Genomic DNA, 57,483 nt, shown 5'->3' with positions numbered 1-57,483 from the left:
GAGCCACGACCAGCCGGCCAGGCCTTTGTCCTGGACACGTCGGTTCTGCTCTCCGATCCGGCGGCGTTCCACCGGTTCGCGGAGCACGAGGTGGTGCTACCTCTGGTGGTCATCACCGAGTTGGAAGGCAAGCGACACCATCCGGAGCTGGGCTGGTTCGCCCGGCAGTCGCTGCGGATGCTCGACGACCTGCGGGTGCGGCACGGCCGACTCGACCGCCCGGTGCCCGCCAACGACGTCGGCGGCACCCTGCGGGTGGAGCTCAACCACACCGACGACGGTGTCCTGCCGCCCGGTTTCCGCACCGAGAGCAATGACGCCCGGATCCTCTCCGTCGCGCTCAACCTCGCCGCCGAGGGCCGGGAGGTGACACTGGTCAGCAAGGACATGCCGTTGCGGGTCAAGGCGGCTTCGGTGGGTCTGCGTGCCGACGAGTACCGCCACGGCCAGGCCAGCGACCCGACCTGGACCGGCATGTCCGAGATGGAGTTGAGCGAGGAGCAGATCGGCCAGCTGTACGCCGGCGAGACGCTCGACCTCGACGAGGCGGCCGGGCTGCCCTGCCACACCGGTCTGGTGCTGCACTCCGGGCGTGGCTCCGCGCTCGGTCGGGTGCTGCCGGACAAGTCGGTGCGTCTGGTCCGGGGCGACCGGGAGGCGTTCGGGCTGCACGGCCGCTCGGCCGAGCAGCGGATCGCTCTCGACCTGCTGTTGGACGAGTCGATCGGGATCGTCTCGCTGGGTGGCCGGGCCGGCACCGGCAAGTCGGCGCTGGCGCTCTGCGCCGGGCTGGAGGCGGTGATGGAGCGCCGCCGACACAAGAAGGTGATCGTGTTCCGCCCGCTGTACGCCGTCGGTGGCCAGGAGTTGGGCTACCTGCCGGGTTCGGAGTCGGAGAAGATGTCGCCGTGGGCCCAGGCGGTCTTCGACACGCTCGGCGCGGTGGTGCACGAGAACGTGCTGGAGGAGGTCACCTCGCGGGGCATCCTGGAGGTGCTGCCGCTGACCCACATCCGTGGGCGCAGCCTGCACGACGCATACGTGATCGTGGACGAGGCCCAGTCGCTGGAGCGCGGGGTGCTGCTGACCGTGCTGTCCCGGATCGGGCAGGGCTCCCGGGTGGTGCTCACCCACGACGTGGCCCAGCGGGACAATCTGCGGGTCGGCCGGCACGACGGGGTGACGGCTGTCATCGAAGCGCTCAAGGGGCATCCGCTCTTCGCGCACGTGACCCTCAGCCGTTCGGAGCGTTCGCCGATCGCCGCAATGGTCACGGACCTCCTGGAGGACATCCCGATCTAATGGGTGTTATGCGGGCTTTTGTCCGCATTTTTGGTGTGGCACAGATCACAAACGGTCTGGTTGGTTTCCCATCAGCCTCACTGTGCGCAATCGTGTCCCACGAGCGTCCATGCACCACCGGAATCGTTGGCGATCGTTCGTCACGAGACGGACGACATCGGCGAAGGTCGGTGCGTCGGCGCGGCCGGCAACCGGTCGGGGCGCTCGTGGCACGGCTGAGGGCCCACCTGTGGTCTGCGCCGCGCCACGTCCTTGCTCCCGACGAAGGGACCACTTCGTGAGTCGGCTGTGGAGCCGGTTGGGCGCCCGTACGGCTGCTGTAGCCCTGCTCTCCGTGGGCGTTGCCGGTGGCTTCTACCTGGGCGAAGACCGCGAAACCCAGCAACAGGGTCTGACCGAGCAGGTCAGTCTCGAGGTCGACCGGGCCGACCTCGCGTACCAGCGCGAGCGGCAGGCCGCCCACCAGGTGCAGTTCTCCAAGCAGCGGGCCGCCGAGTACCAGGCCAAGCTGCGGGCGGCGCAGGCCGCCAAGGAAGCCGCCGAACGTGCTCGCCGTGCCGAGGCCGCCGCAGCGTCCCGTAAGCGCGAGCGCGCAGCCGCCAACGCCGAGGCCAAGCCGTACAACGGGCCGATCCCGGCGTCCTGCGCCGAGTACAGCGGCAACCGCAAGACCGGCTGCGCCCTGATGATCGACGCCGGTTTCGGCATCGCCGAATTCCCCTGCCTGGAGAAGCTCTGGACCAAGGAGAGCGGCTGGAACCACAAGGCCCGCAACTCCTCGTCCGGCGCGTACGGCATCCCCCAGGCGTACCCGGGCAGCAAGATGAGCTCCGTCGCGTCCGACTGGCAGACCAACCCGGCCACGCAGATCAAGTGGGGGTTGGGCTACGTCAAGGGCAAGTACAAGACGCCCTGCGGCGCCTGGACCTACTTCCAGAACAACAACCACTACTGACGGCCCGCGAAGGCGGGGCAGGTGGCTCTCCACTCGCCCCGCCTTCGCGCGTACTCCGGACGGGACGTGAGTGGCGGTCGGCCGCTTTTGCTGATAGCAGTTGTGGAGTGACCCTGCACCCGTCAAGCGGCGACCCCTACCAGTTCGGCACCGAGGCGTTCTACGCCGCGCTCGGCCGGGCGTTCGTCGCCATGTGCGCGGTGGTCCCGTTCCTTTTTCTCATCGAGGCCGTCGACCAGGGGCTCGCGTTCGGCCTGGACGCCACCGCCGGCATCATCCCGCAGCGCATCGACGGGCTGGACGGGGTCTTCTTCTCCCCGTTCCTGCACCACGGCTTCGATCACCTCTACAGCAACAGCATCCCGCTGATCCTGCTGGGCACCTTCGTCCTCGCCGCCGGCGCCCGCCGGTTCCTCTGGTCGACCCTGGTCATCATCCTGGTCAGCGGGCTCGGCGTGTGGTTCACCGGTTCACCCAACTCGGTGGTGGTCGGCGCCAGCGGTGTCATCTTCGGTTACCTGGGCATCCTGCTCACCCGGGGCATCGTCGAGCGCAGCTGGTGGAACTTCGCGGTCTTCCTCCTGGTCGGTCTGCTCTACGGCTGGCAGCTGGTCGGCATCCTCCCCACCGACGAGCGGATCTCCTGGCAGGGGCACCTCTTCGGCCTGCTCGGTGGGGTGGTGGCGGCGATCCTGTTCCGTCGGCGGCGACCCGCAGTGGGCGGCTCGGACTACTCCGGCTCCACGCTCAGCCTGCCCTGAGGCGGCTCTCCGGCGCGGCTCTGGGACGAGCTTGCCCGGCCGTCGGCACCCGCTTACGGTCGAGATCAGCACGCGTTGATCCGTGAGCGGAAAGCGACGGTACGCCATGCGCGAGGTCGATGTCGCCGTGATCGGGGCCGGTCCGGCCGGCCTCTTCGCCGCGTACTACGCCGGGTTCCGGGGGCTGTCGGTGGCGGTGATCGACGCGTTGCCCGAGCCGGGCGGCCAGGTCACCGCCATGTACCCGGAGAAGCTGATCCTCGACGTCGCAGGCTTTCCCGCAGTCAAGGGCCGCGACCTGGTGGCCAACCTGTTGGCCCAGGCAGCCCCGTTCGATCCGCGGTACCTGCTCGGCACCCAGGTGGAGAAGCTCGCGTACGCCGACGGTCGCCCGGTGCTCGGCCTGGCCGGTGGCGAGCAGCTTGAGTGCGGCGCGATCGTGGTCACCGGCGGGCTCGGCAGCTTCAGCCCTCGGCCGTTGCCGTGCGCCGACGGCGCCCCCGGCTCGGGGATCGTCCACTTCGTGACCGAGCCGACCGAGCTGACCGATCGGGACGTGCTGATCGTCGGTGGCGGCGACTCCGCCTTCGACTGGGCGCTGACGCTACAACCGCTGGCCCGGTCGGTCACCCTGGTGCACCGCCGGGAAAAGTTCCGGGCCCACGCCTCGACGGTCGCCCGGGTGCTTTCCCTGCCGGTGCGGGTGGTGGTCAACGCCGAGGTCACCAGGCTGCTCGGGGACGTCGCGGTGACCGGTGCCGAGGTGACGGTGCGCGGCGGCGCGACCGAGACGCTGCCGGTGGACATCGTGGTGGCCGCGCTCGGCTTCACCGCCGACCAGGGCCCGCTCGCCGAGTGGGGGCTACGCCTGGACCGGCGGCGCATCCTGGTCGACAGCGCGATGGGCACCAACCTGCCCCGCGTCTACGCGGCGGGTGACATCACCGAGTACCCGGGTAAGGTCCGGCTGATCGCCACCGGCTTCGGTGAGGCGGCGACGGCGGTCAACAGCGCGGCCATGGCCATCGACCCGAGCGCACGCCCCTTCCCCGGGCACACCTCCGACGCCGGCTGACAGTCGTCCCGGCCGGGGCCGCGGTGCGAGAGCCGACGTCGTCGTACTCAGCGGCGGGCGGGTGGCGCCAGCGCGGCGATCAGCACCGCCACCATTGTCAACGCCGCCCCGAGCAGGGTGTTCACACCCGGGTGCGAGGCCGCCGTGGGGAGGATCAGGTCCAGCAGGACGGCGCCCACGATCTGCCCGGCGATGGTGGCCAGGCCGAGTAGCAGCACACCGGTGAAGCGGACGATCGCGGCGGCGATCGCGATGAACACGATGCCGATCGGGCCGCCCAGGTAGAGCCACGGCTCACTCGGCAGGTGACCGCCGGGCCAGCCGCGTACGGCGATGTCGATCGCGAACGCGACGAGCAGGGTGACAGTGCCGACGGCGAAGTTGACAAGCGTGGCGGTCAACGCGCTGTCGGCCGCCGCTCGGACCCGGCCGTTGACGGCCTGCTGCCAGGCGATACCCACCCCGGCGAGCAGCGGCAGCAGGGCCAGCGCCAGCGCGCCCGGGTCGCCGAGACGGTCGCCGACCGCCAGGCCGACCGCCAGCACGGTGAGCACCGCGCCGGCCAGCCGCTGCCGGGTGACCGGCTGCCGGCCGGTCGGGCCGATCCCGGCCCGGTCCACGGCGAGGCTGCTGCCGGTCTGGCCGGCGACCACAGCCACCGTGAAGACCGCCACGCCCAACGTGCCGATGGTGAGGCCCTGGGTGGCCACCAGGAAGGCCCCGCACATCCCGCCGAGGCACTGCCAAGGTCGCAGCGTGCCGGTCCGCAGGGCCCGCCGCGTCGCGGTCAGCCCCCGCCGGCCACCGGGGGTGGCGGGCACCAGCACCAGCAGTACCAGCAGGCCGACGCCGAACGAGACGACAGCGGCGGCGAAGCCGTCGTCGAGGCGTACCCCCAACTCGCCGTTGATGCGCGACTGCACCGCCACCGCGACCCCGGAGGCCGACGCCAGCGCGACGCCGGTGATCCGGCGGGCGGCCGACAGGGTCTGCGGGGTCGCCGTGTCGGTGGCTGTCACTCCTGCTCGGCCAGCGGACGACCATCAAAGTCGACAGCGGAGTAGAGGGCCAGTTTCTCCAGCCGGTGGTACGAGTCGATCACCCGGATGGTGCCGCTCTTCGAGCGCATCACTATCGACTGGGTGTACGCGCCACCCGCCCGGTAACGCACCCCGCGCAGCAGGTCGCCCGAGGTGACCCCGGTCGCCACGAAGAAGCAGTTGTCGCCGGTGACCAGATCGTCGGTGCCCAGCACCCGGTCCAGGTCGTGCCCGGCGGCGATCGCCTTCTCCCGCTCCTGATCGTCGCGCGGCCACAGCTTGGCCTGCATCGCCCCGCCCATGCACTTCAGCGCGCACGCGGAGATGATGCCCTCCGGGGTGCCGCCGATGCCCATCAGGACGTCGACGTCCGACTCGCCCCGGGCCGCCGCGATGGAGCCCGCGATGTCGCCGTCGGAGATGAACCGGATCCCCGCCCCGGTCCGGCGGATCTGCGCGACCAGGTCGTCGTGCCGGCTCCGGTCCAGCACGCAGACTGTCACCTCGGAGACGTCGGTGCCCTTGACCTTGGCGATCCGGCGCAGGTTCTCCGCGACACCGGCGTTGATGTCGATCACGTCGGCGTACGCCGGCCCGACGGCGAGCTTCTCCATGTAGAACACGGCGCTGGGGTCGAACATCGCGCCACGCTCGGAGACGGCGAGCACCGCCACCGCGTTCGGCATGCCCTTGCTCATCAGGGTGGTGCCGTCCACCGGGTCGACGGCGACGTCCACCTCCGGGCCCGTGCCGTCGCCGACGTGTTCGCCGTTGAAAAGCATCGGGGCGTTGTCCTTCTCGCCCTCGCCGATCACCACCACGCCGCGCATCTGGATCGAGTTGATCAGCTTGCGCATCGCGTCGACAGCGGCCCCGTCGCCGCCCTCCTTGTCGCCCCGACCGACCCACCGACCGGCGGCCATCGCCGCGGCCTCGGTGACCCGGACCAGGTCGAGGGCAAGGTTTCGGTCGAGATCCTGTGGGATCCGCGTCCTGGTGTTCGTCATGACGGCTACTCCTCCTCGCGACGGTGCGGGGACGACCGGCGGCGGGGAGGCCCCCACTGCCGGCTTTGTCGCTGATCCTCACACGATGGCCGACCGGGCATCGGCGCGGGGCGGTGATGGCCCGGATACCGCCGGTCGGGCGGCTGCGAAGATGGACGGGTGGAACCCGCACAGCCAGCCGACCGCGTACCCGCCGACCGCACGCCGCCCGACGGTCAGCCGCCGCCCGACGGTCAGCCGCCGGCCGACGTCCCCGCCGGGCGCGGTGGTGAGCCCGCCGCGACCGACCCGACCCCACCGCCGCCGGCGGTGTCCGGCAAGTCCGAGCGGTCGCCGAAGGACATGGCGATCTCGCTGCTGGTGCTGCTCGTCCCGATCGCGCTGCTGCTGGCGTTCTACCGGGGATTCCTCGGCGGCGACCAGGCCACCACCGTCGATCCGGCGCCCGCCATCGAGCAGGCACGTTCGGCGAACGTCTTTCCGGTGAGTCAGCCGCAGGGGCTCGGTGCCGACTGGAAGACGGTCACCGCCCGCTACCAGACCGTCGAGGGCGGTGCGAACCTGCGACTCGGCTACCTCACGCCGGAGGGGCGGGGCGTCCAACTGCTGCAGAGCAGCGTCCCGGCGGACCGTCTGCTCCCCGCCGAGCTGACCAGTCAGGCCCAGCCGCAGGGCCCCACCGAGCTGGCCGGGCGCGCCTGGCAGCTCTACACGGCCCGGGGGAACCAGCAGGCGCTGGTCCTGCTGGAGCCGACCCGCACGGTGATCGTCGTCGGCGACGCCCGGGACAACGAACTCCGCGAACTGGCCGGCTCGCTGCGCTGACCGGACCCGGTGGGATGGCCCCGCTGGCGCCGAATCTGGGCAACAGGCCCGAAGGGTGATTGTCCGACGCGTCGACAGGGAACAAGGAGGGAGTGACCCGGGCGCGCTGCTCGGTCCGGGTCGCGCGACGCAGCCGACGGTGCTGCTGCGTCGCCCGGAGTTTCCGGCGCCGTCCAGGTCGTCGGGTGACCCCCTTGGGAGACACGTATGACTGTTCGACGACTCGGCGCCGGCCTGGTAGCCGCCGCTCTGATCACGCCCGCACTGGCTGCCTGCGCCAGCGGAACAGGCACGACCGGATCGACGCCGTCCCCGACGGTGAGTGCGTCCGGCACGGCGAGCGCGTCCGGTGCCCCGGTGGCGGGCGACGCCAAGCAGGCCCTGCTCGACTCCACCAAGGAGATCAGCAACGGGAACTTCCGGTTCAGCCTGGCCGGTGCCGGCTCGACGGCGGAAGGGCTGGTGCACCAGCCGAGCCAGAGCGCGGCGATGAAGATCGCGATCGGTGGCCCCTCGTCCGACCTGGCGATGAAGCTCGACGTGGTCCACTTCAAGCCGGACAGCTGGGTCAAGCTGGAGCTGACCGGCCCCACCGCCGACAGCCTGCCCGCGATCAAGCAGCTCAACCTCGGCAAGTACCAGCACCTGGACCAGAACCGGATCAAGGGCAACCGCAACCTCGGCTTCGATTTCGAGAAGGTCGACCCGGCCGGTAGCGCGGTGCTCACCCAGGGCATCACCGAGGTCCGCAGCACCGGCACCGGCGCGTACGCCGGCACCATCGACGTCACAAAGGCCGCCGAGGCGGGCTCGTTGAACGCCGCCACGATCGCCGCGCTGGGCACCCAGGCGAAGACTGTCCCGTTCACCGCGAAGGTGGACCCGCAGGGTCGGCTCAGCGAGTTGGTGCTGCAGTTGCCGGCCGCCGGACAGACCGCCGCCCAGGAGATCAAGATGACCTACTCCGACTACGGTGCGGCCACCGCCGCGCAGAAGCCGCCGGCGGACCAGGTCGTCGAGGCGCCGGCCGAGCTGTACAGCCTGTTCAACTGACGTACCGCTGTGGGGCGGCTCCGGCCGCCCCACCGGCGATCGGTCAGGAAGCGGGCTCCTGCCGGGCGGCGTCGATCCGCGCCCGCGCACCATCCAGCCAGCGTTGACAGATCACCGCCAGCGCCTCGCCGCGCTCCCAGAGCGCCAGTGACTCCTCCAGGGACGTGCCGCCGGCCTCCAGCCGCTCCACCACCGAGGCCAGCTCGGCGCGGGCCTGCTCGTAACTGAGCCGCTCTTCCGGCCCGGCCTTCGTGTCATCAGTCATCGCGTTCATCTCAGCACATCACTCCCCACCGCGCCGCGTCGCCACTCAGCCATCGACGGTGGCGGCCAGCTCGCCGTCGGCCAGTCGTACCCGCAGCGGGTCGCCCTTGCCGACCTCCGCCGCCGCGCGGACCACGTGGCCGTCCGCGCGCTGCACGATCGCGTACCCCCGGTCGAGGGTGGCAGCGGGGGAGAGGGCGCGCAGCCGCGCCAGGGTGTGCCGCAGGTCATCCTCCGCGGCCCCGAGCCGGTGCTCCAGGCAGCGGCCCGCCCGCTGACGCAACGCGGTCAGCTCGGTCGCCCGATGCTCCACCATCACCTGCGGCCGGGCCAGCACCGGCCGGGAACGCAGCCCGTCGAGCCGGTGCGTCTCCCTGTCGACCAGGTTGCGCACCGCCCGTTCCAGGCGGTGCCGGGCCTGGCCGATGAGACGTACCTCCTCGGTGAGGTCGGGGACGACCCGCTTCGCCGCGTCGGTCGGGGTGGAGGCGCGGACGTCGGCGACGTAGTCGATCAAGGGCGCGTCCGTCTCGTGGCCGATCGCGCTGACCACCGGCGTACGACAGCCGAACACCGCCCGGCAGAGCGCCTCGTCGGAGAAGGGCAGCAGATCCTCGATGCCGCCGCCACCCCGGGCGATGATGATCACCTCGATGCTCGGGTCGGCGTCCAGCACCTTGAGCGCGTCGACGATCTGCGGCACTGCGGACGGGCCCTGCACGGCCACGTTGACAGTCCGGAACTCCACGGCCGGCCAGCGCCGTCGGGCATTTGTCAGCACGTCCCGCTCCGCCGCCGAGGCGCGGCCGGTGATGAGCCCGATCCGGCCGGGCAGGAACGGCAGTCGACGCTTGCGGGCGCGGTCGAAGAGCCCTTCGGCGGCGAGAAGCTTCTTGAGCTTCTCCAGTCGGGCCAGCAGCTCCCCGAGCCCCACCTGACGGATTTCGTCGGCCCGCAGGCTCAGCGTGCCCCGGGCGGCGTAGAACTCGGGCTTGGCGTGCAGCACCACACGTGCGCCCTCGCGTAGCTCCGGCGCGCCGGAGTCCAGGACGTCCCGGTTGGTGGTGACGGTCAGGCTCAGGTCGGCCGATGGGTCACGCAGGGTGAGGAAGACGGTGCTGGCCCCGGGGCGGCGGCTGATCTGCGCCACCTGCCCGTCCACCCATACCCAGCCCAGCTTGGCGATCCAGGCCCCCACCTTCTGGCTGACCACCCGTACCGGCCAGGGCTCCTCAGCGCTGCTGGCCCCGCCGCCGCCCACCCGCCCCCCACCGTCAGTCACCCGCCCACCCTACGACCCACCCCATCTGGGCCGTCGATCATGAAGTTATTGCCCTCCGTGCCGGCGTGTCGGGGCAACAACTTCATGATCAACGCGGAACGGGGGTGGAGTTGCGGCCCGGTGGCGGGGGGAGGAGTGGCACGTACGATGGGGTGGTGACTGAGGCTCAGGCGACTCACCGGACCGGCAAGCGCGTGCTCCTGGCCAAGCCCCGCGGCTACTGCGCTGGTGTCGACCGCGCGGTGCAGACCGTGGAGGAGGCGCTGAAGCTCTACGGCGCCCCGATCTACGTGCGCAAGCAGATCGTGCACAACAAGCACGTGGTGCAGACCCTGGAGGCCCAGGGCGCCATCTTCGTGGAGGAGAACGAGGAGGTGCCGGAGGGCGCCACCGTCATCTTCTCCGCGCACGGTGTGGCGCCGGAGGTCTACGAGCAGGCCAAGGCGCGTTCGCTGAAGGCGATCGACGCGACCTGTCCGCTGGTCACCAAGGTGCACCACGAGGCGCGGCGTTTCGCGGCCGAGGACTACGACATTCTGCTCATCGGCCACGAGGGGCACGAAGAGGTCATCGGCACCGCCGGGGAGGCCCCCGCGCACATCCAGCTGGTAGACGGCCCGGACGACGCCGACAAGATCACCGTACGTGATCCGGAGAAGGTGGTCTGGCTCTCCCAGACCACGCTCTCGGTCGACGAGACGCTGGAGACGGTGGCCCGCCTCAAGCAGCGGCTGCCGCTGTTGCAGTCCCCGCCCAGCGACGACATCTGCTACGCCACCTCCAACCGCCAGCACGTGGTCAAGGAGATCGCCGCCGACTGTGACGTGGTGATCGTGGTCGGCTCGACGAACTCCTCCAACTCGGTCCGCCTGGTCGAGGTCGCCCTGGACGCCGGCGCCCGCGCCGGTCACCTCGTCGACTTCGCGCACGAGATCGACGACGCCTGGCTGGAAGGGGCCACCACGGTCGGCCTGACCTCGGGCGCGAGCGTCCCGGACGACCTGGTCCAGGAGGTGCTGGTCCACCTCGCCGCCCGCGGCTTCGCCGACGTCGAGGAGATCACCACCGCCAACGAGCGGCTCACGTTCTCGCTTCCGCAGGAGCTGAGGCGGGACATGAAGGCCGCAGCGGCGCGCGGCTGAAGCGCGGGAACGAACTCGGGTCGGCGTACGTCAGATTCGGCATGAGGACTCTTCGGCTCGCCGTCCCCGCGCTGGCCGTCTGCGTGGCGCTGAGCGCCTGCGGCGGCCAGGGCGTCGGGGGCGGCACACCCAGCCCGACCCCGACGGGAGCGCAGCCGGTGACCAGCCAGCCCACGCCCGACCCGACGCCCACGCCGGAGACCGGCACCCGGTCCGTGCCGCCCGGGCTGAAAACTCCGAAACCGGGCGGCCCGAGCACGCCGCCGGGCGTCGGAGCCACCACACTGAGCGGCACCGTCCAGGGCGGTGTGGAGCCCGGCTGCGTGCTGCTCGACGGTTACCTGCTGCTCGGCGGCCCGCGTGAGGTGCTGACGCCGGGTGCCCGGGTCGAGGTCACCGGTCGGGTGGAGCCCGGCATGATGACCACCTGTCAGCAGGGCACCCCGTTCGTCGTGACGGCCGCCCACCGGTCCTGACCTTGCACCAGTGACATGCGGGAGCCCGCCCCCGAACGTGGGGACGGGCTCCTGCCGGTGTTACGAGCGGATCAGTTCACGGCACCGATGGACACGTTGCCGCGCCCCACGATCGCACCCTCGCTGGTGACGATCGCCAGTTCACCGGAGAGCTGACGTCCGTCGGCCGGAACGGCCACCGCGGTCACCGTGCCGGTGATGGTGGCGGACTCGCCGTGCATCAGCGGCACCGCGACGGCCGAAGCGGTGATCGTGCCCAGCGACGCGGACGCGAACGCGTCGTAGTAGTCGTAGGCGGTGCTGGTCCCCGGCCCGTCAACCCCGTACGGCTCCACCACGACTCGGTAGGTGCCGGCGGCCGGGTTGGTCAGCGTGACCGTCTCCTCCGAGTCGCCGTCCGCGGCCCGGCCGACCTCGGTGGTACCCCGATAGACGAACAGGTCCAGGTCGGCGCCCGCGCTGGCGGGGTTGCCGATCCGGGCGGTGAACGTCGACGTACCCGCCGGGATCTCGACGGTCCACTCCTGGTTGGGACCGCCCTCGGTGATGGTCGGACGCTCGGTCCGCACACCGGTCAGCGCGCCGCTGCGGCCGCTGACCGAGACCGGACCGAAGGCGTTGGTGACCTTCCAGCTCACCGGGGTCGGCTCGCCGGCCTCGACACTGGGCAGCTCGACCAGCGCCGGCTCGACAGTCAGGCCCTGCACCCGCGCCTGGAGCTTGAACGGGTTGTTCAGCGTCGGGGACGTCCGCCGCGACTCCACCTCGATCTCCCAGACCCCGGGAAGCGGGTTCTGGTAGTCACGCTCCTGCGGCTTGCAGACGTTCACGTCGGAGAAGTTGGTGTAGCAGACGGTGCTGGTGGTGGCCTCCACCGGCACACCCAGCGGGTTGATCGCGATGAACCGGGTCTGTGAACCGGTGGCGATTCCGGAGAGGTTCACCTGGAGTGCCTTGGCGCCCTCGGGCACCGTCACGAAGTACGACGTGAAGCCGTTGCGGTCGACCGAGCCCTCGTTGGCGTACGAGAAGTTGGGCTTCTTCACGTCGTTCGACGCCACCACCACTGTGGACACCTCGAAGTCGACCACGTTGGTGGTCGGGTCGTCGATCCGCACGATCGCGCCGTGCGCGCCCTCGGTGGCCGGCTTGGCGGTGACGCTGATGGTGACGGGCTTGTTGAGCGGCAGCGCGACGCTCTTCGGCGCCTTGAAGGTGCCGTCGTTGCCCTGGAGCGTGATGGTGTGCCTGATGGTGCCGGCCGGGCCGCTGGTGCGGGTGAGCTTGACCGGGTACGTCTTGCTCTGGCCGACCTTGTGGCCGCCCTCGGACGAGGTGCAGCGGTTGTAGACGCCGGTGCCCCGACCCGGGTTCGGCACGAACTTCACACCGTTCCAGATGGTCAGCTGCTCCGCCAGGGGGCTGCAGACCGGCGCGTCGGAGACGTACGACCGGGTTTCGACGCCCTGGCGCAGCAGCTGCCACGCGCCCGGAACGTTGACCATGCCGTAGCCCTGCGCGTACGTCGGCACGTCCGCGATCGGCTTGGCGGAGCTGAACAGCGCCCGCCGCAGTGCCGCCGGGCTGACGCCCCGGTCGGTGGCCTTGGCGGCCGACAGCAGCAACGCGCCGGCGCCGGCGGTCTGCGGTGACGCCATCGAGGTGCCGTTCAGCATCGCGTAGCCCGGGGGCAGCGCGTATCCGGCCTCGGGGACCGGGGCTCCGAGCTGCCAGGTCGGTGCGGTGGAGATGGCCGAGCCGGGGGCGGCGATGTTCGGCTTGAAGCCGCCGTCCTCGCGCGGGCCACGGGAGGAGAAGTTGAACAGAGCGTTCTTCTTCTTGACGACCGAGCCGTAGTTGGCCAGCCAGGTGTCCTTGCTGATGTTGGCGGCAACGCTGATCACGTTGCTGGCCACCGACGGGTCGCCGACGGTGTTGAGACCCGGGCCGGAGTTGCCGGCCGAGATGACCAACTGCACGCCGTACGTCTCGATCAGTTCGTTGTAGAGGTTCGTCCGCGCGTTGTTGCCGTCGTTCAGGCCCGGAAGACCACCGATCGACATGTTGACGATGTCGACGCCGCGGTTGGCCACCAGGTCGATCATGCCGACGGTGAGGGCCGCCGCGCTGCAGCCGCCACCCCAGGAGCAGGCGCGGGCGGAAACCAGCTTCGCGCCGGGCGCGGCGCCGTCGAAGGCTCCGTTGCCGAGCATGTCGTTGGCGGCGGTGATGCCGGCGACGTGGGTGCCGTGGGTGCTCTCGACGATGCCGATGTTGACGTAGTCGTAGGTGCCAGGCAGCCCGATCGGCGTGGTGTCCACGTTCTTGCGGAACTCGACCACGAACGGCTGCCGCTCGGCGACCGGGGTCGCCGGGTTGTCGGTACCGAAGTAGCCGATGTCGTACTTCTCCTTGTACGGCCGCATGACCGGGTCGTCGGTAAAGTTGAGGTTCTGGTTGGCGTCCACCCGGATGTTGTTGGTGGCCGGGTCGAAGAGCACACCCCAGGTGTCGGTCGTGTCGCCGTCGCGGTTGACGTCACCCCGAGCGTCGCTCGCGGTGGTGACCGACTCGCTGAACAGGTTGAACCGGTACGTGCCGGCCGGCGCCGTCCAGGTGCCGCCGGCGATGGTGAACGACGGGCCGGCGACCTCGGCCTGCATCCGCCGCCACGAGCCGTCCTCGAGCGGATCGGTAGCGGTGACCCAGTCGACGATCTTGCGCTCGCCGGTGGTGGTCTGCTGCAACGCCGGGTGGGCCAGGTCCACACCGGAGTCCATGATGCCGATCGTGACGCCCCGGCCGTCCCACTCGGGGTGGGCCGCGGTGAACGCCACAGCGCCGGTCTCGTTCGTCGGCATGTAGGGGTTGTCAGCCGGGGTGGTCTCTCCCGGCGCCCCGACGGTGGCCTGCCGCGCGCCGGCGGTGCCGGTGGCGGTGCGCTCCGGGGCCGGGTCCGGCAGTTGGATGACCTCGTCCAGGTCGACGGCCGAGACGCCGGGCAGCCGCGCCGCCTTGAGGACCCGGTCGGTCGGGACCTTGGCCAGCACGAAGCCGACCCGGTCCTGCCGCTGGCTCACAGTGCCGCCGAGTTTGGTGAGGCTGTCGGCGACGTCCCCCGCCTCACCCTTCTCGGTGGCGACGATCAACGTGACGGTCGGGGCCTTCTTGGCGCGGGCCTCGCTGAGCAGTTTGGCGTCGTGGGCGCCCAGCGTCTCGGCGGCGGTGGCCGGGGAAGCGTCCGGTGTGGCGGCGGGAGCGGCGGCCGCTGTGGCGGCACCACCCATTGTCGTCATGGCGCTCGCCGCCAGGACCGACGCGAAGAGCGCGGCTGAGGTGCGCCGGCTCAGGTTTCGGAGTCTGCTCACGTTCTCTTTACCTCCAGAGAACAGGGCCCATCAGAGAAGGGCGCTGTGGTGAGCAGAATCTTTCGTGCTACCGCCGAGCACTGTCACTACTGGTCAGTCCCTTGTGACCAGTTCGTGACATGCGGGTATACGCACTGTCACATGGATGGAGAGCGGGTGGAGACCTCGTCGGCTGCCGGATCGGCCAGCTCGGGGGCCTGCGGCTGCCGGGGTGTCAACTCGACCTGCGCCGGCGTGGCCAACTCGTCGTCAGAGACACCCAACTCGGCGAGCTTGCGGGCGCTGACCAGCACCCGGGCCTCCAGCGAGCCGACCGCCCGGTTGTAGGCGGTCACCGCACCGGCCAGCGAGGACCCGAGCTTGCCCACGTGGTCGCCGAGCGTGGAGAGCCGGCCGTACAACTCCCGGGCGAGGGTGTGCACGGCGAGCGCGTTGCGGGCCAGCGCCTCCTGCCGCCAGGAATAGGCCACAGTGCGGAGCAGGGCGACCAGCGTGGCCGGCGTGGCCAGCACCACGTTGCGGGTGAAGGCGTGCTCCAGCAGCGTCGGGTCTCGCTGGAGCGCGACGTCGAGGAACGGGTCGGCCGGGACGAACAGCACCACGAACTCGGGCGAGTTGTCGAACGCCGACCAGTACGACTTGGCGGCCAGGGCGTCGACGTGCCCCCGCAGATGCCGCGCGTGCGCGTCGAGGTGGGTGTCCCGGCCGCGCTCGTCGCGGGCCTCCATGGCTGTCAGGTACGCGTCGAACGGGGCCTTCGCGTCCACCACCACCGAGCGACCACCGTGCAGGCGAACCACCAGATCCGGTCGGACGACCTGCTGGTCGGTGGCGGCGGTGACCTGCTCGGAGAAGTCGCAGTGCTCCAACATGCCGGCAGCCTCGACGATCCGGCGCAACTGGTGCTCGCCCCAGCGGCCCCGCACCTGCGGTGCGCGCAGCGCCGCCACCAACTGCTTGGTCTCGGTGCGCAGCTCACCGGAGACCGCGTTCATCGAGCGGACCTGCTCACGCAGCTCGGCGTACGCGTCGACGCGGTCGTGCTCCAGCTCGGCCACCCGCTGCTCGTAACGGCGCAGGGTGTCGTGCAGCGGCGCGACCGCCCTGGCCACCGCCTCCTGGGACTGTGCGGTGGCCTCGTAGCTCAACGCCCGCATGGACTGCTCCAGTCGACCCTCGCCCTCCCGGGTGGCGGCCAGTGTGGCATCCAGGCGGGCGATGTCGGCGGCCGACCGGGACCGGGCCGCGAGCCAGCCCACCGCCCCGCCAGCGCCGAGGCACACGATCACCAGGAGCAGCGTCGAGACGTCCATCACCGGAGCTTGCCAGACGGATACGACGTGCGACCCGGGGGTACGTTCGATGACATGGAACTTGTGCTCTGCCTCGCCGTTGTGCTGGTCGGCGCGCTGGGCGCCGCCGCGCTCGTCCGCGCTCAGGCCGGTGCCCGTCGGCGCACCGAGCTCGGCGACGCCCGCGCGGAGGCGCAGCGGTGGTACGAGCGCCTCGGTGGCCAGTTGATGAACCTGCACGGCGACGACCCGGCGGTCCGCCAGGCGCTGGCCGACGCCGGTGAGCGGTACAACGCGGCGGGCTCCCAGCTGGAGCAGGCGTCCACGCCGCACCAGTTCGGGCTGGCCCGGGAGACCGCGCTGGAGGGTCTGGCGTACATCCGGGCGGCGCGCACGGCGCTGGGCATCGATCCGGGCCCCGAGCTGCCCACCCTGGCCGCGGCCCGCGGCGTGGGACAGCTCACCAGGGAACGTGAGGTCGATGTGCAGGGGCAGACCTTCCGAGCCGGGCCGCAACCCGGCCGGGAAACGCCCTACTACTACCCCGGTGGGCGTTATCAGGGCCGACCGGTGCCCGCCGGTTGGTATTCGACGCCATGGTGGAAGACGGCACTGGGTGCCGGCGCCGGTGTGCTCGGCGGCATCCTGATCGCCGACGCGCTCTTCTCGCCCGCCTTCGCCGACCCCGGGTACGGCTACGACGCCGGCTACCAGGAGGGCTTCGGTGACGGTGTCGACCAGGGCGGCGACGGTGGCGACCAGGGCGGCGACTTCGGCGGCGGCGACCAGGGTGGGGACTTCGGCGGCGGCGACTACGCCGGTGGTGACTTCGGCGGCGGCGACTTCGGTGGCGGCGGCTTCGGCGGTGGCGATTTCGGTGGTGGCGATTTCGGCGGCGGCGACTTCTGACAGTCGTTCAGAGCTACGGAAACGGGCCCCGGTCGCAGCGACCGGGGCCCGTTTTCCGTACCTGTCGATCAGCCGGTGTTGCGCATCCCGGCCGCGATGCCGTTCACAGTGGTGAGCAGCGCGCGTTCCAGGGCGGTGCCGTCGCTCGGCGCCCGTCGGCCGCCCGGTGCGGTGGCGATCGCCCGCCCGGCAGCGCCCGACTCCCGGTACTGCCGCAGCAGCGCCACCTGGAGATGGTGCAGCGGCTCCAGGTAGGTGTCGCGGACGGCCAGGGTGCGCTGGAGCACCGGCGAGTTCTCCAGCAGGGCCGGTGAGGCGGTCACCGCCAGCACCTCCCGCTTGGTCAGCTCGTACTCCTGCTCGATCTGCTCGAAGATCGGGTGCAGCTTCTTCGGCACCAGCGTCTCGACGTACCTGCGGGCGATGCTCAGGTCGGTCTTGGTCAACATCATCTCGACGTTCGACAGGAACGTGCGGAAGAAGTGCCAGTTGCGGTGCATCTCGGCCAGCACGTCCGCCAGACCGGCCTCGCGGGCGGCGGCCAGCCCGGAGCCGACGCCGAACCAGCCCGGCACGATCTGCCGGGTCTGCGTCCAGCCGAACACCCACGGGATGGCCCGCAGCCCGGACAGCCCGGCGCCGGTGTTCGGGCGCTTCGCCGGCCGGGAGCCGATGTTCAGCGCGCCGAGCAGCTCGGTGGGGGTGGACGCCCAGAAGTACGCGGGCAGGTCCGGGTCCTCGACCAGCGACCGGTAGGACCGGAACGCCGACTCGGAGACCACGTCCATCGTCGCGTCCCAGCGCTCCAACATCTCGGCCGGCTGCCGGGGTGCGGTGTGCAGCAGGGTCGCCTGGAGCACCGCGGCGAGGGTGAGCTCCAGGTTTTCCCGGGCCAGCGAGGGCAGTGTGTACTTGTCGGAGATCACCTCGCCCTGCTCGGTCACCTTGATCGCGCCGTCCATGGTGCCGTACGGCTGCGCCAGAATCGCCTCGTGCGTCGGCCCGCCGCCGCGCCCGACCGTGCCGCCCCGGCCGTGGAAGAGCCGCAGGTGCACACCGTGCCGGGCGGCCACGTCGCGCAGCGCGCGCTGCGCCCGGTGGATCGACCACTGGCTGGTGGTGATCCCGGCCTCCTTGTTCGAGTCGGAGTAGCCGAGCATGACCTCCTGCACGTCACCCCGGGCCGTCACCAGCGCCCGGTACGCGGGCAGCGACAGCAGCTCGTCGAGGAGTTCGCCGCCGGAGTTCAGCTCGGCCGGGGTCTCCAGGAGCGGGACGAACCCGATCCGGGCCCGCCCGCTGTGCACGTCCACCAGGCCGGCCTCGCGGGCCAGCACCACGGCGGCCAGCACGTCGTCGACACCCAGGGTCATCGAGATGATGTACGACTCGATCACCTCGGCACCGAACCGGTCCTGTGCCTCCCGGATGGTGCTGAACACGTCGAACGTCTTGCGGGCCGACTCGGACAGCGAGGTGTCCACAGTCGACAGCGGGCGCCGACCGGTCAGCTCGTCGGCGAGCAGCTTGGTGCGTTCCAGCCGGGTCAGCGCCGGGTAGTCGGAGACCTCGCCGACCGCCTCGTAGAGCTGCGCGAGCACCGCGTGGTGCGCCTCGGCGTGCTCCCGGACGTCCATGGTGGCCAGGTGCAGGCCGAACGCGGAGACCGTACGGATGGTGGAGGCCAGCCGGCCGACCGCTGTGAGCTGCCCGGAGTTGCGGGCCAGCGAGGCGCGCAGCAGGTCCAGGTCGGCGATCAGTTCGGCGGAGCCCTGGTAGTCACGGCCCGGTACGTGCGCGGTGCCCTGGCGCAACCTCAGCCGGGTGTTGGCGAGCTTCGCCTTCACGCAGCGTGCCTTGAGCCGGTACGGCTCCTCCGCGTTGACCCGGCGGAAGCGCTGCGCCACCTCGGGCAGCGCGTCCAGGTCGGCGGCGAGGCTGGCGGAGAGGTCCAGGGAGACCCCGCGGAGTCGGCGGGACACCGAGACCTCGTTGATCAGGTGGTCCATCGCCTTCTCGGTGGCCGCGATGCCGTGCTCGTGCTGGATGGTCAGCACCTCACGGGTGACCGCCGGGGTGACGAACGGGTTGCCGTCGCGGTCGCCGCCGATCCAGGTGCCGAAGCTCAGCGGCCGGGCCGTCGGTGAGGTCTCCACACCGAGGGTGCGCAACGTGTCGGCCAGGTCGTCGAGCACCTGCGGGGCGGCCTCGGCGTACAGGTCGCGCAGGTAGTAGATGGCGTTGCGGGCCTCGTCGGTCGGGTCCGGCCGGTCGAGCCGCAGCTCGTCGGTCTGCCACATCAGGTCCAGCAACTCGGCCAGCCGGCGGTTGGCCGGGCCCTCGTCGCTGGCGCCGTAGAGGATCGCGTTGGCGGTCTCGGTGTCCAACTCGTCGGCGATCGCCCGCAACTTGGACAGGATCGAGCGACGAGCCGCCTCGGTCGGGTGCGCGGTGAAGACCGGTCGCACCGCCAGCCGGCGAGCCGCGTTGGCGATCTCCTCGGCCGGCACCCCGCGCTCGGCGATCATCTTGGCGGCCTGGTCCAGCCAGCCGCCCTGCACCGCGCGGCGGCGGCGCAGATCCCGCGCCCGGTGCACCTGCTCGGTGATGTTGGCCAGGTGGAAGTAGGTGGAGAAGGCGCGAGCCAGCTTGGTGCCGGTGGTCACGTCGAGCCCGCCGAGGCGCTGGGCGGCCGCCGGGGCGTCGGAGCGGACCTGGGCGCGGATCTCCTCGACGAGGTCGAGCAGCGGGCGACCCTCCTGGCGGGCCAGGGTCTGGCCGAGGAGGGTGCCGAGTCGGCGAATGTCGGCGCGCAGTGCGGCGTCCGGGCCGTCGTGGTCGTGCTGGTCGGTCACGATGCGCTCCCTTACGTGGATACGAAGGACAGCGCTGTCCGACTTACTGGATGGTATCCGCGCGCAGGGGATGTCTGGAGGGCCCCCTGGTGATCCACTGCCCGCAGGAGGGTGTTTTCCGGGGTGATCTCAACCACCGTCGCGGTCCGACGAGGGGCCCGAGTGGGTCGTTGCGGGGCCGGAGGGGGCGGCCCGGCGACCCCGGACCAGGCTCGCGCTGACCAGTCCGAGCCCTCCGAGCACCGCCCAGATCCCGAGGGCGGAAGCCGGCCAGCCGGCCGACCGCCAGTCGAAGTACACAGCGGCCTTGGTCAGGTCGTTGGCGAGCCCGGGGATGTTCCAGCGGTGCATGCCGCGCAGCACCCCGGGCAGGAACTCGGGCGCGTAGATGCCACCGGAGCCCGGGTTGCCGAGCACCACCAACAGCAGGATGACCAGCGCGGTGCCCGCGACGCCGAGCCAGCCCTGAATGGCGCTGGCGAACATGGCTGCGGCGAAGACGGCCAGCGCCCCGATGGCGGCGATCGTCGGTACGTTGTGGTGCCAGATGTCCAGTACGGGTCCGACCACCACCGCGCCGGCGATGCCGAGCAGCACGCTGTAGACCGCCAGGGCGGCGACGCGCAGTCCGGCCCGTCGCGCCGTACGGGGGGTGGTGCCGGCGGATATCCCGAGCACCGTCGAGGCGAGGTAGCCGCCGAGCACGTACCCGACATTCAGGTAGAAGGGCACCACCCCGCGCGTGTCGGCCGGGGTGACCGGAACCTCGTCGACGATCCGGAGCGGGGTCCCGGTGCGGGTGGTGGCGGTGCCCAGGACCTCCTTGATCGCGCTGGTGGCGGAGGGGCCGGAGGCGCTCGCCACGGTGAGGAGCAGGCCGTTGTCTTCTCCGGTGCTGAGTACTGCGTACACCGCGCGGCTGAGCAGCCCGTCCTCGGCGGCGGTCGGGTCGTCGTACCCGATGGGTTTGAGGATGGTGGTCTGGCCGCGCACGGCGTCGAGCGTCGCCTGGGCGCGTTGGTCGCCGGAGACGACGCCGATCGGCAGGTCGCGGGGTGTGGGCTGGTGCAACGCGCCGACGTAGGCAGCGATGAACGCCGTGGCCAGTACGAGGGTGCCGAGGAGCAGTCCGATGCTGCGCGGCGCCCAGTCGCGAGCCGTGCCCCGCGGTTCTTCGTCCACGTTGTTAGCCTATGGCCGGTTTTGTGGGTCGCACTGTGGAACCAGCTCGCCGCCCCCGAGGCGCGGCAGAGACCAGCGGTGCGGCAGGCGTCAGGGGTCGACGACGGCGAAGGCGCGGACCGAAAGGTGCCCGTGCCGGCCCCCATCGGCGGGGCAGCGGTCCGCGCTCTCCGATCGGCCAAGATCGTGCTCGATCCAGGAAAGAGTGCGGTCTGCCGGCTTCGAGACCCACTACATCCTGGATCGAGGACGATCTTGCTCGGTGTGTCCGTCGCGCGAGGCGGCAGCGGGACGGATCGCCCCGCCCGGTCACCTGTCGGCGCGCCCCGGCGCGGTCGACAGTGCGGCACCGACAAGATCCGCACAACATCGAGAACTGCCGCCTCCCGCGCCCCGGACGCAGCAATCTCCGGGAAGTTGCGCGGATCTTGGAACGAGGGGTGGCCTGCGGGGACACGGCGCGCGGCGCGGACCTGGGCGGAAGGGGGTGGCTGTCGGTCGACGGGGCTAGGCTTGTTGTCGCGCCCCCCCGTCCGGCTGGACGAGGGGCCGCCGTCGTGTGCGTCGACTCCCCGAAAGGTTTCCCTTGCTCACCGGTCTGTTCACCGCAGCCCTGGCCGACCCCGGGCTGACCCGGGCGCGTGACCTGGCGCGCTCCGGTGCCGCCCAGGTCGACGGCCTCGACATCACCGCCCCGGCGGCCCTGCGCCCGTTCGCCGTCGCGGCGGTCGCCGCCGACAACGAGGGCGCCGGGCGACCGGTGCTGGCGGTGACCGCCACCACCCGGGAGGCCGACGACCTCGCCGCCGCGCTGGGCGGGTTGCTGCCGGCCGAGCAGGTGGTGGTCTTCCCCTCCTGGGAGACGCTGCCGCACGAGCGGCTGTCCCCCCGCTCCGACACCGTCGGCCGGCGGCTGGCAGTGCTGCGCCGGCTGGCGCACCCGGAGGCGACCGACGCGCACGGCGGCACCGGGCCACTGCGAGTGGTGGTGGCCCCGGTCCGTTCCCTGCTCCAGCCGCAGCTCAAGGGGCTCGGCGATCTGGAGCCGGTGCAGCTCGCCGCCGGCGAGGAGGCCGACCTGGAAGAGGTCGCCCGCCGGCTGATCGACATGGCCTACGCCAGGGTCGACCTGGTCACCAAGCGCGGCGAGTTCGCGGTGCGTGGCGGCATCCTGGACGTCTTCCCGCCCACCGACGAGCACCCGTCGCGTGTCGAGTTCTGGGGCGACGAGGTGGAGGAGATCCGCACCTTCGCCGTCGCCGACCAGCGGACCATCGAGCAGGTTCCGCTGCTCTGGGCACCGCCCTGCCGCGAGCTGCTGCTCACCCCGGCGGTCCGCGACCGGGCCGCCGCGCTCGCCGAGCAGCACCCCGAGCTGGCCGAGATCCTCGACAAGCTGGCCGAGGGCATCCCGGTGGAGGGGATGGAGTCGCTGGCCCCGGTGCTGGTCGGCCCCGACTCGCTGGAGCTGCTGCTGGACGCCATGCCGGCCGGCACCCACGTCCTGCTCTGCGACCCGGAGCGGATCCGCACACGGGCGCACGACCTGGTACGTACGTCGGAGGAGTTCTTGCAGGCCAGCTGGGCCGCCGCCGCGGTCGGCGGCCAGGCCCCGGTGGACGTTGGCGCCGCCGCCTTCCGCACCCTCGGCGAGGTACGCGCCGCCGCGGGCAGGCTCGGCCAGCCGTGGTGGACGCTGTCCCCGTTCGGCCTTGTCGAGGGGGAGACCGCCGAGACTCGGCAGCCGTGGGAGGACGCGCCCGAGCAGGCCGCCGTCACTCCGGACGACGCCATCGCGGTGACCCTGTCCGCCCAACCGGCGCCGCTCTACCACGGCGAGACCTCGCGGGTGGTCGAGGACCTCAAGCGTTGGGCCGGCGAGGGTTGGTCGATCGCGCTGGTCTTCGAGGGGCACGGCCCCGCCCAGCGGGCGGTGGAGGTGCTGCGCGACGCCGGCCTGGGCGCCCGGTTGACCGAGGAGGTGCCGACCGCGCCCGTCCCCGGCGAGCTGGTGGTCACCTGCGGTGCGCTGAGCAGCGGGTTCGTCGATGAGGCGTCCCGCTTCGTGCTGCTCACCGGCAATGACGTGACAGGCGGTCGGGGCACCTCGACACGCGACATGCGCAAGATGCCGAGCCGGCGGCGCAACACCATCGACCCGCTGGAGCTCAAGGCCGGCGACTTCGTGGTGCACGAGCAGCACGGCATCGGCCGCTACGTGGAGCTGGTGCAGCGCACCGTCAACGGCGCCAGCCGGGAATACCTCGTCATCGAGTACGCGGCCAGCAAGCGGGGCCAGCCCGGCGACCGGTTGTTCGTCCCGACCGACCAGCTCGACCAGCTCTCCCGCTACGTGGGCGGCGAGCAGCCCACCCTGCACAAGATGGGCGGCTCGGACTGGCAGAAGTCCAAGGCCCGGGCCCGTAAGGCGGTCCGGGAGATCGCCGCGCAGCTCATCCAGCTCTACGCCGCCCGCAAGGCGTCCAAGGGGCACTCGTTCGGCCCGGACACCCCGTGGCAGCGGGAGCTGGAGGACGCCTTCCCCTGGCAGGAGACGCCGGACCAGCTCGCCGCTATCGACGAGGTCAAGCGGGACATGGAGCAGACCGTCCCGATGGACCGGCTGATCTGCGGTGACGTCGGCTACGGCAAGACCGAGATCGCGGTCCGGGCGGCGTTCAAGGCGGTACAGGACGGCAAGCAGGTGGCGGTGCTGGTGCCGACCACCCTGCTGGTTCAGCAGCACTACAACACGTTCGCCGAGCGGATGAGCCAGTTCCCGGTCCAGATCCGGCAGCTGTCCCGGTTCCAGACGGCGAAGGAGACCGAGCGGACGCTGGAGATGGTCGCCGACGGCACCGTCGACATCGTCATCGGTACGCACCGGCTGTTGCAGACGGCGACCCGCTTCAAGCAGCTGGGTCTGGTGATCGTCGACGAGGAGCAGCGCTTCGGTGTCGAGCACAAGGAACACCTGAAGACGCTGCGCGCGTCGGTCGACGTGCTCAGCATGTCGGCCACCCCGATCCCGCGCACCCTGGAGATGGCGATCACCGGCATCCGGGAGATGTCCACCATCGCCACCCCACCGGAGGAGCGGCACCCGGTGCTCACCTTCGTCGGCGCGCAGGACGACCGTCAGGTGGCCGCGTCCATCCACCGTGAGCTGCTCCGCGACGGGCAGGTCTTCTACCTGCACAACCGGGTCGAGTCGATCGACCGGGCGGCACGGCGGCTGCGGGAGCTGGTGCCCGAGGCGCGGGTCGCTGTGGCGCACGGCCAGATGGGCGAGGACGCCCTGGAGAAGGTCATGGTCGGCTTCTGGGAGAAGGAGTTCGACGTCCTGGTCTGCACCACGATCGTCGAGTCGGGCATCGACATCCCGAACGCCAACACGCTGATCGTGGAGCGGGCCGACCTGCTCGGCCTGGCCCAGTTGCACCAGATCCGGGGCCGGGTCGGCCGGGGCCGGGAGCGGGCGTACGCCTACTTCCTCTACCCGCCGGAGAAGCCGCTCACCGAGCACGCCCACGAGCGGTTGGCGACCATCGCCCAGCACACCGAGTTGGGTGCCGGCATGTACGTGGCCATGAAGGACCTGGAGATCCGGGGCGCCGGCAACCTGCTCGGTGGCGAGCAGTCCGGGCACATCGAGGGCGTCGGTTTCGACCTGTACGTGCGGATGGTCGGCGAGGCGGTCTCCGCGTTCAAGGGTGAGCGGCCGGAGGAGGAGACCGACGTCAAGATCGACCTGCCGGTCGACGCGCACCTGCCGCACGACTACGTGAGCGTGGAGCGGCTGCGCCTGGAGATGTACCGCAAGCTCGCCGAGGCGCGCGACGAGGAGCGGCTGGGCGAGGTGATCGCCGAGATGACCGACCGGTACGGCGAGCCGCCCGCCCCGGTGCAGAACCTGGTGGAGGTGGCCCGGTTCCGTCTGCTGGCCCGCCGCTACGGCCTGAGCGACGTGTCGATGCAAGGCAAGCACGTACGGTTCGGTCCGCTGCCGCTACCGGACTCGAAGCAGTTGCGGCTCAAGCGCTACCACCCGGATGCCGTCTACAAGCAGGCCACCGACCAGGTCAGCGTGCCCCGACCGACCACCCGTCGGATCGGCGGCGAGCCGCTGCGTGACCAGGCGCTGCTTCAGTGGTGCGCGCAACTGCTCTCCGATGTGCTCGGTGCTCCCGCCCCACTCGCCGTCGCCGCGAGCGCCTGAGCCGGCGGTGTGGCCGCGAGCGCCTGAGCCGGCGGTGTGCTCTCGACCAGGGACGGCGCGTCGACGCCGTCCCTGGTACGGGTATGCCCGAAGGTGGGGGGTGTCACAACCCCGGGTGACGGCGTGAGAGAGTGACGGCTATGCGTGCTCGCCGTCTTGCCGCCGTCGCCACTGTGGCGCTCGGCCTCGTCGCCCTCTCCGGTTGCCGTGCTGAGCCTGGTATCGCCGCTTACGTCGGTGACCAGCGCATCACCGACGTTCAGGTCACCACCGCGATGCAGGACCTGCGGACGAAGAACCCGGGCCCGGAGTCATCCGCCAGTGGGCAGCCCGCGGCGCCGCAACCGACAGTGCCCAAGGTGGCCGACGTGGTGCGGACCATGGTGCTGACGAAGGTGTGCGAGAAGCTCTCCGCCGAGAAGAACTACCAGCCGCGCGGCCAGGTGGCGGCCGACCAGGCCGCCCAGCAGCTCGGTCTCGACCCGGAGACCGGGCACGTGCGGGAGGTGGCGAAGCTCTTCACCTGCCTGTCCGGGTTGCCGGCCGAGCCGGTCGAGCCGAGCAAGGAGGAGATCGCCGACGTGATCGCCGCCGGGCGTGCGGCCGGCAAGATCCCCGCTGAGGTGACCGATGCGGAGGCCGCCCAGCAGCTCGACGGCGAGCAGCTACGCGGCGCGCTGGCGACCAAGAGGATCCTGGCCGAGGCGGTCGGTCGTTACGACGTCACGGTCAGCCCTCGATACCGTCCGCTTGAGTTCCCGCTGCTCAGCTTCGCCGGTGACGCACCCGCGGTGAGCGTGCCATTGGGTGAGCCGGGCTCCGACGCGGTCACCGACATCTCCACCCCGGAGGGGCCGACCGGGACGCCGGAGGCCGAGGGCACGGCCAGCTGAGCATGACCGTACGGATCGTCCTCCTGGTCACCTCACCCCGGTTGCCCGCCGGCCTGTTGACGGCCGCCGCCTGGGACGTCGTACGCCAGCACCCGGTGTTGACCGGCGCGGACAGCGAGTTGACCACGGCCGTGCGCCAGGCGGGCGCCGAGGTTACAGTGGTGGACGGCCCGGCGACGCAGCCGTTGCTGGACGCGGTGGCGACGCACGGCACTGTGGTGTGGCTGGCCGGTCCGGCGGGTGACGAGACGCTGGCCCGGGAGTTGGGTCTGCGGTTGGCCCGGCAGCCGGGGTTGGCCGAGATGGAGTTGATGTACGGCTCCTGGGATCCGCCGGGTGCCAGGCTGCTCGACGCCGTGGCCGTGCTGGATCGACTGGCCTCTCCAGGTGGCGACCCGTGGAAGCGGGCGCAGACGCACCGCAGCCTCGCCGGTTATCTGCTGGAGGAGAGCTACGAGGCGTACGACGCGATCTGCGCCGACGACACCGACGCGCTGCGCGAGGAGTTGGGCGACGTGTTGTTGCAGGTGGTGCTGCACGCGCGGCTCGCCGAGGAGTTGCCCGAGGACGAGCGGTGGACGATCGACGACGTGGCCGGTGGTCTGGTCGACAAGATGATCAGGCGCAATCCGCACGTCTTCGCCGGTGCTGAGGCGGGCACCCTGGAGGAGATCACCGAGAACTGGGAGCGGATCAAGCGCGCGGAGAAGGCACGGCACTCGGCGTTGGACGGCGTTGCCCTGAGTCAGCCCGCGCTGGCCCTGGCAACGCAGATCCTGGACCGGGCCGCCCGCACTGGCGTCAACGTCCCACTCCCGTCGGCCGACGACCAGACCGACGCCGAGGCAAGGCTGGGCGCCGATCTCCTGGCAAGGGTGGCCGCCGCCCGCGAGGCGGGCACAGACCCAGAAGCGGCTCTCCGCCGCACCACCCTCGCCCACGCCGAAACCATCCGCCAAGCCGAACCCCCACCCCCACCCGCCAGCCCACGGTGATCATGAAGTTATTGCTCCGACACGCCGAGGCGGATGGCAACAACTTCATGATCGACGGGGTGGGTGAAACCGGCGGCGGAGCGTGCGGCGGTCGGTAGGGTGGGGCGGTGGAAGCGTTTGGGGTGCTGGCTGAGCGGGTTGTCGAGGCTTTACTGGAGTCGCGGCCGGGGGTTGCCACCGCCGCCGGCGACCACCGCTTCGACGACCGCCTGCCGGACCTGTCCGCCGACGGGTTGACCGCCGATCGGGCGATGCTCTCCGACGCGGCCAACGCACTGTCCGAACTGGACCCTGACTCGCTCGACGTCGACGAGCAGGTCGACCACGCGCTGCTCACCTCATTCGTGGACCGGGAGCTGTTCGAGCTGACCGAGATCCGGTCGCACGAGTGGGATCCGCTGCGGCACAACCCCGGCCCGCTGCTGCACCCGCTGCTGGCCCGCCCGTACGCCCCCGCGGACGTGCGGCTGACCCAACTGGCCGGGCGGCTCGCCGCCGTACCGGACGCCCTCGCCACCGCCCGCGCGACGCTGCGTGACATGCCGCGCATCCACGCGGAGACGGCGGTCGGGCAGTTCACCGGCACTGCCGCGCTGATCCGCGACGAGCTGCCGGCGTTGCTCGCCCAGGCGCCGGGCCACCTGGGCCGGGTCGAACCGGCGGCCACCGCCGCGATCGCCGCGCTGGACGAGTTCGTCGCCTGGCTGCGCGTCGGCCTGGCCGCCGACGCCGGCCCCGGCCGTGACCCGCGACTGGGCCGGCGCCGCTGGGAGGCCCGGCTCTGGCACACCCTCGACACCGAGTTGGGCGCCGCCGAGATCCAGCGTCGCGCCTGGGCCAACCTGGACCGGGTCACCGCGGAGATCCGCGAGGCGGCCGTCGAGCTGGTCGGCGGCCCGGCCGACGACACGTCAGTACGTCGGGCGTTGGACCTGCTCGCCGCCGAGCACCCGAACGACGCGACGATCGTCGAGCTGGCCGGTGTGACACTGGACGAGGCGACCGACTTCGTCCGCGCACACGACCTGGTCACCCTTGTCGACGACCGGTGTGTGATCCAGGAGATGCCGGAGTTCGCCCGGGGGGTCGCTGTGGCGTACTGCGACGCGCCCGGCCCGCTGGAGACCGCCGCCGTGCCGACCTTCTACTGCATCGCGCCCACCCCCTCGGACTGGCCGGCGCAGCGGGTGGAGTCGTTCTACCGCGAATACAACGACCACATGATCCGCAACCTCACCGTGCACGAGGCGATGCCCGGGCACTTCCTCCAGCTCGCCCACGCCCGCCGCTACGTGGGTGGTACACGGGTCCGCGCGCTGGCCGAGTCCGGCCCGTTCATCGAGGGCTGGGCGGTCTACGCGGAGGAGGTGATGACGGGCCTCGGCTTCGGCGGTCTGCCGGTGCGGTTGCAGCAGCTCAAGATGCAACTACGGATGACAATCAACGCGCTGCTCGACCAGTTGGTGCACGCCGAGGACCTGCCCGAGGCCGAGGCGATGGCGTTGATGACCGGGCGCGGCTTCCAGGAGGAGGGCGAGGCGGCCGGCAAGTGGCGGCGCGCCCAGCTCACCTCCACCCAGCTCTCCACCTACTTCGTCGGGTACAGCGAGGTCGCCGACATCGCCGCCGCCCGCCCGGACGGGGTGTCGGTCCGCGACTGGCACGACGCGATGCTCGCCCACGACTGCCCGCCCCCGCGCCACCTGCGCACCCTGCTCGGTCTCTGAGAACGCCGCGCCGCGCGGGTCTCACCGCCGCCCGGCGGTCACCGTCGCGCCGATGAGCCAGCGCGAGATGGAGTACGCGGGCGGCAGTTGCGCCTGTTGGGCGCTCTGCCTGAATGTCGGTCACGAGCCGCCGGGGCGGCGGTCGACGACGTCGGCCCCGGCGGGCGGGTCGAACGCGCCCTCGTCGACTGTCGCGGAGTAGTTGCTCAGTGCCAGATCCATCGGCTTCCCGTCGACCGGCCCGGTGAAGCTGCCGAGCACGCCCTCGGTGGTCACGCAGGCGGTGAAGTCGCCGGACGACGAGCTCTGCACAGCGACGCAGGCGGCGTGGTGCCCGGCGACTGTGGTGTCGCTCTGCCTGATGACTGCCTGTGGGTCGAGCGCGGCGGCGGTGAGCAGCCCGACCACCACCGGCGGGGTGACGAGGCCCTGCTGGTTGGCCTCGCCGAACAGCGTCACTGTGGGCTTGCTGCCCGGGGTGGGCGGGGTGATCAGCGTGCACTGCGGGCGGGCGGCGGTCGTCGCGCACCGGGTGATGGCCTCCGGGGTGACGGTGAGTTGCCCGCCCGGATAGGTGTACGTGGATCGCGCCGGGTCCTGCGCCTGCACGATCGCGGCGCGCTGGCCGCCGGGCAACTGGTAGTCGGCCGAGTAGGTCAACTCCAGGGCCCGATCGAGCCGGGCGGCGAGGTCGTTGACGAGATCCGAGCGGCCCATGGCGACTCCGGCGTCCTCGAATGTCTGACAGCCGGTGACCGTGAGCGACGCGATGACCGACACGGCGAGCATGCGGAGGGTGGTCGAGGCGGCGGGCATGGCGACCAGCCTGGTGGATCTGGTCCGCGCAGCGCAAACCCGTTGCCGGTTGACGCCCGGAAATCCGGGAATGTCCGTCAACGCGGGGTGACCCGGGTGCGCGGGCGACGCCGTGCCCGTTCGCGCCGCCCGATACGCTGCGTTCAACACCTGCCTCAGCCGCACCGTCGCGGCCCACCCACGGACCGGATCACAACAACGAGGAGCGACTTAGTGGCAACCATCGAGGGAATCGTCGCCCGGGAGATTCTCGACTCGCGGGGCAACCCGACGGTCGAGGTCGAGGTCGGTCTGGACGACGGCACGGTAGCCCGCGCCGCCGTGCCGTCCGGTGCCTCCACCGGCGCCTTCGAGGCGATCGAGCTGCGCGACGGTGACGCCGACCGCTACCAGGGCAAGGGCGTGGAGAAGGCGGTCTCCAACGTCGAAGACAAGATCGTCGACCAGATCATCGGGTACGAGGCCAGCGAGCAGCGGCTGATCGACCAGAAGATGCTCGACATCGACGGCACGGAGAGCAAGTCGGAGCTGGGCGCGAACGCCATCCTCGGGGTCTCCCTGGCGGTGGCGAAGGCCGCTGCCGGCAGCGCCGAGCTGAGCCTCTTCCGCTACCTGGGCGGCCCGAACGCGCACCTCCTGCCCGTGCCGATGATGAACATCCTCAACGGTGGCGCGCACGCCGACTCGAACGTCGACATCCAGGAATTCATGATCGCGCCGATCGGCGCGCCCACCTTCCGTGAGGCGCTGCGCTCGGGCGCGGAGGTCTACCACGCGCTGAAGTCGGTGCTGAAGAAGAAGGGCCTCTCCACCGGGCTCGGCGACGAGGGTGGCTTCGCGCCGAACCTGCCGACGAACGCGGCGGCCCTGGACCTGATCGCCGAGGCGGTCGAGAAGGCCGGTTACCGGCTCGGCACCGACATCGTGTTCGCGCTCGACGTGGCGGCCACCGAGTTCTTCGACAACGGCGCCTACACGTTCGAGGGTGCCGCGAAGTCCGCCGAGGAGATGAGCACCTACTACACGAAGCTGGCCGACGAGTACCCGATCGTCTCGATCGAGGACCCGCTGGCCGAGGACGACTGGAGCGGCTGGCAGACGCTGACCGCCTCGATCGGCGACCGGGTGCAGATCGTCGGTGACGACCTGTTCGTGACCAACCCGCAGCGCATCGCCCGCGGCATCGCGGAGAAGGCGGCGAACGCGGTCCTCGTCAAGGTCAACCAGATCGGCTCGCTGACCGAGACCCTGGACGCGGTGGACCTGGCCCACCGGGCCGGCTTCAAGTGCATGATGAGCCACCGTTCCGGCGAGACCGAGGACACCACGATCGCCGACCTGGCGGTGGCCACCGGCTGCGGCCAGATCAAGACCGGCGCCCCGGCCCGCTCGGACCGTGTCGCCAAGTACAACCAGCTGCTCCGGATCGAGGAGGAGCTGGCCGACGCGGCGCGCTACGCCGGCGCTGGCGCGTTCCCGCGCTACCGTTCGGCCTGAGCCACGAAAGCCTCGGGGGAGGGGTGTGACGATGCAGCAGCGCCGCACACCGGGTGGTCAGCGTCCCGCCCGCCGGTCGGGTCAGTCCGGTCGGCCGGGCGGTGGGCGCGCCACGCGGGGGTCGGTCCGGGAGGCCGGCGTACGCGCCGAGCCGCGTGCCGCCGGTCGCGCGCCGGGTGCTACCCGTGGCGCCGAAGGCGTTCGCTCCGCGAATCGTCCGGCCGCCGCGCGGCGTACCGCTGCCGCTGGTGCGGTGAAGCGGCTCGCCGCACCCCACCCCCGTCGCTTCACCGGCCGGGCCACAGTGCTGTTCGCTGTCCTGATCGCGCTCGCTCTGGCCTACACCTATCCGGTCCGGGTCTACCTGGACCAGCAGGCCGACATCGAGCGGATGGAGGCGGCCCAGGCGGTGCAGGAGCGGGAGATCGCCAAGCTCGCCGCCGAGGCCGCCAACTGGAAGGACCCCGAGTACATCAAGACGCAGGCTCGGGAACGGTTCTTCATGGGCCGGCCCGGCGAGAAGATGATGGTGGTGCTGCACGACCCGGAGGGCGCCGCCCGGGACGCCGGGAAGTCGGCCGGTTCGGCCCCGCCAGCCGGGCCGGTGACCTGGTACGACACGCTCTGGTCCAGCGTGCGGGCGGCGGACAGCCAGCAGCCGGGCCAGTGATCCACCGACCAGCACACCAGGAGAGATGGGCACCGTGACTGTCGTACCACCGTCGGAGCCGGCGGCGGATTCCGTTCCCCTGCCGCAGCGCGAACCGGCCACCGAGGCCGACCTGGCCGCTGTGGCAGCGCAGCTCGGCCGGACGCCCCGGGGCACCCGCGCGGTGGCCCACCGGTGCCCGTGTGGCCTTCCCGACGTGGTGGAGACGACCCCCCGCCTCGCCGACGGCACCCCGTTCCCGACGCTCTACTACCTGACCTGCCCCCGGGCCACCGCCGCGTGCAGCCGACTGGAGTCGGCGGGGCTGATGAAGGAGATGGCGGACCGGCTGGCGACGGATCCGGAGTTGGCCGCCCACTACCGTGCCGCGCACGAGGACTACCTCACCCGCCGGGAGGCGATCGGCGAGGTGCCGGAGATCGCCGGCATCTCGGCCGGTGGGATGCCGGGCCGGGTGAAGTGCCTGCACGTGCACCTGGGCCACGCGTTGGGCGCAGGCCCCGGGGTGAACCCGCTCGGCGACGAGACGTTGGGCCTGGTCGAGCCCTGGTGGTCCGCCGGGCCCTGCGTGGATGTGCCGACGGGCGAATGACAACGCAGGCCGACAGCCAGATCCTCGTCCGGCGGGCCCGCACCGGCGATGTGCGGGGCATCCGGCGACTGGTCGACACCTACACCGACGACCGGCGGCTGCTGAGCAAGGCCACCGTCACCCTCTTCGAGGACGTGCAGGAGTTCCGGGTCGCGGTCCGGGCCGAGGACGACGTCGTGGTGGGCTGCGGTGCGCTGCACGTCATGTGGGAGGACCTGGCCGAGATCCGCACTGTGGCGGTGGACCCGTCCTGCCGGGGCCGGCGCATCGGTCACCGGCTGGTCGCTGAGCTGATCGACGCGGCCCGGGAGTTGGGCGTGGCGCGGATCTTCGTGCTCACCTTCGAGACCCGGTTCTTCGGCTCGTTCGGTTTCCGGGAGATCGACGGCGCTCCGGTGCCGCAGCCGGTCTACGAGCAGCTGCTGCGCTCGTACGACGAGGGTGTCGCGGAATTCCTGGACCTGGAGCGGGTCAAGCCGAACACGCTGGGCAACACCCGGATGCTGCTGCGCCTCTAGGTCAGGCCCTGCGGGGGTGGGCGGCGAAGAACTCCCACATCAGGTCGGTGGCGGACAGCCCTGCGGAGGACGCGGCGAGTTGGCCCGACGTCGCCCCCGGCCAACTGTGACCCATGTCGGCGATCGTGTAGACGCTGACCTCGCTGCCGTCCGCGCAGCCCGCCACCGTGTGCGTCACGCCCGGCACCCCGGACGCCTTCGGGCTCGGCCGGCAGCCGAGCCGCTGCTGCCAGGTCCGCATGCCGGCCTGGAAGGTCGAGGCGTAGCGGTCCTGGCCGCCGATGAAGGTGATCACGGAGACCGGGCTCTTCGGCACGTAACTGTCGGCGGTGGTCAGGTTTCCGCTGTAACCACCGCTGACCACCCCGATCGCGGCGTACCTGCCGGTGCTCTCCACCGCCGCCCGGAAGCTCATGTCGCCGCCGTTCGAGATGCCGGTGAGGAACACCCTGTTCGGGTCCGCGTGCCAGGTCTGCACCAGATGATCGGTGAGGGCGTTGAGGAAGCCGACGTCGTCCTCGCTGCCGCAGCAGATCAGCGCGTTGAAGCCGCCTCCCTGCCCGTCGGGGTAGGCGACCAGCACGTTGTCAGTGTCGGCTCTGGCCTCCAGGCCCGCCAACTCCCGCACCGAGGATCCGAGGCCGGGATAGAAGTGCAGCGCGACGACCAGCGCGGAGGCTCTGCCCGGGTCGTACCCCGGTGGGGCGTGCAGCAGGTAGGTGCGGTCGCGTCCGTTGTGGCGCACCGTGAGTTGGTGGTCACCGGCCGCCGGCCGTTCGCTCGACGCGGACGGTGAGGCTGGCGAGGCCGACGAGGGCTGCCCCCGCTCACCACAAGCTGCGGCAACGACCAGGAGACAGAGCCCCGTCAACACCGCCACTGTTCGCCGCACGCCGGCCACCCCCCGTCGACCTCGCGGTCCACACTGGAGAGCGTTCGGCAGCGAATCAACCCTTTCGGTCCTGGGCGAAGGCAGGCAGGCTGTTGCCATGCTTCGCCTCCAGCTCGGGTCCGCCGACCTGTGCCGGGTGCGGTTCGCCGATCGGCTGCATCCGGTCGGGATCGCGCTGCTGGCTGGTCAGTGGCTGCGCGATCCGACTGTCGCGGCGATGGCACCGACCCTGGCGAGGCGGGCGGCGGCGGCCGAGGGCACTGCTGCCGCCCAGACTGCCACGGCGATTCTGCGGCATCTGCTGCCCGACCGGGGACGTCTGCCCGACTTCGTCACCCCCTTCGACGGCCTGGAGTCGGTGGAGGCCGGGCTGGACGCGATCCGGGCCACCCCGGCGCGGCGGGTCCGCGCCGAGGTCACCCTGGCGTACGCGGACACGTCGGCCAGCCCGCTGCGGCGACGGTTCGCGGCGGCCGACCCGGAGGTGCTGGACCTGTTCGGCGGGGCCGTGCGGACCTGGTGCGACGCGGTGCTCGAACCGCACTGGGCCGAGCTGGTGTCCGCGTACCGTCAGCAGGTGACGGCTGCCAGCCAGCGGCTGGCGCAGCACGGCCTGGCCAGTCTCTTCGCCGGCCTGCACCCGGGGATCCGGTGGCGGGAGCCGGTGCTGGAGGTGCGGACGTGGTGGGACGGCGATCTCCCAGGCACCGGCCACGGGATCATCCTGCTGCCCTCCCCGTTGGCCGGGCCGCGGCCCCGGGTGCTTGTCGAGCAGGGTTACCCGATCCTGCTCGTCTACCCGGTGGTCATGCCCGCGCGCGGGGCTCCCGCCGACGACGATGCCCTCGGTCGGTTGCTCGGCGTCACCCGGGCGCTGGTACTGCGCCGACTGGCTGCCGACGGCGGGTTGACCACCACGGTGTTGTCCCGGGCGGTCGGGATCAGTCTCTCCTCGGCCTCGGAGCACGCCCGCGCGCTGCGCATGGCCGGTCTGGTGACCAGCGAGCGGGAGGGCGGGGCCGTCCGACATCACCTGACCGCGCTCGGGGTGGGGTTGTTGCGGGGCCCGTCGGGCGACCTGGGCGAGTCGTGGCCCACCGCCGACCAAGCCGCCGGACGGCTGCCTGGCCTGCCGTAAGGTTGCTGCCGTGACGACGCGTGTGGCGGCCATCGACTGCGGGACCAACTCGATCCGACTGCTGGTCGCCGACCTGCCCGACGCCTCGGCCGGGCCGCAGGCACCGCTGGTCGACCTGACCCGGCGGATGGAGATCGTCCGGTTGGGGCAGGGCGTGGACCGCACCGGCCGACTGGCGCCGGAGGCGATCGAACGGACCCGGGTGGCGTTGGCGTCGTACGCCGCCGACATTGAGAAGCTCGGCGCGCAGCGGGTGCGGATGTGTGCCACCTCGGCCTCCCGCGATGCCGCCAACGCCGCCGATTTCACCGAGATGGTGCAGGCCACCCTCGGTGTCGCGCCTGAGGTGGTCAGCGGCGACGAGGAGGCCCGGCTGTCGTTCACCGGCGCGGTGCGCGGGCTGCCCGCCGACGCGAAGGAGCCGTTCCTGGTCGTCGACATCGGTGGTGGTTCCACCGAGTTCGTGGTCGGTGACCGGGCCGCCGGTGTGCGGTCGGCGATCTCGGTGGACATCGGCTGCGTCCGGATGACCGAGCGGCACCTGCCCGGTGACCCGCCGACGTCCGAGCAGGTCGCGGCGGCGCAGGCCGACATCGCCGCGGTGGTGGACCGGGCGCTCGCAGTGGTGCCCGGTCGCGAGGCGGCCACCCTGGTCGGCCTCGCCGGGTCGGTCACCACAGTGGTCGCGCTCGCGCGGGGCCTGCGGGAGTACGACCCGGAGCGCATCCACCACGCCCGGGTGTCGTACGAGGAGGTCGCCCGGGTGACAGCGGAGCTGCTGGGTCAAACCCGTGCGCAGCGGTTGGCGAACCCGGTGATGCACCCGGGTCGCGCCGACGTGATCGGCGCTGGTGCGCTGGTGCTTCGCGTGATCATGGAGCGGGCCGGGATGCCGTCGGTGGTCGCCTCGGAGCACGACATCCTCGACGGCATCGCCTGGAGCCTCCAGTAAGCCACCGCGCGCCAGCGATCTTGATCAACTCGCTTTCATTGAAACCGCGTTGTCTGGTCGCCTCGGAAGCCCCGACTTCCTGAAAACCGAGTCGATCTCCGCCCAGCGCACCCCCGGAGCGGCCCAGCGCACCTCCGGGCGGGCCGCGCGCCAGCCGGCTTGGCGTGTCGGGGCGGATTCGTTGACGCTACTTCGTATTACGCAGTAGTGTGCAATGCGTGGACACCACACAGTTGTTGAAGGGCGTGCTTGATCTGGCCGTCCTGGCCGTTCTCCGAGAGGAGGACGGTTACGGTTACGACATCCTGCGCCGGCTGCGCGAGGCCGGCCTGGAAGAGGTCGGTGACGCCTCGGTCTACGGGACGTTGCGCCGCCTCTTCGCCGCCGGCCTGCTCACCACCTACGTCGTGCCGAGCGAATCCGGGCCGCACCGCAAGTACTACTCACTCAACGCCGCGGGGCGTGACCAGTTGACCCGCTCCGGCAAGCTCTGGCGCTCGTTCGCCACCACAATGGACAGTCTGCTCGACGATCGGGGGATGGCGGCATGACCGTCGCGGAGCAGGAGATCACCGACTATGTGGCGCGGGTCCGGGCCGCTCTGGCCGACCTGCCGCCCGGGCAACGCGACGAGTTGACCGAGGATCTCGCCGACCACCTCACCGAGGTCGCCGCCGAGGCCGAGGGCACCCTTGTCGAGCGGTTGGGCGAGCCCGAGACGTACGCCGCCGAGCTGCGCGCCGCAGCCGGCGCCGCGCCGGGCAGCGGGCGCAACCTCGACCAGCGGGTGGCGAGCGCGATGGCCCGGGTCCGCGGCCGGCTGCGCGGCATGGATACCCGCCTCGGCCCACCACTGGGGTACGAGACGGCCAGCGACTTCCTCCGACTGTTGCGTCCGGCATGGTGGGTGCTGCGCGGCTATCTGGCGGCGATGCTGGTCACCGTGATCACCACCGGTGGCGAATTCGGGCTGCTGCCGAGGTTCGGCGGTGAGCTGCTCGCCGGTCTGATCATGCTGATCGGCTTCGTGCTCGGCTCCATCTGGATCGGTCGCCGTTCGGCCCAGCTGACCCGCTGGCCGCGCTCGGTCGTGCAGGTCGCCAGTGTGGTGCTGGTGGTCTTCGCGTTCGCCGCGCTGATCCAGGCCGAGGACCGGATGCGCTACGGCGACTACGGCTACGACCAGACCTCTGTCGACAGCCCGTACGACCGGGTCCGGGACGTCTTCGTCTACGACAGCGAGGGACGCCTGGTGGAGAACGCCCGGCTCTTCGACCAGAACGGCAACCCGATCCGGCTCGGCTACCCGGACTGCTTGGAAGGCGGCTATGTGAAACAGACGCTGCGGGCGTACCCGTACTGCCCGGAGCAGGCGCCCTTCGTGCCCCGCGCACCGGGCGCGCCCCTTCCACCCGCGCCAGCGGCCAGCACGCCAGACCCGGCCAGCACGCCGGACCCGGCCACCACCCCGGACCCGGCTAGCACGCCGGACCCGAGCGGAACATCCGGGGAGACCGGGCCGCCGCTGCCGACCGGTACGGCCACGGCCACCGGCCTGCCGCCGAGCGGAACGCCAACCCCCACCCCGACGCGCTGAACCACAGTGTGAACTGGATCATGCAGAGGAAGCTGGGAAATATCTGAACGGACGAGGCGAGCGGGACGGCACCGGAAATCAATGATCGTTACGGTGTCGTCTGCTCATCAACCCCTCGGAAGGAACCCCCGTGCCAGAGCAGGTCGCACCGCCCCCCGCGCCCGACGCCGCAACCCCTGAGCCGGCCGTCGAGACGCCGCAAGCGGCCGCGCCGCAGCAGGCCGAGCCGGAGCCGGCCGCCGACACACCGCCGACGGCCAAGCCGGAGCCGACGGCCGAGACGCCGCTGACGGCCGAGACGCCGCTGACGGCCGAGACGCCGCTGACGGCCGAGACGCCGCTGACGGCCGAGACGCCGCTGACGGCCGAGACGGAGCCGACGGCCGCGACGCCACTGACGGCCGAGACGCCGCCGGCGGCCGAGCCGACGGCGAAGAAGTCCGGTGCGAAGAAGGCCCTCGGCATCGTCGGTGCGATCCTCGCCGTCGTCGTCATCGCCGGCCTGAAGTTCGGCGTCGCCTCGGCGATCGGCAACTACTTCAACAAGGACGAGACGGCAGCCGCCAAGACCGGTGACTGCATCGCCGAGCTGCCCGAGGTCACCGGCACCGAGCAGGAGGAGGTCGACGGCGCCAAGGTCGTCGAGTGCACCTCCACCGACGCGGCGTACAGCGTGGTCGGTCGGGTGGACGGCCAGAGCGAGGCTCAGGCCAAGGCCGACACCACCTGCACCCAGTTCTTCAAGGAGGGCGAGGAGGGGTACATCTTCTCCAGCATCGAGCCGGGCAAGACGGGCTACGTGCTCTGCCTGACCAAGAAGGTCTGACCACAGCGGTAGCTCGGCATCGACGGCGGCGGGAGCAGACCCCGCCGCCGTCGGCGTACCCGGAGTCACCGGGGGGCGAACAGGAGGTGAATGCCACTGTTCCGGCGTCTTCCCGACGGCCGCGTGGCGTGGCAGGCTACCGGCACGTAGGACCACTGGGCGACCAGCCAACGATGACTGACCGCTAGGAGGACGGCCCATGGGCGAAATGGTGAGCTACCGCAGCAACGGGGGCACGAGCGAGGGGTATCTCGCGATACCCGCCAGCGGCACGGCCAGCCCCGCCGTCATCGTCATTCAGGAATGGTGGGGTCTGGTCCCGCACATCCGGTCGGTGGCGGACCGGTTCGCCGAAGCCGGCTTCGTCGCCCTCGCCCCGGACTTCTACCACGGTGAGACGACCAGCGAGCCGGACGAGGCGCAGCGGCTCCTGCTGGCGATGCGGATGGACGAGGCGGCGAAGGACATCGCCGGCGCTGCCGACTATCTCGCCGGGCGACCCGAGGTCACCGGTAAGGTCGGCGCCGTGGGCTTCTGCGCCGGTGGCAGCCTGGCCCTCTGGTCGGCCACCATCTCCGAGCGGATCGTCGCGACCGCCGGTTTCTATCCCGTGCTGCCCTGGGAGTCGATGCGCCCCGACTGGGCCGACTACGCCGGCAAGGCAGCGGTCATCCACTGCTCCGAAGAGGACGGCACCTCGGCCGATGAGGGCGTACAGACCGCCCGGCGGGCCATCGAGGAGGCCGGCGGCGACTGCCACCTCTACGACTACCCGGGCACCTCGCACGCCTTCTTCAACGACGACCGGCCGGAGGCGTTCGACCAGCGCGCCGCCGCCAGCGCCTGGGCCCGCACCCTGGAACTCTTCCGGGCCAAGCTTGGCTGAGACGCGTACCCCCGCACAGGTGGTCGCCCGCGCAGCGCGGGCGACCGACCTGGCCGACCTCGACGCGGCGGTGAGCGACTGTTTCGCCTGCCCACGGCTGGTCCAATGGCGGGAGGAGGTGGCCCGCACCCGCCGGGCCGCCTTCCGTGACCAGGAGTACTGGGGTCGGCCGGTGCCGGGCCTCGGCAGCGCTGACGCCCGGATCGCCATCCTCGGGCTGGCACCCGCCGCACACGGTGGCAACCGCACCGGCCGGATCTTCACCGGTGACCGGTCGGGTGACGTGCTGTTCGCCGCGCTGCACCGGGCCGGGCTGGCCAACCAGCCGACCAGCGTCGCCGCCGACGACGGGCTCACAGTGCGCGACCTGCGGATCTTCTCGGCCGTCCGGTGTGCGCCTCCGGACAACAAGCCGACCCCCCTGGAACGGGACACCTGCGCGCCCTGGCTGCACCGCGAGGTCACGTTGATCCGGCCGACGCTGCGGGTGGTTGTCGCGCTGGGCGCGTTCGCCTGGGCCGCGTGGTGGCCGGTGCTCCGAGCGGTGTACGGGCAGCGCCCGCCCAGCCCGCGACCGGCGTTCGGTCATGGGGCACACTGGTCCGGCACGAACGCTCCGGACGTGCTCGGCTGCTACCACGTCAGTCAGCAGAACACCTTCACCGGGCGGTTGACACCAGGGATGTTGGACGACGTCTTCGGCCAGGCCAAACAGCTGGCCGGAGTGGACTGAGACGACGCGTGGGGTGGTGGCGATGACAGACGGAACACGCCCGCCCACACCGGTACAGTCCGCCGAGCCGGGTGTGCTGCGGCCGGTGTTGGGCCTGCTCCGCCGGTGGTGGCCGGTCGGCGCGGTCGCCGCACTGCTCGCCGGTGCCGCGTTGGCGTCCGCTCACTCGTCGATCGGGGCCAGTCGCATCCCGCCGGCCGCGGACAACGTTCCCTGGGTTCCCGAGTACCCGACCGTTGAGCCGTCACCGTCCATCCCGTTCGAGCCACGCGACGCCGGCGAGGCCACCCAGGCGCACATCCCGCAGTGGGTCGGCACCGTGGCGGTGGTCCTGCTCGGGCTGGCCATCCTCACCGCGCTCGGCTACCTCAGCTGGGTGCTGATCCGGGGCGCGCTGCGCCGTACCACCCGGGCGCTTCCTGCGCAGCGGGCCCGCCGTACCGCCGAGGGCACCGCCCGTGAGGTGGTCGCCGCCCTCGACGCCGGCCTGGTGGAACTCGACGACCGGGACACCGACCCCCGGGTGGCGGTGATCGCCTGCTGGGTGCGCCTGGAGGAGACGGCCGCCGCTGCCGGTGTGCCGAAGTTCGCCGGAGACACCCCCACCGACCTGGTCAGCCGACTGTTGCAGGGCGACCCGGGGGCGGGCGTGCCGGCCATCGCCAGCACCGACGTGCTGGCCGAGTTCGCGCACGTCTACCGGGAGGCCCGGTACGCCACCCACCCGGTCGGCGAACGCACCCGGGACCAGGCCCGCGCCGCGCTCGGCCGGCTGCGCGGAGAGCTCACCGCGGCGGTGGCCTCATGAGCAGCACCAGCATCGACGATCTGCTCGCGTTCGAGGAGGAGGCCGCGCCGGTCGGTCCGCAGGCGCGCCCGTCCCGATGGCGTCCGGTGCTGCGCTCGCTCGCGTGGGCCGCCGCGGTGGTCGCGGTCCTGCTGGTCGGCCTCCGCGCGGTGGGCCTCCAGGTCTCGCTGCCCGTACTGATCGCCGGGGTGCTCGCCGTGCTGGCGGTCCGCCGGGTCACCGCCCTGCTCGCGCCGCCACCCCCGCCGCCGCCGGCTCGCCGGGCCGGCGCGGGCGAAGAGGACGGCAACTACAACTGGGGCGCCCGGGACGCGCTGCGTGGCGCGATCAACCAGTGGGAACGGCCCCTGGACTGGTCCTCGAACCGAACCGAACGTTTCACCGAGGTGGTCCTTCCCCGGATCGGTGAACTGGCCGACGAGCGGATGCGGCTGAAGCACGGCGTCACCCGTGAGTCGGATCCCGCCCGCGCTCGCGTCCTGCTGGGTGACCGCCTGTGGACGTTCCTGGAGACCCCGCCTCGCCGCACCCCGTCGCCGCGCGACCTCGCGGTGATCGTCGCCGAACTGGAGAGCATCTGATGAACGACGTGGACCGGAGCATTGCCCCCGCCGAGGTCGGGCACCTGGCTCGGGCGGTCCTGGACGCGGTCGGCACCGTCGTGGTCGGCAAACGGGACGCGTTGGAGCTGGTCCTCGCCGGCATCCTCGCGGGCGGGCACGTGCTCCTGGAGGACCTGCCAGGCCTCGGTAAGACACTCACCGCCCGCTCGTTCGCCCAGGCCCTCGGGTTGGACTTCCGCCGGTTGCAGTTCACTCCCGACCTGCTCCCCGCCGACGTCACCGGCTCCTTCCTGTACGACCAGCGCAACGGCGACTTCACCTTCCGGGCCGGCCCGGTCTTCACCAACCTGCTCCTCGCCGACGAGATCAACCGGACGCCGCCGAAGACCCAGTCCGCGCTGCTGGAGGCGATGCAGGAGAAGCAGGTGTCGGTCGAGGGTGTGACCTACAAGCTCGACGAACCGTTCCACGTGCTGGCCACCGCCAACCCCATCGAGTACGAGGGCACCTACCCGCTGCCGGAGGCGCAGCTGGACCGGTTCCTGCTGCGGGTCTCGTTCGGTTACCCGCAGCACGAAGAGGAGTGGGAGGTGCTGCGCCGTCGGATGAGCCGTCGCCGGGAGGAGGCGGACATCAAGGCGGTTGTCGACGCGGCGACGCTGCGGGCCATGCAGGCCGCCCTGGAGGACGTGGTGGTGGAGGACTCCATCGGCCGCTACATCGTGTCGCTCACCGCTGCCACCCGGGAGCACCCGTCGGTGCTGGTCGGCGCCTCACCTCGCGGTTCGCTGGCGCTGCTGCTGCTGGCCCGGGTCCGCGCGGTGTTCGGCGGACGGGACTACGTGGTGCCGGAGGACGTCAAGTCGGTGGCGGCGCCCGCCCTGGCCCACCGGATCACCCTGCGCCCGGAGATGTGGTTGCGCCGGGTCGACCCGGCGTTCGTGGTGGGCGAGGTGCTGGAGGCGACTCCCGCCCCGGCCAGTGGCGCGCTGCCCAGCTACGCCGCCGGCGGGCCCCGGCACTGATGACCGGACCGACAGTGCCGACTGCCACCGAAGCGGAACCGGCTGCCGGCTGGGCGCCCACCCCGGCGCTCGGCCGCGCGGTGCTGCTCGCCGGCCTGCTGCTGGTGGCCGGGGTGCTGCTGGGCCGGGTGGACCTGATTGTGCTCGCCGCCCCGTTCGCGTTGGGCACCGCGTACGCGTTGCGCCGACGGCCCACGGCGCTGCCGCAGGTGTGGATCAGCCAGGCCGACGGTGGGCCGCTGGTCGAGGGCGGTGACGTGGCGGCGGCGGTGAGCGTCGGCAACCCGGACACTGTCGACTACGACCTGGTGGTGATGCGGACCCGCGTGTCGCCGTGGCTGCGCATCGACAGGGCCGGCTTCGCCCGCGACGAGGCCGTCGACGACGGGGGGCCGAGCGCCACCCCGGAAACCGGTGCGACGGCGCAGGGCGACGGCGGGCGTCGTTCCGTAGCGGACCGGCCGTTCGTGACCTCGGTGCCGATGGGCGCCGCCGTGGACCTGGAGCTGGCCGGCAAGGCCCTGCGCTGGGGCCGGCACCCGATCGGCCCCGCCGGTGCCCGGGTCGCCACCGCCGGGGGTCTGCTGGTCTCCCGGGCAGTGATCATCGAGCCGGTGCGGGTACGGGTGTATCCCCGTACCGAGCCGTTCGAGGCGGTCGAGGCGATGCCCCGCGCCGCCGGACTGGTCGGGGCGCACCACTCCCGCCGACCCGGAGAGGGCGGCGAGCTTGCCGGCGTACGCGTCTTCGCCCCCGGGGACCGGCTGCGCCGGATCGACTGGCGTGTCTCGTTGCGGGCCCGGCAGCTGCACGTGGCCGCCACCCTCTCCGACCGGGACGCGGAGGTGGTGGTGCTGCTCGACGTGCTCGCCGAGGCGGGCCGCTCCGGTGGGGTGGACGGCGCGGCGTCGGTGCTGGACACCACGGTCCGGGCCACCGCCGCGATCGCCGAGCACTACCTGCACCGTGGCGACCGGGTCTCGCTGCTGGAGTACGGGCCGGCGGCCCGTCGGCTCCGGCCGGCTGCCGGGCGGCGGCAGTACCTGACCGTCCTGGAGTGGTTGCTCGACGTCCGGGTCCACGCGTCCGCCCACGAACCGTACGACCAGGTCTTCGGCCCGCAGTTGCTCTCCTCGGACGCGTTGGTGGTGGTGCTCACCCCGCTGCTGGACGAACGGTCGGCGCAGATGCTCGCCCGGTTGGCCCGCGGTGGGCGGTTCGTGGTGGCGGTCGACACGCTGCCGGCCGACCTGGCGTCGCCGAAGGACCGGGGTTGGGCCGAGGTGGCGTACCGGCTGTGGCGTCTGGATCGGGAGATCATGATCGGCCAGCTCCGGGAGCACGGCGTACCTGTGGTGCGCTGGGCCGGTGCTGGCAGCCTGGACCAGGTGTTGCGGGACGTGGCCCGGTTGGCGACGGCCCCGAGGGTGGGTGGCCGGTGAGCGCGAGGAGTGAGCTTGCGAGCCCCGCAGTCGCGAACGGAAGGCGGGTGCGGTGAGCGCGAGGAGTGAGCTTGCGAGCCCCGCAGTCGCGAACGGAGGGCGGGTGCGGTGAGCGCTCTGGTGGAGCGGGTTCGGGCGGCGCAGTACGCCGTCGCTCGCGTCAGTGTGGCCCCGCTGCTGGTCCGGGCCGGGATCTTCGTCATCGTGTTTGCCGGGTTCGCCCTGGCGTTCCCCGCCGAGGTGCTTTCCGGTCGGCCGGTCTTCTTGCTGGCGATGGCGGCCCTGCTGCCCGCGTTCGGGCCGCGAAAGGTCTGGACGACCTTCACGGCGTTGGTCACAGTCGGCGGTTGGCTGCTCGCCACCGACGGGTACGGCCGTCCGGTCACGCTCTGGCGGCTGCTCGGCGTCGCGGCCCTGCTCTACCTGGGTCACACCCTGTGCGCGCTGGCCGCGCTGTTGCCCTATGACGCGATGGTGGACCCCGAGTTGATCACCCGGTGGTTGGCGCGGTCGGCCGCGGTGCTGTTGGGTTCCGCCGTGCTCGGCGTGCTGTTGTTGCAGGCGACGGGGACGGGTGGGGCCGCCGGATACCAGTGGGTGACAGTGCTGGGGCTGCTGGTGGCGGTGGGGGTGGCAGTGTTGCTGGGCTGGCTTCTGCGGCGTCGGTGACCACTGCGAGCCAAGGGTTACGCAGGTCACATGGGTTGTGCTCCGTCACAGATGGGGGGCGCGAGCGGGATTACCTGAGCCGGCCGGGGAAAGATAGACAACGTGAATCCGAAGCGGATCCTTGTGGTTGGTGCCGGGCACGTCGGTCTGTATGCGGCCCTGCGCCTGTCGAAGAAGCTCAGCTCCCGTGAGGCTGAGGTCATGGTGGTTGACCCCCAACCCCACATGACCTATCAGCCGTTCCTGCCCGAGGCTGCGGCGGGCAACATCTCCCCGCGGCACTCGGTGGTGCCGCTGCGGCGGGAGTTGCGCCGGTGCAAGATGGTGGCCGGCACGGTCACGCGGATCGAGCACGACCGCAAGGTGGCCACCGTGCAGCCGATCAGCGGCCCGGCCCGGGAGATCACCTACGACCACGTGATCGTGGCCCCGGGTTCGGTCTCCCGCACCCTGCCGATCCCCGGCCTGCACGAGCAGGGCATCGGGTTCAAGACCATCGGCGAGGCGATCTACCTGCGCAACCACGTGCTGGATCGGCTCGACGTGGCGGCCGCCACGCCGGATCCGGACGTCCGCCGTTCGGCGCTGACCTTCACCTTCGTCGGCGGTGGGTACGCCGGCATCGAGGCGCTCGCCGAGATGGAGGACATGGCTCGCGACGCCCTGCGTTACTACCCGGAGCTCAAGCAGGACGAGGTCCGCTGGGTGCTGGTCGAGGCCACCCAACGGGTGCTGCCCGAGGTCGACCGGGACATGGGTGCCTACACGGTGCAGCAGTTGCTGAAGCGCAACATGGACATCCGGCTGGACACCCGCCTGGAGTCCTGCGTCGACGGGGTGGTCAAGCTCTCCGACGGTGACAGCTTCCGCTCCGACACGATCGTCTGGACGGCCGGTGTGAAGCCGTCGCCGATGCTGGACTCGACCGACTTCCCGCGCGACGACCGTCGACGGATCACCTGCCTGCCCACGCTGCAGGTGGTCGACGGTGACCAGGTGCTTGAGGGTGCCTGGAGCGCCGGGGACTGCGCGGCCGTGCCGGACCTGACGAAGGAGCCGGGCAACTTCTGCTCGCCGAGCGCTCAGCACGCGGTGCGCCAGGCCGCCCGGATGGCCGACAACATCGCGGCGGTGATCCGGGGTCGCGAGCCGGTGAACTACAAGCACAAGCACGTGGGCAGCGTGGCGAGCCTCGGCCTGCACAAGGGCGTGGCCCAGGTGTACGGGATCAAGATGACCGGTTGGCCGGCCTGGGTGATGCACCGGACGTACCACATGAGCCGGATCCCGTCGTTCAACCGGAAGGTCCGCGTGGTGGTGGACTGGTCGTTGGCGTTCTTCCTCAAGCGCGAGGTGGTCGCCCTGGGTCAGTTGCACGACCCGCGTGAGGAGTTCGTCGAGGCATCCCAGCCCGTCGGCGCGCCCCGCGTCTGACCAGAAACCGACGCCAACCCCGTCGATCTTGCACTTCCGGCCTGTCCGGGCGGAAAGTGCAAGATCGGCGGGGTTTTCGTTGGTCTAGACCCGCCACGTCCAGGCGTCGGCGATGCGGGTGGCTGGGCCGTAGAGCTGTTCCAGGGTGGCGCGCAGGCTGTCCGCGTGGGGGGCGTCGTCGGTGAGCGCCACGCAGGAGGCGCCCCAGAAGTCCGCGTCGCGGACCGCCTGGCGGCGCTGCTCGTCGCCGATGGCCGGTTGGTCGCCACGGCGGGCGACGTCCGCCAGTAGCGCCGAGGTGGGCTGCTTGAAGGTGCCCATCGCCGCGCTGCCGCCCCTACCGTACGGGCCGATGAAGAAGCCTTCCGGCAGCCCGAAAGCGGCGTCGGCGGCGGTCGCCCAGCGCATCGGCCAGGGCTCCTTCGGGGTGGGCAGTGGCACCGGGACCAGCACCCCGCCCGGCGGTACGCACTGCCGCCAGTGGCCGCCGGTGATGAACTCCGGCACGGCGGGTCGTCCGGCGGTCGGCAGGGGGGTCGGGAAGACCGGCAGCAGCGCCACGCCGACGGCCAGGGGTACCAGCCGCCGCGCCCGGCCGGAGCTGCGCAGGGCCCGGTCGACAGCGAGCACCAGCAGCGTCGCGACGATCGGCAGCAACGCCAGCGCGAACCGCATCGGCAACGCCCCGTCCACCACCGGCAGCCCTCCGATCACCGCGTACGGGCCGGGGATCGCCGTCCTGGTGCCGCCGAGCACCACCTCCGGGCCGAGCGAGAGCGCCCCCATCACCAGGCCCGCCACGACGCAGGCGAAGACCAGCCGGCGTCGCCCGGCCCAGATCGCGCAGACCGCGGTGACCAGCAGCAGTGGCCAGCCGAGGAACGTGTTGTATTCGGCGGGGCCGGTGGTCAGCCGGGCGGATGCGTCGCTGCCGGCCACCGACAGCGGGGACAACGTCCACCAACTGCTCAGGTCGGCGGAGAAGTAGGCCGGGGTGAACATCCCGTCGGCGACTCCCTGTGGCCCGGCGAACTGGAACCACAGCGGATAGCCGAGCACCAGCAGGGCGAGCCCGCCGGCGATCGCCAACCCGCCGGCGAACCCGGGGAGCGCCCGGCGGGCCAGGTCCCGGTCCGACACGGCGTAGCTGACTGCCATCACCAGCAGCGTGATCGCGGCGAGGAAGAGCACCTCCTCGCCGATGAAGACCTGCGCGCTGACCGCGCCGGCCAGCCCGACCGCGGAGGTGAACATCCGCCGACGGTCCGGCCCGGTGGTGCGGGTACGGCCGGTCTCGTCGGGTGTCCCAGGCCCGGGGTCGGCCGCCCGCAGCAGCCGGACCACCAGCCAGACGATCACCGGCACCAGCCACTGAGCGGTCATGTGCAGGTGGCTGTTGGTCTGCGAGACCATGCCGGGCCCGAATCCACACAGCCCGCCGCCGAGCGCGGCGGCCACCCGGCGGGCGCGCAGCGTCCGGTGGAACAGCAGGTACCAGGCGAGTGCGGTGCCGGCGAGGTTGCCGGCTGCGAGCAGCGCGAAGGTGACAGGTGCGCCCAGCAGCAGGGTGACCGGCGAGAAGAGGACCCCGAGGGCGATCACAGTGGTGTTTGTCATCAGGTTCACGCCGTCGGGAGCGTTGAGCCGGTCGGTGAGCAGGTCGAAGTCGCCGAGCAACGCGCGGGCGTCCACCGCCAGGAACCACTCGTAGAGGGCCTGGTCCTCCGGGTTGAGCGCCAGGATTCGGGCGCCCGGGTCGGGCCACAGCCCGTGGGTGAGCCAGCCGGCCAGCACCGCGAAGAGCAGTGCGGCCAGCAGGTCCGCCCGGTGGCGGCGGATGGCGGCCAGCAGCCGGGTGGCCCGGGGTCGGCGGTTGACCTGATCGGCGAGGCGGAATGCCTGCTCAGGGGCGGCGTCGGGGGCCGTGGGGGCTGCGCTGCTCACGGCATCGACCCTAATGTGGCCAGGCCGGCGGGGTACGCCGGGTCGCCGCAGACCGGCTACGGTGACACTGCACCAGGCGTGTCGGCGCGCCGGTGCCACTCGCCCGGGTGGTGGAAAGGCAGACACGGCCGCCTTAAAAGCGGCTGCCGAAAGGCGTGCGGGTTCGACCCCCGCCCCGGGCACCGGTCGACTCACACATTCTCATTCGTGATCTCCAGGACTTGGCTCTGCCGTTTACTCTTGGAGGGCACGTTCACGTGCAAACGACCCCCTGAGGGAGGCCAGACAGTGAAGACCTCGAACCCGGTGCTCGCCCGGCTCGGCCAAGCGGCCGAGCGGGAGCGCTCCGCCGGGTACGCCCCGGCCGGGCCGTACGGACAGCCCGGCATTCCCCAGCAGTACCCGTCCCAGGCCGACTACCTGGCCGCGCCGCCGACCGTGGCACCGATGACCGTCGACGACGTGGTCGTCAAGACTGTCGCTCTGCTCGGCATTCTCGGCATCACCGCCGCGGCCGCCTGGGTGCTCGTGCCCGACGCGCTGGTCAGTACCGCCTGGGTCGGCGCGGCGGTGGTCGGCCTGGTGCTCGGCTTGATCATCTCGTTCTCCCGGATGGCCAACCCGGCGCTCGTGATCGCGTACGCGGTCGTCGAGGGTGTCTTCGTCGGCATGGTCAGCAAGGCGTTCGAGACTGCCTACGACGGCATCGTGCTCCAGGCCGCCGCAGCCAGCTTCGGGATCTTCTTCCTGATGGCGATGCTCTACCGGGCGAAGGTCATCCGGGCTACCCCGGCCTTCGTCAAGGGCATGATCGCCGTGATGGTCGGCCTCTTCGCTGTCATGATGATCAACCTGGTGTTGGCGCTGTTCGGCGTCAACACCGGCCTGCGCGACGGCAGCCCGCTCGCCATCGGCTTCAGCCTGGTCTGCATCGTGGTCGCCTCGCTGAGCTTCGTGCTCAGCTTCAAGGAGATCGAGGACGGCGTCCGGATGGGCCTGCCCCAGCGCTACTCCTGGGTGGCCGCGTTCGGCATCCTGGTCAGCCTGGTCTGGCTCTACATCGAGATCCTGCGCCTGCTGAGCTACTTCCAGGGCGACGACTGACCTCGTCCGCACTGCCGACCGGCGCCCGTCCCCACTCCGGTGGGGGCGGGCGCCGTCGTCCGCGCCGTTTGCCCGCCGCCGCCGGTCCGCCCGAGGCAGAGTGACTGCGAGGGCATGTGTCAAAGCCTCGGTCGAGCCGAGGCGGAGTCCAGGCGGCGGTCCGGCAAGGCGGGAATTGGCCCGGATACCGGTGTTGTATCCGGGCCAATTCCCAACGCGGCCGGTCGTCGTCTGGGCCCGTCGCAGGCCGGCCAGGGGCTTTGACACATGCCCTGGGGGTACGCGGGCGAAGGAGGCGGCGGTGCGCAGCAACAACCCGGTGCTCAACCGGCTGGACGAAACCGGCCGGGTGGAGGCCCGGGTGCTCGGCGCCCGTGACGTCGAGCCGATGACAGTCGACGACGTGGTGGTCCGTACCGTCGGGTTGCTGCTGGTGACCGGCGTGGCCGCGGCGGTGTCCTGGGCGGTGATCCCCGACGCGGTGTGGCTGGGCGCCGCGCTGGCGGGCAGCGCGCTCGCCTCGATCGCGCTGGTCCTGGTCATCTCGTTGCGAGCGATCACCAACCCGGTGCCGATCGTCGGCTACGCCATCCTCCAGGGGCTGCTGCTGGGGGTGGCGAGCCGCACCTTCGAGCAGGTCTATCCGGGCATCGTGGTGCAGGCGGTGGCCGGCACCTTCGGCGTGTTCCTCGGCATGGCGGCGCTCTACCGGGCCCGGGTGATCCGGGCGACGCCCCGCCTGGCCCGCCTGGTGATCGGCACCCTGCTCGGCATCGCCGTGCTCAGCGTGGTCAACCTGGTGTCGTACCTGATCAGCGGGCGGCCGGGCCTGGCGGGCTACAGCGTCAGCGGGGAGGTCGGCTGGCTGCCGTACGCCTTCTCGGTGGTGGCCATCATCGCCGGGGCGTTCAGCTTCATCCTCGACTTCGATCTCGTCGAGCGCTCGGTGCGGGACGGCCGGGCCCGTCGGTACGCGTGGCTGAGCGCGTTCGGCCTGCTCACCGGGTTGGTCTTTCTCTACTGGCAGTTGCTGCGGCTGCTCAGTTACCTGCGCCGCTGACCGGGCCGACCCGGGCGCGGCCGGTGTCGGCCGTAGACTCGGCGGCGATGAGCGCAGCGGAGTTGGACAAGGCCGTGCAGTTGCTGGTGCGTCAGATCGCGCACTGGCAGCAGCCCCGGTGGGCGGCGGTGGCGACCGTCGGCAACGTGTCCCGCGCCGACCTGGTGCACCGCTTGGTGCAGGAGGTCGCCAACCTGGCCGCCGACGCCGAGGGGGAGCCCCGTCGGGTGGTGCCCCGGCTCGACAACGACCTGGCCCTACCCGATCAGTTGCGGGTGGTCACGGCGGACCTGCTGGCCGCCGACCCGGGGGCCGAGGCGCTGGCCCGGGCCGCCGCCGAGGTGACGGCGACCCGCAGCGCGCTCTGAAAGGCGGGGCAGCTCAGCTGAGCCGTTCCAGCACCATGGCCATGCCCTGGCCACCGCCCACGCACATGGTTTCCAGACCGATGGTCTTGTCGTGCCACTCCAGCGCGTTGAGCAGGGTGCCGGTGATCCGGGCGCCGGTCATGCCGAACGGGTGGCCGACAGCGATGGCCCCACCCATCACGTTCAGCTTCTCCTCCGGGATGCCCAGCTCGCGGTAGGAGGGGATGACCTGCGCGGCGAACGCCTCGTTGATCTCGACGAGGTCGACGTCGTCGATGGTCATGCCGGCTCGGCGCAGCGCCTGCCGGGACGCCTCGACCGGCCCGAGACCCATGATCTCCGGCGACAGGGCTGTCACACCGGTCGAGACGATCCGGGCCAGCGGGGTGAGCCCGAGTTCCTCGGCCCGCTGGGCGCTCATCACCACCACGGCGGCGGCCCCGTCGTTGAGCGGGCAGCAGTTGCCGGCGGTGATTCGACCGTCCGGGCGGAACACCGGCTTCAGCCCGGCGACCGCGTCGAGCGTGACGCCGGCCCGGGGCCCGTCGTCGGTGCTCACCACCGTGCCGTCCGGCGTGGTGACCGCTGTGATCTCCCGGGCCCAGAAACCGTCGGTGATGGCCTTCTCGGCGAGGTTCTGGCTGCGTACGCCGAACTCGTCCATGTCGGCGCGGGTGACGTCGTGCACCTGGGCCAGGTTCTCCGCGGTCTGCCCCATGGTCAGGTAGATGTCGGGCAGCTCGCCGGCCTCACGCGGGTCGGTCCACACCTCGGCGCCGCCCTGCGCGCGGCGCTTCGAGCGCTCGCCGGCCGGCCCGAACCGGGGGTTCTCCCAGCCGCCGCCAACCAGTGCCTGCGCCTCGGGCGGCAGCCCGTCGGAGCTGCCCCGGGCGTAGCGGGAGACCATCTCCACCCCGGCGGAGACGAACACATCGCCCTCGCCGGCCCGGATGGCGTGCATCGCCATCCGGGTGGTCTGCAACGAGGAGGCGCAGTAGCGGGTCAGTGTGGCCCCGGGGACAGTGTCCAGACCGAGGAGGGTGGACACCACCCGGGCCATGTTGAAGCCCTGCTCGCCGCCGGGCAGGCCGCAGCCGAGGTAGAGGTCGTCGATCGTTGTCGGATCGAGCGCGGGGATCTTGTCCAGCGCGGCCTGGACGATTGTCGCGGCGAGGTCGTCGGAGCGGACGTCGCGCAGGGAACCCTTGTGCGCCCGGCCGATGGGGGAGCGGGCGGTGGCGACGATGACGGCGTCGCGGGACGACTCAATCGGCATGGACCAACGTTAACCCGCCGGTAACATGGCGCGGAAGAAGCCGGCGCGGCGGGAAATGTCACCCTGGCCGGGGGCGATCTAGCGCCGGGTCGTGGCCGCCGCCGCGGCGACGATGGCGGGCAGCAGCGCGTGCGCCCACACCCGGTAGCCGTCGGCGGAGGGGTGGAAGCCGTCCTGGCAGAGCGTCCCGGCGTCGGCCCGGAACACCGGCCCGGTCTCGGTGGCCAGGTCGACCACCGCGCCCCCCGCCTCCAGCACGGCAGTGGTCTGCGCGCGGGCCACCCGACGCCCGGACCAGCCGACCACCTGCCGCAGCGGCGGCGCGATGGCACGTACGGCCCCGAGGTCCGGGCAGGTGCCCACCACCACCTCGACGCGCGCCTCGCGCAGGCGGTGCACCGCCGCGCCGAGGTAGGCCGCCGCGTCGGAGGGTCGGCGCAGCCCGGTGGCGTCGTTCGCGCCGATCAGGATCAACGCCACGTCGGGCCGCTCGCCGAGCAGGGCCCGGGCCACCTGGGTGGCGAGGTCCGTCGAGCGGGAGCCGGAGACGCCGACGCTGGACAGGTGCACCCGGCGGCCGGCCGGGCCCTCGGCGAGCAGGTTGGCCAACTGCCCGCCGATGGTGTCCTCCAGACGGTCGACACCGACTCCCAGTGCCGACGAGTCGCCGAGCAACACCAGTCGCAGCGGGGAAGCGCCCGCCCGGCCGACAGTGGCGCGCAGGGCAAGGCCGAGCTCCGGTTCGGCGTAGCGTCGGTGCCGGGCGATGAACGCCTCACCTGCGAGGACGGCGGCGCCCCCGACAGTGCCGGCGAACAGCGAGATCGCCGCCGCCCGACCCAGTCGGCCGGCGAGGCCGGAGGTCACGCTCCGTGCGCTGCGCTCGTTCATGCCAGTCCCTCCACTGTCGAGGTGTCCGAGGCGGACCCGTGCTGCGGCACCGCGCCGACACCGAAGAACGCCCGTCGGCGTAGCTGCGCCCAACGGCCGGCCGGCCCTCGGTCGCGGCCCCGGACCTGGACGCCGCTGACCTCCGTGCCGGCGTGTCGAGCCGCCTCCTGCGCGGCCTTCGGCAGCGACCGTACGCCGTCGGCGCGCGTCGGTGTGGCCCGTCGTTCCGGCGTCGCGCCGAGGGCGGAAAGCATCGTCGGCAGGAGCGCGGCGGCGGCCATCGCGTACCCCTCGGCGGAGGGGTGGAACCGGTCCCAGGCGAACATCCGGGTCGGCTCGGCCGCGAACCGGGGGCCGAGCAGGTCACCGAGGGAGACCGTCCACCCACCCGCCTCGACCACCGCCACCGTCTGGGCGGCCGCGAGCTGGCGGCTCCAGCGGTGCGCCAGCCAGCGCAGAGGCGGCTGGATCGGGCGGATCGCGCCCAGGTCGGGGCAGGTGCCGACGACCACCTCGCACCCCTCGTCACGCAGGGAGTGCACCGCCTCGACCAGGTAGCGCACCGCCAGACCGCGCGGGGTGCGGTTGGTGATGTCGTTGCCGCCGATGAGGATCACCGCGATGTCGGGTCGGCACTCCAGCGCCGCCTCCACCTGGTGGCGCAGCGCCGCCGAGATGGCACCGACCACCGCGAAGCGGTGCAGCTGCACCGGCCGGTGCAGTCGACGGGACAGGCCGGTGGCGAGCAGCGCCCCGGGCGTCTCCCGACGGCGGTGCACCCCGTAGCCGGCCGCCGACGAGTCACCGAGCACGACCATGGTCAGCGCCGGACCGGGAAACTTCGCGCCGTACATCCCATCGCAGCGGGGCGGCGGCGCCTCGGCCATCGGGATGGTCCGTCGAGCCTGGCGGGCCTGGCCGACCAGCACCCCGCCGGTCGCCACAGCGGCCGCCGCTGTGGCGCCGGTCCCGATAGCGGCCAGCAGGGCGACGCGCCTGGCCTGCCGCCAGCGCTCATCGGGTACGACGAAACCTGCCACCCCCATATCTCGACATTATCGCGCTGGCCCGACACACCGCTGTCGTCGTGACGGCACCCGGGTGCCTGGAAACCGACGCGACGGGGTACCTGGGTTCCAGAGGCCGGCCGACTTGCGCCGACCCGCCACGCTGATCCGGCGGAGAGGAGCGCGACGATGGGTAAGACACTGAAGCGCAGCGCGGCGTTCACGGCCCTGGCGCGGGCCCTGGCGGCCGGGGCGCGCAACGGGCCGTCGATCGGCACGCGGTTGGCCGCGCTGCCCCGGATGATTCGAGCCACCACCAAGGGGGAGTACGACGGCGGCCTTCGGCTGGCCCTGATGACCGCGGCGACCGCGTACATCGTCTCGCCGATCGACCTGCTTCCGGAGATCCCGCTGGCGATCTTCGGGCTGGCCGACGACGCGGTAATGGTCACCTGGTTGGCCGGCAGCGTGCTCGCCGAGACCGACAGGTTCCTGGAGTGGGAGGCCCGCCGTAGCTCGGTCATCCCCGAGGGGTTGGTGCCCTGACGACACGTACGCTGGGCGGTGAGCGAACGTCTTCCTGGCCGCCACCGTCGGCGCCGCAACGAAGGGCACACCGTGCAGTACTACGACAACGTCGTCGACATGATCGGAAACACCCCGCTGGTGCGTCTGCGTAACGTCACCGAGGGCATCCAGGCCACCGTGCTGGCCAAGGTGGAGTACGTCAACCCGGGCGGCTCGGTGAAGGACCGGATCGCGCTGCGGATGGTGGAGGACGCCGAGGCCGCCGGCCTACTCAAGCCCGGCGGCACCATCGTCGAGCCGACCAGCGGCAACACCGGCGTCGGGTTGGCCCTGGTGGCCCAGCTCAAGGGCTACAAGTGCGTCTTCGTCTGCCCCGACAAGGTCAGCCAGGACAAGCAGGACGTGCTCCGGGCGTACGGCGCCGAGGTGGTGGTCTGCCCGACCGCCGTCGCGCCGGAGGACCCGCGCTCGTACTACAACGTCTCCGACCGGCTGACCCGGGAGATTCCCGGCGCCTGGAAGCCCAACCAGTACAGCAACCCGGCCAACCCGCGCTCGCACTACGAGACGACCGGCCCGGAGCTGTGGAAGCAGACCGAGGGCGGGCTCACCCACTTCGTGACCGGCGTCGGCACCGGCGGCACCATCTCCGGCATCGGCAGGTACCTCAAGGAGGCGTCCGACGGCCGGGTGCGCGTCGTCGGGGCCGACCCGGAGGGCTCTGTCTACTCCGGCGGCACTGGCCGCCCGTACCTGGTGGAGGGCGTCGGCGAGGACTTCTGGCCGGAGACGTACGACCGGGGTGTCGCCGACGAGATCGTGGAGGTCTCCGACAAGGCGTCCTTCGAGATGACCCGGCGACTGGCCCGCGAGGAGGGGCTGCTGGTCGGCGGTTCCTGCGGAATGGCTGTGGTCGCCGCCCTGGAGGTCGCCCGCCGGGCCGGCCCGGACGACGTGGTGGTGGTGCTGCTGCCCGACGGCGGTCGTGGCTACCTCTCCAAGATCTTCAACGACTCGTGGATGGCCCGGTACGGTTTCCTCGACAACTCGGGCGCGGAGCCGACGGTGGCCGACGCACTGGCCAGCAAGCCGGGCGGGCTGCCCGAGCTGGTGCACGTGCACCCGACCGAGACCGTCCGCGACGCGATCGACTACATGCGCGAGTACGGCGTCTCGCAGCTGCCGGTGCTCAAGGCCGAGCCGCCCGTGGTGACCGGTGAGGTCGCCGGCTCGATCGCCGAACGGGACCTGCTCGACGCGCTGTTCACCGGCCAGGCCCACCTGCACGACACGATCGAGCGGCACATGGGCGACCCGCTGCCGATGATCGGTGGTGGTCAGCCGGTGAGCGAGGCGGTCGGCATGCTGGAGAAGTCCGACGCAGCCCTGGTCCTGGTCGACGGCAAGCCCAAGGGCGTCCTGACCCGCCAGGACCTCCTGTCCCACCTAGGCGCCCACTAACCCCCCCGCTCCCCGTCCTCGCCCCCCGCCCCCCGTCCCGTCCCGTCGATCTTGCACTTACTGTCGCCTGAATGTCGTTACTGCAGCGTTTTGTCCCGACAGAAAGTGCAAGATCGGCGAGGTGGGGGTGGAGCGAGGCGGGGTGGGGGCGGAGCGAGGCGGGGTGGGGCGGAGCGGGGCGGGGTGGGCGGTTAGAGGGGGCGGGCGTAGCGGAGTTGTCGGGTCGGGGCCGACCCGATCGCCTCGTCGCGTTCGTCGCCGGTGGGGGTCCAGCCGCCGCGCTCATAGAACGAGCGGGCGTGGGCGTTGTCCCGCAGCACCCACAGCACGGCACGCCGCCAGCCCTGCGCCCGCATGGCTTCCAGGGCGTCCACCATCAGGGTGCGACCGACGCCGCGGCCCTGCTCGGCAGGGTCGAGGTGGATCGCGTTGAGCAGTCCGGTGGCGGGGTCGTCCTCGTCGTCCGGGCCCAGGTGGCTGAACCCGACCAACGCCCCGGCCCGCTCGGCCACTGTCATCCGGTGGGTGTCCCGCTCCCAGATCCACCGCTCGACCCAGTACCGTCCCATCGCCTCCGGTGTCGGGTCGGCCAGCGCCTCGGCCGGCAGGAAGGCGGAGTACGCGGCGACCCGGGAGCGCTGGTGCAGGGCACCCACCGCCATCAGGTCGCCTTCGGTCGCTGGGCGGAGCGTGACGGTCACCCGGCCGAGGCTACCCGGCGCGGGGGAAGCTGCACCGTGGTCAGATCCTCGGCGATGATCAGTTCGCCGTCGAAGTGCGCGCGCGCCTCGTCGTGGAACCGGCGCGGGTCGGGGTAGCGCTGGGAGAAGTGGGTGAGCACGAGTCGGCGTACCCCGGACTCGGTGGCCACCCGGGCGGCCTGCGCCGCGGTCAGGTGGCCGACCTCGGCGGCGAGCGCGGCCTCCGACTCCAGGAACGTCGACTCGATGACCAGCAGGTCGGCGTGCTCGGCGAGGGCGTACACCCCGTCGCAGAGCCCGGTGTCCATCACGAACGCGAACCGCTGCCCCGGCCGGGGCACGCTCACCTCGTCCCGGGCGACGCGGCGTCCGTCGAGGTCCAGGTGCCCGACGCGGATCAGCTCGCCGACGGCCGGCCCGGTGATGCCGTACGCGGCCAGCTTCTCCGGCAGCATCCGGTGCCCGTCCGGCTCGACCAGCCGGTAGCCGTACGTCTCGATGGGGTGCCGGAGCCGGCGTGCCTCCAGCGTGCCGCAGCGCAGGGCGATCCGTTGCCCGTCCGCCTCGATGGGCTCGACCCGCAGTTCGGCGGTCTCGTAGAACGAGGTGGCGTACCGCAGTCGGGCGAAGTATTCGGCGCCGCCGGCGGGAAAGTGCACGGCGACCGGGTGCGCCACCCGGTCCAGGGAGAGCCGCTGGATGGTGCCGGGCAGGCCCAGGCAGTGGTCGCCGTGGAAGTGGGTGACGCAGATCCGGGTCAGGTCGGTGGCGGTGACAGTGGTGTGCAGGAGTTGGCGCTGGCTGCCCTCACCCGGGTCGAAGAGGATCACCTCGTCGTCCCAACGCAGCACGTACCCGTTGTGGTTGCGCTGACGGGTCGGCGCCTGGCTGGCCGTCCCCAGCACCACCAGCTCACGCATTGACATCGCCACTCCTGCGGATATGGAGCGACCCCCGGGGCGCTCCGCGCATGTGCGCGGGCCGGCTGGACTTGGCCGGCACCCCGGGGGTCGGGTGGCTGTCGTGGATTCGCCGCACCGCTGCCACACGGTCTCGACGATGGTGCTTTTTGCCCGCCTCGCGACGAGCCGATCACTGTCGAGGACAGCGGCTAGCTGACAGCCACCTCACGAGTCCGATTGCTATACAAGTCTGGACCACCTCCTTTCACGTGTACGGCCACGTTATCGAGTTCTCGTCGGGCTCGGCAACGGATTTCGATCACAGGGCCGAACGGGAATGCCCGGCCACCTCCTGACGTGGTCGGGCGGCGGTGGCTCAGGTGGCGAAGGTCGGGTCGGCAGCGGGGGCCGCAGAGCCGTGGGGGGGGGGGGGGGGGCCCCCCCCCCCCCGGGGGGGGGGGGGGGGGGGGGGGGGGGGGCCCGGCGCCCCCGCGGGGGGGGGCCGCGCCCCGGCGGCGGGGGGGGGGGAGTAAAGATGGGAGTGTGGGGATGGGGAGACGA

Annotated in this window: 51 protein-coding genes and 1 tRNA gene (1 of these 52 only partly in view); 36 read left to right on the top strand and 16 right to left on the bottom strand. The window is 71.7% G+C overall.

Features of this window, described 5'->3' with window-relative positions:
* The 4 genes from AB0K35_RS32340 to AB0K35_RS32325 all read left to right on the top strand — a co-directional run.
* On the top strand, positions 1-1,302 hold the 3' portion of the coding sequence (locus AB0K35_RS32340) for a PhoH family protein (RefSeq protein WP_238666702.1). Its footprint begins 114 nt before the window's first position; only the last 1,302 of its 1,416 coding nucleotides appear in the window; its start codon lies beyond the left edge, outside the window; the stop codon is at positions 1,300-1,302.
* 277 nt (positions 1,303-1,579) lie between these two features.
* Positions 1,580-2,257: a lytic transglycosylase domain-containing protein gene (locus tag AB0K35_RS32335; RefSeq protein ID WP_238666701.1), complete on the top strand. Its 678-nt coding sequence runs from the start codon at positions 1,580-1,582 to the stop codon at positions 2,255-2,257.
* 107 nt (positions 2,258-2,364) lie between these two features.
* A complete protein-coding gene (locus tag AB0K35_RS32330) occupies positions 2,365-3,018 on the top strand; it encodes a rhomboid family intramembrane serine protease (RefSeq protein ID WP_238666699.1) in 654 nt (217 codons plus the stop codon).
* Between the two features lie 106 nt (positions 3,019-3,124).
* Positions 3,125-4,093, top strand: a complete 969-nt coding sequence (locus AB0K35_RS32325; protein ID WP_363890415.1) for an NAD(P)/FAD-dependent oxidoreductase — start codon at positions 3,125-3,127, stop codon at positions 4,091-4,093.
* A 47-nt stretch (positions 4,094-4,140) separates the two neighbouring features.
* Here the strand turns inward: AB0K35_RS32325 and AB0K35_RS32320 are convergent, their stop codons facing one another.
* On the bottom strand, positions 4,141-5,112 hold the full coding sequence (locus tag AB0K35_RS32320) for a DMT family transporter (protein ID WP_238666698.1): 972 nt from the start codon (positions 5,110-5,112) through the stop codon (positions 4,141-4,143).
* Positions 5,109-6,140 carry a class II fructose-bisphosphatase gene (glpX, locus tag AB0K35_RS32315; RefSeq protein ID WP_238666696.1) on the bottom strand — a complete coding sequence of 344 codons (1,032 nt, stop codon included), beginning with the start codon at positions 6,138-6,140 and terminating at the stop codon, positions 5,109-5,111. Before glpX ends, AB0K35_RS32320 begins: the two co-directional genes overlap by 4 nt.
* A gap of 159 nt (positions 6,141-6,299) precedes the next feature.
* On the opposite strand from glpX, the gene AB0K35_RS32310 reads away from it, so the two are divergent.
* Together AB0K35_RS32310 and AB0K35_RS32305 are read left to right on the top strand one after the other, a co-directional pair.
* Entirely contained in the window at positions 6,300-6,965 is a 666-nt protein-coding gene (locus AB0K35_RS32310; protein WP_363890271.1) for a DUF4245 domain-containing protein, read from the top strand.
* Positions 6,966-7,172: 207 nt separating this feature from the next.
* Positions 7,173-8,018, top strand: coding sequence for a hypothetical protein (locus tag AB0K35_RS32305; protein WP_238666694.1), 846 nt, complete (start codon positions 7,173-7,175; stop codon positions 8,016-8,018).
* 43 nt (positions 8,019-8,061) lie between these two features.
* Here AB0K35_RS32305 and AB0K35_RS32300 read toward each other — a convergent pair whose 3' ends face one another.
* Both AB0K35_RS32300 and xseA read right to left on the bottom strand, forming a co-directional pair.
* Positions 8,062-8,283 carry an exodeoxyribonuclease VII small subunit gene (locus AB0K35_RS32300; protein ID WP_363890269.1) on the bottom strand — a complete coding sequence of 74 codons (222 nt, stop codon included), beginning with the start codon at positions 8,281-8,283 and terminating at the stop codon, positions 8,062-8,064.
* A 45-nt stretch (positions 8,284-8,328) separates the two neighbouring features.
* Positions 8,329-9,564: an exodeoxyribonuclease VII large subunit gene (xseA, locus tag AB0K35_RS32295; RefSeq protein ID WP_238666693.1), complete on the bottom strand. Its 1,236-nt coding sequence runs from the start codon at positions 9,562-9,564 to the stop codon at positions 8,329-8,331.
* Between the two features lie 155 nt (positions 9,565-9,719).
* On the opposite strand from xseA, the gene AB0K35_RS32290 reads away from it, so the two are divergent.
* Positions 9,720-10,706: a 4-hydroxy-3-methylbut-2-enyl diphosphate reductase gene (locus AB0K35_RS32290; protein ID WP_238666692.1), complete on the top strand. Its 987-nt coding sequence runs from the start codon at positions 9,720-9,722 to the stop codon at positions 10,704-10,706.
* A 41-nt stretch (positions 10,707-10,747) separates the two neighbouring features.
* Positions 10,748-11,182: a hypothetical protein gene (locus AB0K35_RS32285; protein WP_363890267.1), complete on the top strand. Its 435-nt coding sequence runs from the start codon at positions 10,748-10,750 to the stop codon at positions 11,180-11,182.
* A gap of 71 nt (positions 11,183-11,253) precedes the next feature.
* Here the strand turns inward: AB0K35_RS32285 and AB0K35_RS32280 are convergent, their stop codons facing one another.
* Positions 11,254-14,550: a S8 family serine peptidase gene (locus AB0K35_RS32280; protein WP_363890265.1), complete on the bottom strand. Its 3,297-nt coding sequence runs from the start codon at positions 14,548-14,550 to the stop codon at positions 11,254-11,256.
* A 137-nt stretch (positions 14,551-14,687) separates the two neighbouring features.
* Entirely contained in the window at positions 14,688-15,863 is a 1,176-nt protein-coding gene (locus tag AB0K35_RS32275) for a DNA recombination protein RmuC (protein WP_238666689.1), read from the bottom strand.
* A gap of 54 nt (positions 15,864-15,917) precedes the next feature.
* Here AB0K35_RS32275 and AB0K35_RS32270 point away from each other — a divergent pair, with 54 nt between their 5' ends.
* Complete coding sequence (locus AB0K35_RS32270; protein ID WP_238666688.1) at positions 15,918-16,751, top strand: hypothetical protein; 834 nt, start codon at positions 15,918-15,920, stop codon at positions 16,749-16,751.
* Positions 16,752-16,819: 68 nt separating this feature from the next.
* Here AB0K35_RS32270 and ppc read toward each other — a convergent pair whose 3' ends face one another.
* Both ppc and AB0K35_RS32260 read right to left on the bottom strand, forming a co-directional pair.
* On the bottom strand, positions 16,820-19,606 hold the full coding sequence (gene ppc / locus AB0K35_RS32265; protein ID WP_238666687.1) for a phosphoenolpyruvate carboxylase: 2,787 nt from the start codon (positions 19,604-19,606) through the stop codon (positions 16,820-16,822).
* 129 nt (positions 19,607-19,735) lie between these two features.
* Positions 19,736-20,788, bottom strand: coding sequence for a hypothetical protein (locus tag AB0K35_RS32260; protein ID WP_363890260.1), 1,053 nt, complete (start codon positions 20,786-20,788; stop codon positions 19,736-19,738).
* A 586-nt stretch (positions 20,789-21,374) separates the two neighbouring features.
* Between AB0K35_RS32260 and mfd the strand changes: the two genes are divergently transcribed.
* The 4 genes from mfd (at position 21,375) to AB0K35_RS32240 (ending at position 28,622) form a co-directional block, all read left to right on the top strand.
* Entirely contained in the window at positions 21,375-25,007 is a 3,633-nt protein-coding gene (gene mfd / locus AB0K35_RS32255) for a transcription-repair coupling factor (protein WP_363890257.1), read from the top strand.
* Between the two features lie 140 nt (positions 25,008-25,147).
* A complete protein-coding gene (locus tag AB0K35_RS32250; protein WP_238666684.1) occupies positions 25,148-25,900 on the top strand; it encodes a hypothetical protein in 753 nt (250 codons plus the stop codon).
* Between the two features lie 2 nt (positions 25,901-25,902).
* Entirely contained in the window at positions 25,903-26,895 is a 993-nt protein-coding gene (locus AB0K35_RS32245; protein WP_363890254.1) for a nucleoside triphosphate pyrophosphohydrolase, read from the top strand.
* Positions 26,896-27,002: 107 nt separating this feature from the next.
* The gene (locus tag AB0K35_RS32240) at positions 27,003-28,622 is read left to right on the top strand and encodes a DUF885 domain-containing protein (protein ID WP_363890251.1); all 1,620 of its coding nucleotides are present in this window, start codon (positions 27,003-27,005) and stop codon (positions 28,620-28,622) included.
* 120 nt (positions 28,623-28,742) lie between these two features.
* Here AB0K35_RS32240 and AB0K35_RS32235 read toward each other — a convergent pair whose 3' ends face one another.
* Positions 28,743-29,438: a hypothetical protein gene (locus AB0K35_RS32235; RefSeq protein WP_363890248.1), complete on the bottom strand. Its 696-nt coding sequence runs from the start codon at positions 29,436-29,438 to the stop codon at positions 28,743-28,745.
* A 213-nt stretch (positions 29,439-29,651) separates the two neighbouring features.
* Between AB0K35_RS32235 and eno the strand changes: the two genes are divergently transcribed.
* Genes eno through AB0K35_RS32215 form a run of 4 tightly spaced genes read left to right on the top strand, consistent with a single transcriptional unit; the run spans position 29,652 to position 32,715 of the window.
* Positions 29,652-30,935, top strand: coding sequence for a phosphopyruvate hydratase (gene eno, locus AB0K35_RS32230; protein WP_238666680.1), 1,284 nt, complete (start codon positions 29,652-29,654; stop codon positions 30,933-30,935).
* Positions 30,936-30,966: 31 nt separating this feature from the next.
* A complete protein-coding gene (locus AB0K35_RS32225) occupies positions 30,967-31,605 on the top strand; it encodes a septum formation initiator family protein (RefSeq protein ID WP_238666679.1) in 639 nt (212 codons plus the stop codon).
* 34 nt (positions 31,606-31,639) lie between these two features.
* The gene (locus tag AB0K35_RS32220; protein WP_363890246.1) at positions 31,640-32,197 is read left to right on the top strand and encodes a DUF501 domain-containing protein; all 558 of its coding nucleotides are present in this window, start codon (positions 31,640-31,642) and stop codon (positions 32,195-32,197) included.
* Positions 32,194-32,715, top strand: coding sequence for an amino-acid N-acetyltransferase (locus AB0K35_RS32215; protein ID WP_363890244.1), 522 nt, complete (start codon positions 32,194-32,196; stop codon positions 32,713-32,715). Before AB0K35_RS32220 ends, AB0K35_RS32215 begins: the two co-directional genes overlap by 4 nt.
* A gap of 1 nt (position 32,716) precedes the next feature.
* On the opposite strand, the gene AB0K35_RS32210 is transcribed toward AB0K35_RS32215, so the two are convergent.
* Positions 32,717-33,460 (bottom strand): polyhydroxybutyrate depolymerase, encoded by a 744-nt coding sequence (locus tag AB0K35_RS32210; protein ID WP_363890242.1) that lies wholly within the window; start codon positions 33,458-33,460, stop codon positions 32,717-32,719.
* 244 nt (positions 33,461-33,704) lie between these two features.
* Between AB0K35_RS32210 and AB0K35_RS32205 the strand changes: the two genes are divergently transcribed.
* From AB0K35_RS32205 to AB0K35_RS32145, 13 genes are all read left to right on the top strand, one after another.
* Positions 33,705-34,745, top strand: a complete 1,041-nt coding sequence (locus AB0K35_RS32205; protein ID WP_363890240.1) for a helix-turn-helix domain-containing protein — start codon at positions 33,705-33,707, stop codon at positions 34,743-34,745.
* A gap of 22 nt (positions 34,746-34,767) precedes the next feature.
* Entirely contained in the window at positions 34,768-35,697 is a 930-nt protein-coding gene (locus AB0K35_RS32200) for a Ppx/GppA phosphatase family protein (protein ID WP_238666758.1), read from the top strand.
* Between the two features lie 218 nt (positions 35,698-35,915).
* Entirely contained in the window at positions 35,916-36,248 is a 333-nt protein-coding gene (locus tag AB0K35_RS32195; RefSeq protein WP_074316865.1) for a PadR family transcriptional regulator, read from the top strand.
* On the top strand, positions 36,245-37,294 hold the full coding sequence (locus tag AB0K35_RS32190; protein WP_363890239.1) for a hypothetical protein: 1,050 nt from the start codon (positions 36,245-36,247) through the stop codon (positions 37,292-37,294). Before AB0K35_RS32195 ends, AB0K35_RS32190 begins: the two co-directional genes overlap by 4 nt.
* Positions 37,295-37,424: 130 nt before the next feature.
* Positions 37,425-38,120, top strand: a complete 696-nt coding sequence (locus AB0K35_RS32185; RefSeq protein ID WP_363890237.1) for a hypothetical protein — start codon at positions 37,425-37,427, stop codon at positions 38,118-38,120.
* 199 nt (positions 38,121-38,319) lie between these two features.
* Positions 38,320-39,006, top strand: coding sequence for a dienelactone hydrolase family protein (locus tag AB0K35_RS32180; RefSeq protein WP_112671006.1), 687 nt, complete (start codon positions 38,320-38,322; stop codon positions 39,004-39,006).
* Between the two features lie 19 nt (positions 39,007-39,025).
* Positions 39,026-39,739 (top strand): uracil-DNA glycosylase, encoded by a 714-nt coding sequence (locus tag AB0K35_RS32175; RefSeq protein ID WP_308193386.1) that lies wholly within the window; start codon positions 39,026-39,028, stop codon positions 39,737-39,739.
* 22 nt (positions 39,740-39,761) lie between these two features.
* Entirely contained in the window at positions 39,762-40,547 is a 786-nt protein-coding gene (locus AB0K35_RS32170) for a DUF4129 domain-containing protein (protein WP_238666672.1), read from the top strand.
* Positions 40,544-41,128, top strand: a complete 585-nt coding sequence (locus AB0K35_RS32165) for a hypothetical protein (RefSeq protein ID WP_238666671.1) — start codon at positions 40,544-40,546, stop codon at positions 41,126-41,128. Before AB0K35_RS32170 ends, AB0K35_RS32165 begins: the two co-directional genes overlap by 4 nt.
* On the top strand, positions 41,128-42,135 hold the full coding sequence (locus tag AB0K35_RS32160) for a MoxR family ATPase (protein ID WP_091394243.1): 1,008 nt from the start codon (positions 41,128-41,130) through the stop codon (positions 42,133-42,135). The genes AB0K35_RS32165 and AB0K35_RS32160 overlap by 1 nt, the downstream gene beginning before the upstream one ends.
* Positions 42,135-43,577, top strand: a complete 1,443-nt coding sequence (locus AB0K35_RS32155) for a DUF58 domain-containing protein (RefSeq protein WP_238666670.1) — start codon at positions 42,135-42,137, stop codon at positions 43,575-43,577. The genes AB0K35_RS32160 and AB0K35_RS32155 overlap by 1 nt, the downstream gene beginning before the upstream one ends.
* Before the next feature lie 108 nt (positions 43,578-43,685).
* Positions 43,686-44,246 (top strand): hypothetical protein, encoded by a 561-nt coding sequence (locus tag AB0K35_RS32150; protein WP_363890234.1) that lies wholly within the window; start codon positions 43,686-43,688, stop codon positions 44,244-44,246.
* Positions 44,247-44,348: 102 nt separating this feature from the next.
* Positions 44,349-45,680, top strand: a complete 1,332-nt coding sequence (locus AB0K35_RS32145) for an NAD(P)/FAD-dependent oxidoreductase (RefSeq protein ID WP_124857748.1) — start codon at positions 44,349-44,351, stop codon at positions 45,678-45,680.
* Between the two features lie 84 nt (positions 45,681-45,764).
* Here the strand turns inward: AB0K35_RS32145 and AB0K35_RS32140 are convergent, their stop codons facing one another.
* The gene (locus AB0K35_RS32140) at positions 45,765-47,624 is read right to left on the bottom strand and encodes a hypothetical protein (RefSeq protein ID WP_363890231.1); all 1,860 of its coding nucleotides are present in this window, start codon (positions 47,622-47,624) and stop codon (positions 45,765-45,767) included.
* 101 nt (positions 47,625-47,725) lie between these two features.
* Between AB0K35_RS32140 and AB0K35_RS32135 the strand changes: the two genes are divergently transcribed.
* From AB0K35_RS32135 to AB0K35_RS32120, 4 genes are all read left to right on the top strand, one after another.
* Positions 47,726-47,806 (top strand) — tRNA-Leu (locus AB0K35_RS32135).
* 106 nt (positions 47,807-47,912) lie between these two features.
* Entirely contained in the window at positions 47,913-48,728 is an 816-nt protein-coding gene (locus AB0K35_RS32130; RefSeq protein ID WP_363890228.1) for a Bax inhibitor-1/YccA family protein, read from the top strand.
* A 301-nt stretch (positions 48,729-49,029) separates the two neighbouring features.
* Positions 49,030-49,788, top strand: coding sequence for a Bax inhibitor-1/YccA family protein (locus tag AB0K35_RS32125; protein ID WP_238666666.1), 759 nt, complete (start codon positions 49,030-49,032; stop codon positions 49,786-49,788).
* A gap of 47 nt (positions 49,789-49,835) precedes the next feature.
* Positions 49,836-50,156 carry a hypothetical protein gene (locus AB0K35_RS32120; RefSeq protein WP_238666665.1) on the top strand — a complete coding sequence of 107 codons (321 nt, stop codon included), beginning with the start codon at positions 49,836-49,838 and terminating at the stop codon, positions 50,154-50,156.
* 13 nt (positions 50,157-50,169) lie between these two features.
* Here AB0K35_RS32120 and AB0K35_RS32115 read toward each other — a convergent pair whose 3' ends face one another.
* The 3 genes from AB0K35_RS32115 to AB0K35_RS32105 form a co-directional block, all read right to left on the bottom strand.
* Positions 50,170-51,432, bottom strand: coding sequence for an acetyl-CoA C-acetyltransferase (locus AB0K35_RS32115; protein WP_363890224.1), 1,263 nt, complete (start codon positions 51,430-51,432; stop codon positions 50,170-50,172).
* Between the two features lie 78 nt (positions 51,433-51,510).
* Positions 51,511-52,323 carry an SGNH/GDSL hydrolase family protein gene (locus tag AB0K35_RS32110; protein ID WP_238666663.1) on the bottom strand — a complete coding sequence of 271 codons (813 nt, stop codon included), beginning with the start codon at positions 52,321-52,323 and terminating at the stop codon, positions 51,511-51,513.
* Entirely contained in the window at positions 52,320-53,369 is a 1,050-nt protein-coding gene (locus AB0K35_RS32105) for an SGNH/GDSL hydrolase family protein (RefSeq protein WP_238666662.1), read from the bottom strand. The genes AB0K35_RS32110 and AB0K35_RS32105 overlap by 4 nt, the downstream gene beginning before the upstream one ends.
* A 150-nt stretch (positions 53,370-53,519) precedes the next feature.
* On the opposite strand from AB0K35_RS32105, the gene AB0K35_RS32100 reads away from it, so the two are divergent.
* The gene (locus tag AB0K35_RS32100) at positions 53,520-53,876 is read left to right on the top strand and encodes a YkvA family protein (RefSeq protein ID WP_363890221.1); all 357 of its coding nucleotides are present in this window, start codon (positions 53,520-53,522) and stop codon (positions 53,874-53,876) included.
* A gap of 72 nt (positions 53,877-53,948) precedes the next feature.
* A complete protein-coding gene (locus tag AB0K35_RS32095) occupies positions 53,949-55,319 on the top strand; it encodes a cystathionine beta-synthase (protein ID WP_363890413.1) in 1,371 nt (456 codons plus the stop codon).
* Positions 55,320-55,510: 191 nt separating this feature from the next.
* Here AB0K35_RS32095 and AB0K35_RS32090 read toward each other — a convergent pair whose 3' ends face one another.
* Entirely contained in the window at positions 55,511-56,020 is a 510-nt protein-coding gene (locus tag AB0K35_RS32090; protein ID WP_238666661.1) for a GNAT family N-acetyltransferase, read from the bottom strand.
* A complete protein-coding gene (locus tag AB0K35_RS32085) occupies positions 56,017-56,946 on the bottom strand; it encodes a ribonuclease Z (protein ID WP_363890218.1) in 930 nt (309 codons plus the stop codon). Before AB0K35_RS32085 ends, AB0K35_RS32090 begins: the two co-directional genes overlap by 4 nt.
* Positions 56,947-57,483 lie beyond the last annotated feature (537 nt).

This window comes from Micromonospora sp. NPDC053740 (assembly GCF_040677775.1).
In the GTDB taxonomy this organism is placed as follows: domain Bacteria; phylum Actinomycetota; class Actinomycetes; order Mycobacteriales; family Micromonosporaceae; genus Micromonospora; species Micromonospora alfalfae.
This window is presented reverse-complemented; position numbering and strand designations above follow the sequence as displayed.

Bases quoted from the DNA above. Each gene is read 5' to 3' on its own strand.
- AB0K35_RS32325 (WP_363890415.1), top strand. From the start codon at position 3,125: ATGCGCGAGGTCGATGTCGCCGTGATCGGGGCCGGTCCGGCCGGCCTC.
- glpX (WP_238666696.1), bottom strand. From the start codon at position 6,140: ATGACGAACACCAGGACGCGGATCCCACAGGATCTCGACCGAAACCTT.
- AB0K35_RS32305 (WP_238666694.1), top strand. From the start codon at position 7,173: ATGACTGTTCGACGACTCGGCGCCGGCCTGGTAGCCGCCGCTCTGATC.
- AB0K35_RS32300 (WP_363890269.1), bottom strand. From the start codon at position 8,283: ATGACTGATGACACGAAGGCCGGGCCGGAAGAGCGGCTCAGTTACGAG.
- AB0K35_RS32285 (WP_363890267.1), top strand. From the start codon at position 10,748: ATGAGGACTCTTCGGCTCGCCGTCCCCGCGCTGGCCGTCTGCGTGGCG.
- AB0K35_RS32275 (WP_238666689.1), bottom strand. From the start codon at position 15,863: ATGGACGTCTCGACGCTGCTCCTGGTGATCGTGTGCCTCGGCGCTGGC.
- AB0K35_RS32270 (WP_238666688.1), top strand. From the start codon at position 15,918: ATGGAACTTGTGCTCTGCCTCGCCGTTGTGCTGGTCGGCGCGCTGGGC.
- AB0K35_RS32250 (WP_238666684.1), top strand. From the start codon at position 25,148: ATGCGTGCTCGCCGTCTTGCCGCCGTCGCCACTGTGGCGCTCGGCCTC.
- AB0K35_RS32245 (WP_363890254.1), top strand. From the start codon at position 25,903: ATGACCGTACGGATCGTCCTCCTGGTCACCTCACCCCGGTTGCCCGCC.
- AB0K35_RS32235 (WP_363890248.1), bottom strand. From the start codon at position 29,438: ATGCCCGCCGCCTCGACCACCCTCCGCATGCTCGCCGTGTCGGTCATC.
- AB0K35_RS32225 (WP_238666679.1), top strand. From the start codon at position 30,967: ATGCAGCAGCGCCGCACACCGGGTGGTCAGCGTCCCGCCCGCCGGTCG.
- AB0K35_RS32215 (WP_363890244.1), top strand. From the start codon at position 32,194: ATGACAACGCAGGCCGACAGCCAGATCCTCGTCCGGCGGGCCCGCACC.
- AB0K35_RS32205 (WP_363890240.1), top strand. From the start codon at position 33,705: ATGCTTCGCCTCCAGCTCGGGTCCGCCGACCTGTGCCGGGTGCGGTTC.
- AB0K35_RS32190 (WP_363890239.1), top strand. From the start codon at position 36,245: ATGACCGTCGCGGAGCAGGAGATCACCGACTATGTGGCGCGGGTCCGG.
- AB0K35_RS32180 (WP_112671006.1), top strand. From the start codon at position 38,320: ATGGGCGAAATGGTGAGCTACCGCAGCAACGGGGGCACGAGCGAGGGG.
- AB0K35_RS32170 (WP_238666672.1), top strand. From the start codon at position 39,762: ATGACAGACGGAACACGCCCGCCCACACCGGTACAGTCCGCCGAGCCG.
- AB0K35_RS32165 (WP_238666671.1), top strand. From the start codon at position 40,544: ATGAGCAGCACCAGCATCGACGATCTGCTCGCGTTCGAGGAGGAGGCC.
- AB0K35_RS32160 (WP_091394243.1), top strand. From the start codon at position 41,128: ATGAACGACGTGGACCGGAGCATTGCCCCCGCCGAGGTCGGGCACCTG.
- AB0K35_RS32155 (WP_238666670.1), top strand. From the start codon at position 42,135: ATGACCGGACCGACAGTGCCGACTGCCACCGAAGCGGAACCGGCTGCC.
- AB0K35_RS32120 (WP_238666665.1), top strand. From the start codon at position 49,836: ATGAGCGCAGCGGAGTTGGACAAGGCCGTGCAGTTGCTGGTGCGTCAG.
- AB0K35_RS32115 (WP_363890224.1), bottom strand. From the start codon at position 51,432: ATGCCGATTGAGTCGTCCCGCGACGCCGTCATCGTCGCCACCGCCCGC.
- AB0K35_RS32110 (WP_238666663.1), bottom strand. From the start codon at position 52,323: ATGAACGAGCGCAGCGCACGGAGCGTGACCTCCGGCCTCGCCGGCCGA.
- AB0K35_RS32105 (WP_238666662.1), bottom strand. From the start codon at position 53,369: ATGGGGGTGGCAGGTTTCGTCGTACCCGATGAGCGCTGGCGGCAGGCC.
- AB0K35_RS32100 (WP_363890221.1), top strand. From the start codon at position 53,520: ATGGGTAAGACACTGAAGCGCAGCGCGGCGTTCACGGCCCTGGCGCGG.
- AB0K35_RS32085 (WP_363890218.1), bottom strand. From the start codon at position 56,946: ATGTCAATGCGTGAGCTGGTGGTGCTGGGGACGGCCAGCCAGGCGCCG.